Genomic DNA, 56205 nt, shown 5'->3' with positions numbered 1-56205 from the left:
GCCGACCGGTGGCGCCGGGGCCGCCGACTCGCCTCGCGGCTGAGCAGCAGCGGCCGGATCGGCGGAAGCTCAGCGGGCGCGGGCCGCGACCTCGGGCGAGGTGCTCTCCAGCGGCACGGCGTTCGCCGGCACCAGCCCGAGCTGGACCGCCGGACGGGTCAGCGCGGCGTCCAACGCCCAGTCGGCGCCGACGCGCGTGCGGTTTCCCGGCATCGCCATCAGGTGGTACGCCCGGGTGACCGCCTTCGCCGGCAGCCCCGCCAGCGGCACCTGCAACGGGTTCGCCGCCGCGTCCTTGCCTCCCAGGTCGACGACCCACCCCAGGTCGTGGTGCTTGTACGGCTTGCGCCGGCCGAAGCCGTACGACGCGGCGATGTTGTGCGCGGCCAGCTTGCCCTGCCGCTGGGCGTGCTGGGCGGTCATCGTGCAGACCTCGCCGGGTCGGGCCAGGTCGGGCACCGCGGAGGCGTCGCCGCAGGCGTACACCTCGGGATAGCCGGGGACGTTGAGGAACTCGTCGACGACCAGGCGACCCTTCTCGGTGCGCAGACCCAGCTCGCTGACGAACGGGTCGGGGCGCACCCCGACGCACCAGACGAGCGAGCAGGTGGGCACGTACTCGCCGTCGGTGAGCTTCACACCGTCGGCGGTCGCCTCGGCCACCGAGGTGCCCATCCGGACGTCGACGCCGCGCCTTTCGAGCACCCGGTGGGCCGTCCGCGACATCCGCTTGTCCAGCTCGGGCAGGACACGGGGGGCGACGTCCAGCAGCATCCACCGGGGGCGGACGGTGAGCCGCGGCCGCTGCGCGTGCAGCCGGTCGGTGAACAACTGCCCGTGCGCGGCGACCTCGGTCCCGGTGTAGCCCGCGCCGACCACCACGAACGTGGCGCGCGCCTGCTGCTCCGCCGGGTCCTCGGCCTGCTCGGCCAGCTCGATCTGGCGGACGATGTGATCGTGCAGGTAGACAGCCTCGGGCAGGCCGCGGAAGCCGTGCGCGTACTCGGTGACGCCCGGGATGGGCAGCAGCTTGTTGACGCTGCCCACGGCGAGAATCAGCCTGTCGTACGCCAGCCGGTTGCGGTCGCCCTCGGCCTGGGTGAAACCGACCCAGCGGTTCTGGAGGTCGACGTGGTCCGCCTCGCCGATGACCACCCGGACGCCCTTGAGGGTCCCGGTCAACGGCACGGCGATCCGTCTGGGCTCGACCACGCCGGCCGCCACCTCGGGCAGCAGCGGCAGGTACAGGAAGTAGTCGGTGGAGTTGAGCACCACGATCTCAGCCCGGTCCCGGGCGATCCGGCTCAACGTCTTCGCCGCGTGGTAACCGGCGAACCCGGCCCCCACGATCACCACACGAGGTTTCGTCATTGCGGGGCGTTTCCCGTCGAATCCCCGGACAAACGTGCGACCCCGCGCCGAACCTGCACAACATCAACGACGGACGATATGGACAGACACCTCCATCGATGGGCAGGATGCCGGAATGGGATCAGACCAGACCGGCGAGCGGCCCACGAAGCCCACCCGCCGCAGCTTCCTGTCCGCCTCGGCCGCCGCCACCGCCGCGACCGCCGCCACCGTCGCGCTGCCCGCGCTCACCGCGCCCGCCACCGCCAACCCGTCGCACCCCGCCGGCCCCGGACGCCCCGCCCGCCCCCAGCGCCCCGACCGTGAGCTGCGCGACCTGCTGCGCCAGGTCGACCCCCGACGGATCGAGGCGATCGTGCGCCGGCTTGCCGCGTTCGGCACCCGACACACCCTCTCCGACCAGGACGACCCCCACCGGGGCATCGGCGCCGCCCGGGACTGGATTTACGCCCGCATGCAGGAGTACGCGGCCACGTCCGGCGGCCGCATGACAGTCGAGCTCCAGTCGTACGTCCAGCAGCCCGCGTCCCGGATCCCCACCGCCACCCGGATCACCAACGTCGTGGCCACAGTGCGGGGTCAGAGCGCCCCGAACCGGACGTACGTGGTGACCGGCCACTACGACTCCCGGGTCACCGACGTGATGGACGCCGTGAGCGACGCGCCGGGCGCCGACGACGACGCGTCGGGGGTGGCCGTCGTCATGGAGCTGGCCCGCCTGATGGCCACCCGTCCCACAGCGGCCACCATCGTGTTCGCCGCGGTCGCCGCCGAGGAGCAGGGCCTGTACGGGTCTGCGTACCTGGCCCAGCAACTCAAGGCAGCCGGCGCGGACGTGCAGGGCATGTTCAGCGACGACATCGTGGGCAGCAGCACCGCCGACGACGGCACCCGCGACCCGTACTCGGTGCGCCTGTTCGCCGAGGGCGTGCCGACGGCGGAGACACCTGCGGAGGCCACCACCCGGCAGTCCGTCGGCGGCGAGAACGACTCGCCGTCGCGGCAGCTCGCCCGGTTCGTCCGGGACGTGGCCGACAACGACGACACCGGCATGCGCGTACGGGTGATCTACCGGCGGGACCGCTACCTGCGCGGCAGCGACCACATCTCGTTCCTGCGGGAGGGCTGGCCGGCGGCCCGGTTCACCGAGCCCAACGAGGACTTCGCCCACCAGCACCAGGACGTCCGGGTGCAGGACGGCAAACAGTACGGCGACCTGCCCGAGTTCTGCGACTTCACGTACATCGCCCGGGTGGCCCGGGTCAACGGCGCGGCGCTCTGGTCACTGGCCCAGGCGCCCGGCACACCCAAGGGCGCCATCATCGTCACCACCGACCTGACGAACAACACCACACTGCGCTGGCAGCGCGGCGACGAGCCGAACCTGACCGGGTACGAGGTGGTGTGGCGGGAGACCACCGCCGCCGAGTGGCAGCGCGTGATCCCGGTCGGTGACGTCACCGAGGTCAGCATCGACCTGTCCAAGGACAACGTGTTCTTCGGCATCCGCGCGGTCAACAGCAACGGCCTGCGCAGCCCGGTGGCCTTCCCCCGCCCCGGCAGCTGACACCGCCGCGCGGCGCCGCGCGCCGCCGCCCGCCCGCCCGCTCGCTCGCCCGCCCGCCCGCTCAAGATCCGCGCAACATCAGGGATCCTGCTGCCTCAACTGTTGGTGAGGCAGCACTTTCCCTGACGTTGCGCGGATCTTGGCGGTACTTTCCCTGACGTTGCGCGGATCTTGGCGGTACTTTCCCTGACGTTGCGCGGATCTTGGCGGGCGGTCACGTGGGGGTCGGCGCGGTGATCGCCCACCGTTCGTGGTCCCGCCACGCGCCGTCGATGAACAGGTAGTCCGGGGAGAAGCCCTCCAGCCGGAAACCCAACTTGCGGGCCACCCGCCGGGACGGCTCGTTGCCCGGCTGGATGTTCGCCTCCAGCCGGTGCAGGCCGCCAGCGCTGAACGCGTGGTCGATGACAAGGGCGACGCCCGCCGAGGCATGTCCGGTGCCGCTGTACGGCTGGAACGCCGCGTACCCCAGGTAGCCGCCGCGCAGCGCGCCCAGCACGATGCCGCTGATGGTGACGTAGCCGGCGATGTCACCGCTGGCCCGGTCGCAGATGAGGTAACCGGAGCTGTCCCGGCGGCGGATCTTGCGCAGATATCCGGCGTACTCCTCGGGGCTGCTCGGCGCGAGCAGCCACGGGTGGTGCAGGTCCCGACTGCGCCGCGCGGCGGCCACGAACTCGTCGACGTCGGTGGGGCGGGGTCGTCGGATCGCGGCGGGACCGCCGGTACGCAGGTATCTCACGGCCGCCCACTCTGACCGACCAGCGCGGCCGTTGTCCAACCCGCGCGTGCCTGTGCCTGTGCCGCGTGCGCGTGCCCGTGCGCAGTGCTCGAACCACGATTCAGTGGTCTCCCCTGGCCCGCGTGACCACCGGATCCTGGATCGAGTGGCATCTGGCGGGCCGGGCTGTGCGCTACCGGGGCGTCAGCACTCGGAACTCCGTGCCGTCGGGGTCGGCAAGCGCCACCCGCCCGGCCACGTCATGGTCGGTGTCGAAGCGCGTCGCGCCAAGGGAGAGCAGACGGTCAACCTCCGCCTGGTGATCACCGTCGGGGACGAGCTCGTACCGCACCCGGTCCCGGCCACCGTTCGGCGCGGCCGGTGGCCCACCCCAGGTGATCTTCGCGCCGCCGCGCGGCGACTGGATCGCGGTCTCCTCGTCCTGGTCCCAGACCAGCGGCCAGCCGAGCGCCTCACTCCAGAAGTATCCGACGGCCTGCGAGCCGTCACACGCCAGCGCCCCGACGAACCCGCAGCCCGCGAGGAAGTTGTTGCCCGCCTCGATGACACAGAACTCGTTGCCCTCGGGGTCGGCGAGCACCACATGGCCCTCCTCCGGGAGCTGGCCGACGTCGATGTGGCGTGCGCCGAGTTCCAGCGCCCGTGCCACCGTCTGCTGCTGCTCCTCGGCGGATGCGCTCGTCAGGTCGAAGTGCATCCGGTTCTGCACGACCTTCGGGTCGGCGGTCGCCGCGAAGCGGAGCCGGAACCCGACGTCGTCATCCGGGAGCACCACTGCCCCATCGCGTGGATCGTCGACCATCTCCCGACCCAGGAGGTCGGCCCAGAACCGGGCGACACACAGGGGTTGACTCGCGTCGAAGCACACGGCGAACAGTTGGCTGGCCATCGCTCTGTTCATCTCCGATCCGCCGACCGTGCGACTCCACCAGCCGGCCCGGTCTGCCCTTGGGGCCGAAGCCTAGGACTGAGGCGCGTCGCGCGCAGCCGAGTATTCGCAGCGGAGCGGTGATCAGGCAGGCAGGAGCGCGGCGATGTCACCCAGAACCCGGGCCGCCGGTGCCGGGTCGACAAGCCACTTCAGGTGGCTGCTGGTGAGCGTACGGACGTCGTAGGGGTTCTCCGGCGTCAGCGCGTCGCCCTCGCGGATCATCCGGTCCTGCATGGCGAGCGGCACCGAGGTGTCCTCGGTCAGCCGCACGTACGTCCTGGGGATCCGCCCCCAACTGTCGGGCTGCGCCCGGTCGTCGGGTGTGCCGGCGTCGAGGTTCTCGTCGGGCTGGAAGGTGTTGAGGAAGACCATGAACTCCTCGTCCGTCCCGTCGGCGAGGAAAGCCGCCTTCAGGGCCGCGAGGACGGCAGGGTCGGCGGTGCGGAAGTTGGCGCGCAGCAGCCCGAGCTCGGCAGGGTTCCCGACCATTGCCGACGCCAGGCCTTTGGTGTCGACAGTGGCCATCTCGGGCTCGGCGTAGTAGGCGCCGACGTGGAGGTCGACGGGGCACCAGGCGGAGACATAGACGATGCGGTCGATCAGGTCGGGCCGCTGGTTGGCTGCGACCGTGGCCGTCATGCCGCCACGGCTGTGTGAGACGAGGATGACGGGCCCGTTCCGCTTGGCCCGCTCCAGTGTCCCGATGAGGTGCGCGGCGTTGTCGGCGAGCGTGACGGACCTGATGGCCCCGGGCGCGGTGGCGAGCCCTTCGAGATCCTGCGGGGCCTGATAGGCCCGCGGGTACGTAGCGGCGAACCCGTGCCCCGGAAGATCGACGGCAACCGAACGGTGCCCGAGGAGGCCGAGCTCGGCCTGGAGTGGCGCGAAGGAGAACGAGTTCGCGAAAGCTCCGTGCACCAGTACGAACGTCGGTTGCATCTGTCCACACTCACTTTCTGGTGCCCTGCGGCGTCGGCGGCACGCACGTCGCGCTACGCGAACGGCCGCCGACCATCCGATGATCCACACTACTCAGCAGAAGATCATCGGCGCTACTCAGATCGCCGCATCGCCGGTGACCACGGCGAATGCGCCGGCCGGCACCCCTTCGAGAGTCGCGACCCGCGAGGCGGCGGCCAGCAGACCTGCCTCGTCCGCGCCGCTGAGGAAGAAGACGTAGACGTCGTCGACCTCCTCGCCGTCGTCGTACACCTCGATCACACCCTCGTCCTCCAGCTCGGCAAGGAAGGCCTCGACCGTGTCGATCCACTGGTACGCGTAGGTGCCGGCCTCGCCGGACGGCGCCGGTGTCAGCGGTACGTGGATCTCCACGATGACGGTCATGACGGCATCGTGCAGCACGCCAGTGACAGCGATCCGCCGGTGTTGTCGGACCCGCCCGTTACCGTCACCGCAACCGTCAACGGGGAGGGCGCGATGGGCCAGGGCGACTACGCGACGTTCGTCGACAGGGACCTGCGGGGTGCACGGTTCCACAGGTCGACGCTGGCCGGGGCGGTGATGCGCGGCGTCGACGTCAACGGGCTCGACATCGACGCACCGTGGCTGGCCGACGGCACACTGCTGGTAAACGGTGTGGACGTCGTGCCGCTCGTCGAAGCGGAGCTGAACCGGCGGTTCCCGGGGCGCGAGTTGAGGCAGGCGACGCAACCCGATGCCCTGCGCACGGCGTGGGCGGCGACCGAGCGGGCCTGGGCGGCGGCGACCGAGCGGGCCACGGCGATGCCCGAGGGCGCCGTCCACGTGTCGGTCGACGGCGAGTGGTCGTTCGCGCAGACGTTGCGGCATCTCGCCTTCGCCGCCGACGCATGGCTGGGCAAGGCGGTCCTGCGCCGGCCACAGCCGTTCCACCCGTTCGGCCAGCCCTACACCGAGTACGCCTCCGACGGCTTCGACATGTCGGTGTTCGCCACCGAGCAGCCCAGCTTCACGGAGGTGCTCCGGCTGCGCGCCGAGCGGCAGGCAATGGTGCGCGGCTTCCTGGCCACCGTCACACCGGAGCTGCTCGCCGAGCCTCGGCCCACCCCGTGGTCACCCGACCACGAGGAGCCGGTCGTGCACTGCCTTCATGTGATCTTCGACGAGGAGTGGCAGCACCTCCGATTCGCACTGCGTGACCTCGATACGCAGAGCCGCGAGTCGAGCGCCGCCCACCCGTGATCGACAGGTGACGGCAACCATCGGCTGATCGGCAGCCGCATTCGAGAACGCCGCCGACGTCGCCGCCGCCCTACCGCCGCCCTGTGGTGCGCCGACGCCACTGCGGTGACGCCATCTGAGTGACACCTCCTCGCTGACCTCGGCGCTCTGTCACGTGCCGGCCCCGGCCGGTGTCTCATGCCGAGACCACCCGACGAGGAGGAGCAATGACCGGCGACACAAGGATTCCCCCGGCCGAGATCACGGGCCTCTACGGCGCCGTACTGAAGAGGTTCAGCAGGAAGATGCTCGGCCGGGTGCCAGACGGGCTCGGTGTGCTGTGGCACCACCGGCAGGTGCTGAAGTTCAACTTCGGCAGCGGTCGACGGGCCGGTAAGTGGAACGAGTGCGACAAGGACCTGAAGTCGTACGCCCACATGGCGGTGGCATCGTTGATCGGCTGCTCGTTCTGCCTGGACCTGGGCTACTTCCAGGCGCACAACGAGGGCCTGGACGTGACAAAGGCCCGCGAGGTGCCGCGCTGGCGCGAGTCGGACGTCTTCACGCCGTTGGAGCGCGACGTCCTGGAGTACGCCGAGGCGATGTCGCAGACGCCGCCCACCGTCACCGACGAGCTGTCCGCCCGGTTGGTCGCACAGCTCGGGGCACCTGCGGTGGTGGAGCTGACCGCCTGGGTGGCGTTGACCAATCAGTTCGCGCGGGTCAACGTCGCCCTCGGCATCGAGGCCGAGGGTCTGGCGGCGTCGTGCGGCCTGGCACCTTTGGCGCAACCGAGCGGCGCAGCCGCACGCGCGTGACCGAGCGGCGCAGCCGCACGCGCGTGACCGAGCGGCGCAGCCGCACGCACGTGACCGAGCGGCCCGGTCACAGCGGGCCGGGGCGCGGCTGCTCCATCGGCATCGGGACCTGGAGGTAGGTGGTGCCGCGCAGGTCCAGCCAGGCCCGGTCGGGCCCGCGGACCAGTCGCAGCATCACCTCCTCGCAGGACGGGCAACGGGCGACCATGCCGGGCGCGTTGGCGAAGACGTGCAGGCTCGCCATCGAACCGGTCGTCCCGCAGTTCTCACAGCGGCCCGTCGCGGTGCTCAGATCGACGGCGAACAGCTCACGCAGCGGGCCGTCGAGCATGTTGCCGTCCAGGTACGACATCTCGGTCATCGGGTCTCCTCGACGAAGCGGGGCGGTGCAAGCAGGCGGGGCGAGCGGGGCGGTGCAAGCGGAGCAGGGCGATGCGGTGCCGTCAGCCCGTCGGGCCGAAACGTTCGGTCTTGACCCGCCGCGACGGGTGGCCGAGCCCCACCAGCAGGTCGGCGACGGTTTCCACGAACCCGGTCGGGCCGCAGACGTAGGTGAGCGGTTCCAGATCCGGTGGCCAGCCGTGGGTGTTCACGTCGGCCAACCCGATGCGGTGTGGTTCGCCGCGCCACCCCTCGGGCGCCTCACGGGTGTAGACATACGCGACGTCCAGCCCGAAGTCGTCGCGGGCCCGGCGGCGCAACTCGTCGCCGTAGATCAGATCGGCGGGGGTGCGCACCGAGTAGAGCAGCCGAAACGGCACCCTGCTGCCCGCAGCCCGCCGGGCGCGGATCATCGCCATCAGCGGCACGACGCCGGAGCCGCCACCGAGCAGCTGCACCGGCTCGGTCTGCTCCGGCCGCCAGATGAACCACCCGCCGAGCGGTCCGCGCACCTCCACCGGGTCGCCCACACCGAAAACATCGATGAGGTACGGCGACACCTCGCCGTCGTGGACCCGCTGCACCGTCACCTCGATGCGCGGCCCGCCGGGGCCGTCCACCACCGGCCCTGCGATCGAGTACGACCGGGCGGCCTGGTAGCCGTCCGGCGCTGTCAGCCGCAGGTCGACGTGCTGCCCGGGCAGGTGCCCCGGCCAGTCCGGCACCTCCAGCACGAGGGTCTGCGCGGTCCGCGTCTCCACCCGGCGCTCCACGAGCCGGCCCACCTGCCACCGGTTCGGCGTCGGGCGTCGGGTGCCCGCCGCGACAGCGCGCTCAGTCACCCTGGTACCGCTGTTCGCGCCAGGGGTCGCCGTAGTCGTGGTAGCCGGCGGTCTCCCAGAAGCCGGGCTGGTCCATCGTCTTGAGCCGGATGCCGCGCACCCACTTGGCGGACTTCCAGAAGTACAGGTGTGGCACCAGCAGCCGCGCCGGGCCGCCGTGCTCCGGCGCCAGCGGCGCGCCGTCGAAGGTGTGCGCCACCCAGGCCCGGCCGCCGCGCAGGTCGTCCAGTGGCAGGTTCGTGGTGTAGCCGCCGTAGGAGTGCGCAAGCGCGTAGTGCGCGCCGGTGTCCACACCGTCGAGCAGCGTGTCCAGTGAGACGCCCTGCCACGTGGTGCCGAGCTTCGACCAGCGGGTGACGCAGTGGATGTCCACCGTCGGCGTCTCCTGCGGCAGCGCCATCAACTCCTGCCACGACCACCGGCGTTCGGTGCCGTTCTCGACGGAGATGACGAACTCCCAGGTGTCCAGCGACACACGGGGCGTCGGGCCAGCGGAGAGCACCGGAAAGTCCTCGGTCAGGTACTGCCCAGGGGGCAGGGTCGGCTCCTGTGATCGGGGCCGACCCTGAAAGCCCGGTGACACGATTCCCATTGCACAGTCGTACCATTCGCGTCGGCCGGGGCGGGACCTTTCCCGCGTACCCCCTCGTCGTGCCGGCGTGCCGGCGTCAGTGCCGCTCGGAGACGACCTCGCGGCGGTCGGGTTGCTGCCCCCGGGTGGCGCGCAGGCTGGTCAGGGTGACCACCACGAGCACACCGATGATCACGCCGAGCGAGGCGAGGGTGGGGATCTCCGGCACGTTGTCCCAGATGCCGTGCGCCCAGTGCAGGCCGAGCTTGAGACCGATGAACGCAAGGATGATGGCCAGGCCGTAGCTGAGGTGCACGAGCCGGCTCAACGCGGCGTGCAGGACGAAGTAGAGCGCCCGCAGGCCCAACAGGGCGAAGGCGTTCGTGGCGAAGACCAGGTACGGGTCCTCGGTGATGCCGTAGACCGCAGGCACCGAGTCGACGGCGAAGACGATGTCGGTGGCCAGCACCGCCACCACCACCAGGGCGAACGGGGTGAGCGCCCGCTTCGCGCCCTGCCGGACGGTCATCTTGGTGCCGTGGTACTCGTTGACCACTGGCATGATCTTGCGCAGCAGCCGCACCGACCGCATCTTGTTGATGTCGACTTCCTGCTGGTGCCCGGAGAGGGCGTCACGCAGCAGCTTCGCCGCCGTGGCGAGGAGGATGATCGCGAAGAGCAGGAACGCGAAGTCGAGGGTCTGGAGCGCCGCCGCGCCCAGGGCGATGAAGACACCGCGCAGTACCAGCGCACCGGCGATGCCGTAGAGCAGCACCCGCTGGGCGAGCACGGACGGCACCGCGAACGCGGCCAGCAGCAGCATGAAGACGAAGAGGTTGTCGACCGAGAGGGACTTCTCGACCAGGTAACCGGTCAGGTATTCCACGCCCTGCTGGGAGCCGTAGCGGGCCCACACCCAGCCGCCGAAGGCCAGCGGCAGCGCGATGTAGAACGCCGACCAGCCGACCGCTTCCCGCATGGACACCTCATGCGGGCGGCGCGTCACCAGGAAGTCCAGGACGAGCAGCACCAGCACGCCGACGATCGTCACCGCCCAGAGGGTGGGCGTACCCACCGACGACAGTGAGCTCGCGGCGGACAGGGGCGACAATTCGGTCATCAGGTCTCCTCGAACACCATGTCATGTTCGAGGTCTCCTTCACCCATCGGAGATGGGCAACCACCCGAGGCGCGCCGGGCGCGCCGTACTGACCGGTATGGTTCGTGGGAAGTACTCCCCTCGCACGACCAGGTTAGGCCAGCCTGAATCACCGCGCCAAGCGGGACACCGATGGTTGCCCTGGCCAACCGCTGTAGGTACCGATCGTCAGGCACGGCGCAGCGTCGCGCCGGGAGCCATCGCCTGTTCCACCAGGTCGCGGTAGTCGCGCGGGAGCTGAGTGGCCACGTCGTCGAACTCCCCGCCGGTGATCGCCTCGCGCAGCGTGGTGAAGACCGCCCGGACGGCGTCGCGGGCGGCAATCTCGTCCACGCCCGCGCGCAACGCAACCCGCGCCACGAACTCGGCCGCCCCGAACCGGTCAGCCTGCTCGGTACTGGGGCTCGGCTTCAACACCAGTTGCAGGGGCTTCGGCAACTGGGCGGCCAGGTCCAGCACCTCGCCACCGGTCAACCGCTCGGCGAACGTCTCCAGCACCGCACGGGTCAGCTCGACCGCCTGCTCGGACGACGTAGCAGTGCGCTGGGAAACCTGGTCGACAAAGGTGTCGTAGTTCATGCGTACCCCCTCGGGCTTGTCGACGGCGCCTGCGGGTACCCGCGGCGGCGCGACGGAAACGGCGCCGATTTCCTGCGCCGGCCCGGCGTGAGCAGGCGGCGAGCGGGTAACCGCCGCCGGTCGTGACCACATCGATGCCACGAGGAGCCGCTGTTATGGCGAGCTACGCCGACGTCCTGCAGTACCTGTCGAGCCTGGACTACCCGGCCGAGAAGGACGACGTGGTCCGCGAGGCCGAACGGGAAGGTGCCCCGCCGGACGTGTTGAAGGCGCTGCGCGCACTGCCGCCGGCCGTGGACTACGCCAACGGAAACGAGGTCGCCCGGTCCGCCGGCATCGACGCCGCGCCCGAGGTGAGCCCGGCGCAGCGTGCCGAGCAGGCCCGGGACAAGAAACACAACCGGGTGTCGCAACACCTCCGCGGCATCTGACCCGACGGTGACAGATTCGGCCGGGCCGCCCGGATGACCGGCAGGCGTCCGCTGTCCCGCGGCCCGGACGGACACACCCCCGCCTCGGCGCAGGTCGTCGTGGTGGCAGTGGTCGGGATCGTCGCCGGCGGCGCCTTCGCCATCACGGTGTCACCGCCGCTCGCCCCGCTTGCCGGCTGGGACGCCGCCGCGCTCACCTGGCTGGTGTACGTGTGGCGCACGATCTGGCCGCTGGACGCCACCCAGACCGCGCGGCTGGCTGTCTACGAGGATCCCAACCGGGCCATCCGTGACGTGCTCCTGTTGGTGGCGTGCATCGCCAGCCTGCTCGCCGTGGGACTTGTCGTCGCCAGCGCGCGCTCGTCGCCGCCGGGTCTGGTCCGCGACCTGTCCGGCGGCCTGGGCGTGCTGAGCGTGCTGCTCTCCTGGCTTGTCGTGCACACCGTGTTCGCCGCCCGGTACGCCCGGATCTACTACACCGGCCCGGACGGCGGGGTGAACTTCAACCAGGCCGAACCGCCCTGCTATGCCGACTTCGCGTACGTCGCCTTCACCATCGGGACGACGTTCCAGGTCTCCGACACCAACCTCACGAGCAATGAGATGCGGCGGACCGTGCTGCGCCATTCGCTGCTGTCGTACCTGTTCGGGGCGTTCATCATCGCCGTCACGGTTAACCTGCTGGCCGGTCTGGCCCGCTGAGGGGTGCCGTGTTTGTTGCGGCCGCCGCCGGGCGCGGCGCGGGCGCTGGGGCGCTGGGAGGTGGCGATGGGGGGCGCTCTACCGATCGCGTCGACGCGTGTCAGGAGCGCCGGGACAGGCGGGCGCCCCGAGGCCACGAACCGCGACCAGGGGCGCCACGCAAACCTGCCCAGGCGATGAACCGCGCCCGAACCGGATCGCGGCCACCCAGCGGTGGATGCCCGCTCGAACCGAGCGGCCAGCACTGCCGGGTCCAACCCTACGACACAACATCCTCCGTACGGTCAGATTTTGCCAAACTGTGGGCCAGTGCACTTCCGAGGTGGTCGATCTCGGCGTGCTGTCCGCTGTCTGCATGACCTCACCGGTTCGCGTCGCGCTGCGTCGGCCGCCGTCACCGATCGGGCAGGTCAGCCGTGCAGGCCGCCGGTGCGGTCACGGGCCTTGAGTCGGGTGCTGGGCAGGGCCGGCGCTGGCAGCGGGGGCGCCGCGTCGTCGGCGACCACACCGAAGCGTTCGCCCCCGGCCATCCAGTCCTCCCGGGCGGCGACGACCTCCTCGTGCGAGCGACCGACGAAGTTCCACCACATCACCAGCGGTTCCTCGAACGGCGCGCCGCCCAGCAGCAGCAACCGGGCCCCCGTCCCGCCGCGCACTGTCACCTCCGAACGGCCCGTACCCAGGTAGAGCAGCGCCCCCGGCTCGAACCCGACCCCGGCAGCCTCCGCGGACCCGGACATCGCCAGCACTGCGTACTCGAAATCGGGCCGCAACGGCAGCGTCGCCGGCGCCTCACCACTCAGCTCCAGCTGCACGCCCACCAGCGGTGTGTGCACCACCGCCGGGGACCGCTGCCCGGCGAAGTCGCCGACAAGGAGAGTGAAGGTCACGTCGTCGTCGCGCCAGCGCGGCAGGTCGGCGTGGTGCGCGAAGGCCGCCGAACCCGCCCGAGCCGGGTCCGGCAGCGCCACCCACAGCTGCACGCCGTGCATCACCGGCGGATGCGTGGCCGGCGACCGCTCGGAATGGGAGATGCCGTGCCCGGACGTCATCACGTTGAGCTGACCGGGCCGGATCGGCTGGACGTTGCCGAGGCTGTCCCGGTGGATGATCTCGCCGTCGAGTAGCCAGGTCACCGTCTGCAGGCCGGTGTGCGGGTGCGGCGGCACCTCCATGCCGGGACGCTCCGCCACGTCGTCCGGGCCGAAGTGGTCCACGAAACACCAGGCGCCCACCATCCGGCGCGGACGCTGCGGCAACAGCCGACGGACCGTCGTGTAACGCCCCAACGGCACGTCGTGGCCGGGCAGCAGCACGCTGCCCGGATCCGCGTCGGCCACGCCGGGTGGTCGGGTCTCCGCCAGCATCGATTCGGTACGCTCCACCGCCCGACTGTACGCTCGCGCGCCGACATTTCCCCGGCATCCCCGCGCACCAGCGGATCACTGGACGGTGGTCACCGTGACCACGCCCGCGCCCGCCACCAGGTCGAGGAAGAGCCGATCCGTCGACCGGTCCCACCCCGGCGTACTCAACAACGAGCCCGCGGCCACCCCGGACCAGCGCTCGTCCGGCACCGCTACCGAACCGGCACCCGCTACGACCCGGACCCGCACCGGAGGCGAACCCGGCACCCGGACGTCGAGCTGACTGGTACCGCCCGTCAACCGCACAGTCGTCGTGCCTCCACGTACCGGCGGAAGGATCACCTCGCTACGGGCCGAGCCACCCACGAGCTCCACGCCCAGCAGCCGCGCCCGGGCCAGGTCGAGCACCTGCTCGCGTACGCCGCCGACGAGTTGAAGACGCCAGGCGACCCGCTCGTTGAGAAGCACCCGCGCCGCCCGCTCCCCGGTCTCGCCGCTGGCCACCACGCCCAGCCGGACGGTCTCACCTCGCACCGTCGGCCGCACTGTCACGCTCGACCCGGCCGGGCTGCTCATCCGGTACAGGTCGTCGCCCAGGTCGGCCACCCGCAGGTCGAACGAGGCCAGCCCGTCCGCGAGCACGAAGGTAGCCTGCTCACGTCCCGCCAGCGGCGCCGTCACCGTATGCTCGGCAACCGCCGCCGCGCCCTCACCGCCCGGCCCGCTGCCGTCTGGTCTGCTGCCGTCTGGTCTGCTGCCGTCTGCTTTGTTGCCTTGCCTGCTGTCGTCGGGCGCGCTGGAGTAGGTCATGCCGAGGCGGTTCGGCGCGGCGATGATCACGACGACGGCGGCGGCACCCAGGACCAACACGACGAAGGCGGCAGCCAGCAACAGCCGAGCGCCAACGGACCATCTCGTACGCCGCTCAGCGTCGGCCGGTAGCTCAGTCCCACGTGGCGGCTCAGCGCCACGCAGCGTCGCCGGCTCATGTGATGGCTCGGGCCCACGCGGTGGCTCCGGCTCGCGCGGTGGCTCAACTCCTTGCTGTGGCTCAACTCCTTGCTGTGGCTCAACTCCTTGCGGCGGCTCAACTCCTTGCGGCGTCGCCGACCCACGCGATTGCTCAGCGCTACGCGGTCGCTCCGAATCACGCGACGGCTCCGGGCCCGCCTGATGATCTTTTTCGTTCCCCACTGCAATCATGTCTGCGTCCCTCCGCCGGTCCCCGCCGGTGGGTACGTACCCGCAGGCGAAACGGATCACTCCGCGCTGACCACGCCACTCCCCTCCGTCGCCGACCACCGCATCCCGGACAATTCCGGTTGGCCAACAGTCAGCTGCCGCACCGCCATAATGGGGGTCGCCTGCTGTCCGGGTGGGCGTTCCGCTGCCGGCGCCCCACAACTGTCCAACCTGCGCAAACCCCGGCTTCCTGCCCGGGGACACCTCGCCGGACGTGCCGATGGCGGCACCCGCATTGGCCGGACGTGCCGATCGTGGCACCCGTGTTGAGAGGTGCCGGCCACCGTCGTTGCCATGCCGATGGCTGGCACCCCGCGTTCATGGGTGCCAGCCATCAGTGGTGGTTGTCAGCCGCTGGTAGACGCCCAGGGTTGGAGGTGCCGGCCAGCGGCCGTGGTTGAAATGCCGATGGCCCGCACCTTCGGGTTCGAGGTGCCGGCCATCGGTGGTGGGTTGTCATGCCGATGGCCGGCACCCTGTGTTGGGGGGTGCCGGCCATCAGTCAGTGCGTCATGCGGGTGGGTCAGCTGTTCCAGTGCTGGGCGACGAGGTCGGCGGCCTGCTGCTCCCACTGGGCGTAGGCGTCCGGGTAGGCGGAGACCTGGACGGTCTGCGCGGCCACGGTCAGCGGCATGTCCTGCCAGCCGTCGACCTGCTTCAAACCCTTGAGGAAGGCGGTGGTGGAGTAGTCGGGGTCGGTGATCTGCTCCACGGTGCCCCAGCCGGAGCTCGGGCGCTGCTGGAACAGGCCCTGCGAGTCGTGGTCGTTGCGCTCACCCAGGTGACCCAGGTTCTCCAACTTCGACTCCTGCAAGCTCGTACCGATCGAGATCACCGCAGCACGCTCGGGCATACCGGCCTTCTTCGTCGCGGCGATGATCGCCTTCACGTTGGCGGTCTGCTCGTCATTCAGGGCGATGCGCGACTGCGCGCCCTGCGTGCCGTGCGGGATCAGCTTGGCGGTGTCGGGCTTGTCGGCCTGCACGACCGCGACGGGCTTGCCATCCACCGGCGCGGCGGAGTGGGCGGCGATGGGGCCGGCGAAGACACCACCGGCGAAGGCGAGACCGGCAACGGACAGCATGCTCTTACGGAAGATCGTGTTCATGGGGGTAGCTCCTTCGGGGGTAGGAAACACCCGCCAACCCAAAAGGGGGATGGGCGCGCGGGTGTGAGCACCTCGTCCGGCGCTGCACAAAACAAAAGGGGGAAAGTCATCGACGGCGGCTGGGCGCGGGGAGCGCCTCTGGCGGCCGGGTCCATGTGTAACCACCCGGCGGCCGGGGTCATTCCCGGGGCGGCCTATCCATGGCTACCGCGTCGAGCCGGCGCCACGGTCCAGGCAGCGTCCCCCGCGAGGGAGATGGCCTTGCGGCCGGTGGTACTGCGACCGTCAGGGTATGTAACCCGGCCGGGGCCGCCGCGATTCCGGCCTGGGAATGCCCCCGGTCACACCCACAAACCCCCGCCAGCGGACATACCGCCCCCATGTCCGCCGTAAGGCGTCGCCGAACCGGTCAGCCGGGCGGTGATCGACTCGGGCTCCTTGAAACCGGGGCATCCTCCGCGCACGGACACACCGATTTCATGCAACCCGAGTCGATCAATCACTGCCGTCGCCCCCGGCCACTGTGCAAGCCCACGCCCGCCGCCCAAATGCTCCCAAAACGCACCGCAACCCGCCCGACCCTACAACCGCGGTCACCCACAACAGCCGGCAGGGCAGGCCAGGCGGGCAGCGAGCGGCGGACGGCGGGGGCGAACACGGCGGACGGGCCAGCGGCGAGCGGCGAGCGAGCGGCGAGCGAGCGGCGAGCGAGCGGCGAGCGAGCGGCGAGCGAGCGGCGAGCGAGCGGCGGACGGCGGGCGGGCAGGCAGGCAGCGGCAGGCGAGGGGCGAGCGGTTAGGGCATCAGGCGGGATTTGACCTTTGCGGCGCACGCGTCCAACACTGCCTGCGCGTCCAGGCCCAGGCTCTCGATGGCCACCAGGGCTGTGAAGGCGACGTCGGCCAGTTCGGCGGCTACGTCCTCGCGGGTGTGGGTGACGCCTTTGCGAGGATTCTGCCCGAGTAGGCCGATCCACGCCGCTGACGCCTCCCCCGCCTCCTCGGTGAGTTTGAGGATGCGACATGTCAGTTCCGTCTGGCCGGTGCCGTTGGCGGCGTCCAACCAGCTGCGTGAGGCGCGCGCCGCATCCCAGATCGACTCGTTCACGTCGACCAGTCAACCGGACCGGCCCGGCGGACCAGGCGGCCGGGTCGACTCCCTGACTGGCTGGTCAGTACCGCCATTGACAGTGTTCGACGGCGGTCCTAGGTTCAGGGCGCTACCGGCCGGTAGGCAACCGTCCCGCCTGCGTCCGTCCGATGGGGAGCATCGATGCTGTCCGTACCCGTTCGTACCCTGCGCCGCCTGCTCGCCGCCACCGCGACGCTGACCCTGGCGGTCGGTCTCGCCGGTGCCGCGCCGGCCAGCGCCGCCGCCCACGATCCGCGTGGCAGCCAGCCGCTGCCGGGCTACACGTTCGAGAATCCGCCGCTGGCGCCGCTGGTGGTGGCCGGCAAACCGACGACGGTACGCCAGGGCGTGCACCGGCACGCCGCGTACATCATCGAGGTTCCGGCCCGGTGGAACGGTGACCTGGTGTTGTGGGCGCACGGCTACCGCGGCCAGGGCACTGTGCTGTCGCCGGAGCCGCCGGCCTTCGACCTGCGTCAGCGGGTGCTTGCCCAGGGGTACGCGTGGGCGTCGTCGTCGTACGATCGCAACGGCTTCGACATCCGCTCTGGGGTGCTGAGCACGAAGGAACTCGCCGACCACTTCGGACGGACGGTACGCAAGCCGCACCGCACGTACCTGGCCGGGGTGTCGATGGGCGGGTACGTCATCGGTCGCTCACTGGAGCAGTATCCCGGCTTCTACGACGGAGCTCTGCCCATGTGCGGAGTGCTCGGCGACCAGACGCTTCTCGACTTCTTCCTCGACTACAACCTTGTCGCGCAGGCCCTCGCCGGGGTGCCGGCCTATCCCACGCCGACCGACTACCTGAGCAACGCGGTGCCCCGCATCCAGGTCGCGCTCGGCCTGGCAGGGCTCACGCCCACCGGGCCGGACACCACCAATGAGCGCGGCAAGCAGTTGCGGGCCATCACGGTGAACCGCTCGGGCGGACCACGCCCCGGCGCCGATGCCGCCTTCGCGATCTGGAAGGACTTCCTGTTCTCGATCTCGGTGACCGAGGGCGGCACCTCCCCCGCCCAGCGGCCCGGCCAGATCTCCACGAACCTGCTGACCCGCTACAGCCCGAACAGTCCCGTCAACGTCAACGCGACAGTGCAGCGGGTCGCTCCGGAGAATCTCGTACAGCGACTCCTGCCGACGCTCACCGAGGTGCCGAAGATCGCCGGCCGTCCGAGCGCGCCCGTGGTGAGCCTGCACGGCCTCGGTGACCTGTTCGTGCCGTTCAGCATGGAGCAGGCGTACGCCACCGACGTGGCGCGGCACGGTCGCAGCCGGCTTGTGGTGCAGCGGGCGATCCGGGCCGCGCAGCACTGCGAGTTCAGCCCGGCCGAGGCCGGCGCCGGCTGGGATGACCTGGTGTCATGGGTACGCACCGGCAAGCGCCCGGCCGGCGACACGGTGACCGACCCGGCGGTGGTGGCGCGACCCGACTACGGCTGCCGGTTCAGCGACAGGGCCGCGTACGCCGCCGGCGTCGGCACCCGCCGCCTGTATCCGGCCTGCTGACGGTACGCGCACACGACGACGCCGGCCGGCCCCCTTCTCGGGAGCCGGCCGGCGTGTGTGTGCGGGTGTTACGAGAGCTGCTGGACGAGGTCCGCCGCCTGCTCCTCCCACTGCGCGTACGCGTAGGGGAAGGCGGAGACCTGGACGGTCTGCGCCGCGGTGGTAAGCGGCAGGTCCTGCCAGCCGCCCACGTTCTTCAGAGCGGTGAAGAACGCCGTGGCGGAGTACTCGGGGTCGGTGATCTGCTCGGGCGTGCCCCAACCCGACGACGGGCGCTGCTGGAACAGGCCCTGCGAGTCATGGTCGTTGTACGCGCCGAGGTGACCGAGGTTGTACAGCTTCGACTCCTGCAACGAGGTGGCGATGCCGATCACCGCACCCCGGTCGCCGACGCCGGTCTTCTCGGCCACGTCGATGATCGCCCGTGCGTTGTCGAGCTGCGCGTCGTCGAGCGGGATGCGCGACTGTGCGCCCTCGACGCCGTGCGGGATCAACTCGGCACGGCTGGGCTTGCCGGCCGGCGGCTTGCTTGTCGGGGAGCCGGTGGTGAGGCCCGACTCGACGGGCTGGTCGTCCTGGCGGGCTTCGGTGGCGGCCTTGCCGGTGGCGAGGTCGATGGCGGCGACGGCACCCTCGTGCGGTCCTGAGGTGACCGGGGCGGCAACCGCGGTGGGGGCCAGCGCGAGCCCGCCGAGGGCGGCGATGCCCACAACGCTCAGCGCGGTCTTGCGGTGTTTGTCCTTAGCGATGGCCGGGAGCCATCGAGTGAAGTCGACCTTCACGATGGTTGCCCTTTCGATCGTGCGGAACGCTCCGGGGTGAACGTTCCTCGGGAGATGACCGCGGAAAGTGTTTGGCTCCGGCGGTTCAGGGGACACAACCGGGTTGCGGTGTCGGCCATTCCGGATATGCGCAGTGCTCGGCGAGATGAGGTCCCGGTCACTCGCGGCTACGGGACGGACCGCCCAACGCGGCCGAAACCCTCCTGCGCAGCAAGACGGCGGGCGGAGCTCCCGGACGGCGGCAGTTACGGCACGCGACTCTGGGACGGACGGACAACTGCGGGCGCGCGGCTCCGGGCGGGCGGACAACTGCGGGCACGCGGCCCCGGGACGGACAGCTACGGGCGGCGGGGTCTAGCGGAGCGTGACGTGAGAGGCGGCGGCTGAGGGTGGCGGTGCTTCCTTTGCTCTGCTTCAACCCACGCAACAGGCACACAAGGTGACGGCGCACGCCGAGCCCTCCGAGCGATGATCGACTCGACTTCCTGGAAATCGCGGTGTCCGAGCACCTGGGATGCGCCGATTTCCAGGAGCCCGAGTGGATCAACGACAGCAAGCACCGAGGCCGGGGATGCGGCGGGCGTTGGATGTAACAGTCGGTGACGGCGAACCCGTGTAACGGTCGGTCGCGGCGTGCCGGTGAGCCCGATCACCCGTCGTCGCTCAGCCGTCGGCGGCGCTCCCGATGGCCCGCCTCCGCTCAGTCGTCGGCGTCGCGTCCCGTTCCGAAGCCGTCCAACCCGGCGCGCTCTTCCGGCGTAAGCAGTTCCTCGAAGACGGTGATCTGCAGGTCGGCGGGGGCGTCGAGGCGGGAGTTCAACGACTGCCACGGGGTGAGCGTGGGCGGCGCGATCTCGGCCGCCCCGGCGGCGACGAGCCGGGCGGTGGTCGCTCTGGCGTCGTCCACCTCGAAGGCGACCCGGATGCGGGGCGCGACCTGCCGACCCACCTCGACCTCGTCGATCATGCGTTTCTGTGCCGGATTGGCGATCTCGAGCGTGGCGCGGCCGGCGTCCAGGATCACCACCCGGGCATCCCCGTCGCCGCTGAACGCCGCTTCCTCGGGCAACCCGAGCGCGTCGCGGAAGAACGCGACAGCGGCCTCGTGGTCCTCGGCCTCCACCACGAGGCGCAGCTGACGGACGACGGGCGCGGGCTGCTCGGCGGTCATGACCGCAGATCGTAACGTCGGTCGGCGGCGGTAGGTTCAGGCAGTCCGGAGGGGGTCCAGAATGGGCGACACAGACGAGGCGTACGTGCTGCGGCCGGTCGGCCGGGTCGTCTCGCCGCTTACCGACGCGGCGAGCGCACCCCGGCAGGGCGACGAAGGTGCGCCGGCCGCTTGGCTGGTCTTCGACAGGTCGGTCGAGCGGGCTCTGGGCGACCTGTCGGCGGGCGCGGAGCTGCTGGTGCTGACCTGGCTGGACCGCGCCCGCCGCGATCTGCTGGCGGTCCACCCGCGCGGCGACGAGAGCCGACCGGAGACCGGCGTGTTCAGCACCCGCTCCCCGCACCGCCCCAACCCGATCGGCCTGCACCGTGTCCGGGTGTTGGCCGTCGACGGGCTGCGCGTGCAGGTGGCCGAGCTGGAAGCCCTCGACGGCACCCCAGTGCTCGACGTCAAGCCGGTGCTGGGCGCGGCGGACGAGCGCTGACCCGTCGACCGCGCGCCAGCCGCCGACCCTCGACGGCGCCAGCCCGCCGCAGCGCGCGCTGGCGGCGTGCCAGTCACTGCGGCGGCGTGCCCGGAGTTCAGTGGCCCCGCGTGATCCACTCCTGGAGGTGGGGGGCCTCCGCGCCGATTGTCGTGTCGTCGCCGTGCCCGGTGTGCACTACCGTCTCCGGCGGCAGGGTGAGCAGACGGGTGCGGATCGACCCGACGATGGTGTCGAAGTCGCTGTACGAGCGACCGGTGGCACCCGGCCCGCCGGCGAAGAGCGTGTCGCCGGTGAACACCGCGCCCAGATCCGGGGCGTAGAAGCTGCACGCGCCGGGGCTGTGCCCGGGAGTGTGCAGCACCCGAAGCGTGGTGCCGGCCACCTCGATGTCCTGCCCGTCGTGCAGTTCGCCGTGCGGCGGCAGGTGGGGGTGGACCATGTCCCACAGGACCCGGTCGTCGGCGTGCAGCAGCACCGGAGCGCCGGTGGCCCGTGCCAGTTCCGGCGCGACCCGTACGTGGTCGTCGTGCGCGTGGGTGGCCAGGATCGCCCGGACCCGACGGTCACCGACAAGCGCGAGGATCGCCTCCACGTCGTGCGGCGCGTCGAGGATCACGCACTCGGTGTCGTCGCCGATCACCCAGACGTTGTTGTCGACGTCGAACGTCTGCCCGTCGAGGGAGAAGGTGCCGGCGGTGACCGCGTGGTCGACCCGGGCGGTCATCAGAACACCACCACCGAACGGAGCACGTCGCCGTGGTGCATCCGGTCGAACGCGTTCTCGACCTGGTCGAGGGCGATCTCCTCGGTGACGAAGGCGTCCAGGTCGAGGCGGCCCTGTAGGTACAGCTCGGTGAGCATCGGGAAGTCCCGGCTGGGCAGGCAGTCGCCGTACCAGCTGGACTTGAGGGCGCCGCCGCGACCGAAGACGTCCAGCAGCGGCAGCTCGACCTGCATCTGCGGGGTGGGCACGCCGACCAGGACGACGGTGCCGGCCAGGTCCCGGGCGTAGAACGCCTGCTTCCACGTCTCCGGACGACCCACCGCGTCGATGACCACGTCGGCGCCGAAACCGCCGGTGGCGGCCTGGATCGCCTCGACCGGGTCGGTCTCGGAGGCGTTAACGGTGTGCGTGGCGCCGAACTTACGGGCCCACTCCAGCTTGCGGGTGTCGGTGTCCACGGCGACGATCGTCGTCGCGCCCGCGAGGAGCGCACCGGCCACCGCCGCGTCGCCGACGCCACCGCAGCCGATCACCGCGACCGAGTCGCCACGGGTGACGTTGCCGGTGTTCATGGCCGCGCCCAGCCCGGCCATCACGCCGCAGCCGAGCAGGCCCACAGCGGCCGGCCGGGCGGCCGGGTCCACCTTCGTGCACTGGCCCGCGTGCACGAGGGTCTTCTCGGCGAACGCGCCGATGCCCAGCGCCGGGGTCAGCTCGGTGCCGTCGGTGAGGGTCATGCGCTGGCGGGCGTTGTGGGTGTTGAAGCAGTACCACGGCCGCCCCCGCCGGCAGGCCCGGCAGTCGCCGCAGACGGCACGCCAGTTGAGCACCACGAAGTCGCCCGGGGCAACGTCGGTGACGCCGTCGCCCACCTGCTCGACGATGCCTGCCGCCTCGTGGCCGAGAAGGAACGGGTAGTCGTCGTTGATGCCACCCTCGCGATAGTGCAGGTCGGTGTGACAGACCCCGCAGGACTGGATCCGGACGATCGCCTCACCGGGCCCCGGGTCGGGCACCACGATCGTCGTGACCTCGACCGGTGCGCCCTTGCTACGGGAGATGACTCCCCGGACTTCCTGGCTCACTTCGCCTCCTGCTGGTGGTGTGCGGCGGGGACCGGATGCCGGCAGGTGGTGAACCGGGCGCGGCGGTGGGCCCCTGCCGAACCTACCCGACGACAACGGCCGTCCCAGCCGCCCCGGCGACGGGTTATCGCGGGTCACGCGGGGTACGCGGGCCGCAGTTCCGACCACGGCCACCAGGAGTGATCATGAAACTCGCGCATCTGCCGCTGCGGGTCAGCATCGGCGCGTACTTTCTCAACTCGGGTTTGGGCAAGCGGAACCTGGAGGGTGAGGCGGCGGCGGGCATGCACGGGATGGCGGTGGCGGCCCTGCCGCAGCTCAAGCAGTTCGAGCCGGTGCGTTTCGCCAAGCTGCTGTCTCGCTCGGAGATTGCGTTGGGGGCCGCCCTGCTCACGCCGTTCGTGCCGACGCCCCTGGTGGGGCTGGGCCTCACCGCGTTCGGCGCGGGCCTGGTGCAGCTGTACCTGAAGACGCCGGGGATGCGTGAGCCGGGCAGCATCCGCCCGACCCAGCAGGGCACCGGGCTCGCCAAGGACGTGTGGCTGGTCGGCGCCGGGCTGACGATGGTGCTGGAGGGGCTGACCCACGGCCGCCGACGCCACTGAACCCGGCGGTGACCGGACCTCGTACGCTGCGGCCGTTCTACCGGCCGATGCGGCCCCGCAGCCGCGACGAGCCACACCGGGCGGCCACGCCGCTGGAACTCCTCTTCGACCTGTGCTTTGTGGTGGCGGTGGCGCAGGCCGCGACCAACCTGCACCACGATGTCTCCGAAGGCCACCTCCGCCACGCGGTGACCAGCTACGCGATGGTGTTCTTCGCGATCTGGTGGTCGTGGATGAACTTCACCTAGTTCGCCTCGGCCTACGACACCGACGACGACGTGTACCGGATCACCACGCTGGTGCAGATCTCCGGGGCGTTGATCCTCGCGGCCGGGGTTCCGCGGGCGTTCACCGACGGCGATTTCACGATCATCACATACGGGTACGTGGTGATGCGGCTGGCCGCCGTCGTGCAGTGGAGCCGAGCCGCCGCCGGCGATCCCGCCCACCGCGCGGCGGCCCGCCGGTACGCCATCGGCGTGACAGTGGTGCAGCTCGGCTGGCTGCTGCGGCTGGCCCTGCCCGACGGGTGGGGCATCGCTGCGTTCGTGGTGCTGGCGCTTGCCGACCTGCTGGTGCCCGCGGTGGCCGAGCGACCCGGGATGACCCCGTGGCACCCCGGGCACATCGGCGAGCGGTACGGGCTGTTCACGCTGATCGTGCTCGGCGAGGCGGTCCTGGCGATCTCGGTGGCGATCCAGACCGGCGTCGACGCGGGCAACCACGGGCTCTGGTCCCTCGCTGGGGCCGGCGCGGTAATCGTCTTCGCGCTCTGGTGGCTCTACTTCGACAGGCCGAGCGAGGCGCCGGACCGGCTGCCGTACTCGCTGATCTGGGGCTACGGCCACTACCTGATCTTCGCGGCGGTCGGCGCCGGTCTGCCGGTGGTGGTCGACGACGAGCGGCACCTCGCCCACATCTCCGGAACCACCGCCGGTTACGCGGTGGCCATCCCGATCGCGGTGTTCCTGCTGACCGTGTGGATGCTGCACGTCCGCCGCCAGCAGCACGGCGCGGTGGTCGTGGCGTACCCGGTCGTCGCCGGACTGGCGCTGCTCGCGCCGCTGGGACCAGCCCGGGTGCAGGTCCTCGCGCTGCTGCTTGTCGCCCTGGTGGCGCTCACGGTGGTGCTGCGCCGACGCGACGACGGTGCCGCGCCGGCACCGGCCGGCGTTGGCCCCTCCTGACGTCACGACGCCACGACACACGCACGCGAAGCGAATATGCGGCCCGCCGTTCGGGCGCGGCGGCCCGGAAGTCGGCAGAATTGCGGCATGCTTCGCCGCCGATGGCTGTTGGCCGACCAACTCGGGCCACATTTCCTCGACGACCCCGACCAGCCGGTGCTGCTGGCGGAGATCCGGGAGTTGTTCCGCCGTCGGCCGATGCACCGGCAGAAGGCACATCTCATCCTCTCGGCCCTGCGGCACCGCGCCGCCGAACTGGGCGACCGGGCGCTGCTGCTGCGGACGGACACGTTCCGGGAGGCCCTGGCACAGGTCGCCGAACCGGTCGAGGTGTGCCACCCGCACTCCTGGGCGGCCCTGCGCTTCGCCCGCTCGGTGCCCGGGTTGACGGTCCTGCCGGCGCGCGGCTTCATCACCAGCCAGGACGACTTCGCCGCCTGGGCCGACCGCACCAGGCGCGGCCCGCTCCGGATGGCCGACCACTACCGTCACGTCCGCCGCCGGCACATCGTGCTGACCGGGCCGGCCGGCGGGGCCGGGCCGGCGCGCCGCCCGCCAGCGGAGGGCCACGCCGTACCGGCGACACCTCCGCCACCGCCGCCGATCGTCGAGGACGACATCGACGCGCAGGTCCGCCGCGACCTGGACCGGTGGGCGGCCGACGGCGTGCGGTTCGTCGGCCGGGACGGCCCCCGGCAGCACCCCGCAACCCACGCCGAGGCGCAGGCCCGGCTTGAGCACTTCCTGACCCACCGGCTGCCCGAGTACGGCCGCTGGGCCGACGTGATGAGCGCCGAGGACCCGCTGTTCGCGCACTCCGCGCTCTCGTCCTCGTTCAACCTCGGGCTGCTGCACCCGGAGCCGGCCGTACGCGCCGCCGAGCAGGCGTGGCGGGACGGCGCCGCCCCACGCACCGCTGTCGAGCCGTTCATCCGAGGGCTGCTCGGCTGGCGGGAGTTCCTGTGGCAGCTGTACTGGTACTTCGAGCCCAGGTTCCGAGGCTCGAACTGGCTGGCCGCCACCGAGCCGATCCCGGACTGGTTCGCCGAGTTGGACGCCGACGCTGTGGAGGCGCGCTGCCTCGCGGACGTGCTCGCCGCCGTCCGCGACCGGGCGTGGACGCACCAGACACCCCGGCTGCTGGTGCTTGGCAACTACGCGTTGCAGCGCGGCTGGCGTCCGACCGAGGTCGCGGACTGGTTCCGGCGCTGCTTCGTCGACGGCACCGACTGGGTGATGAACACGACGGTGATCGGCATGAGTCAGTACGCCGACCTGGCAAGGGTGGACACCCGCCCGTACGCGGTGGACGGCACCGACATCGACGAGATCAGCGACTACTGCGGCGGCTGCCGGTACGTGCCGGAGCGGGCGCTGGGTGACCTGGCCTGCCCGTACACCGGGGGGTTCGAGAATTTCCTGCACCGCAACCGGGAGCGGCTGGTGGCCGACCCCCGGCTCGCCGCGGAGTTGGCACGCCGCGACGAGCCGGAGCACCGCGAGGCGGTGATGGCGCAGGAGGAGAAGCGGGGCGGCACCGCCCCGTGACGGGCCGCCCGGTCACCGGCCCGATACTCGGGAGAAGGTCATGACCCAGTTGGTCTCCCAGGTCTGCTCGCCGTCGGTGGAGAACGCCTGCTCCCAGCGGGCCGTGGTCGCGCTGATGTCCGACCAGATGAACCGGCACCGCACCGGTCGCCCCTCGTGCTGATCGTCGGCGTAGAAGCGGCCGACGCCGTCGACGAAGCGACCCACCATCGGCGGCTGCTCCAGCACGCCGCTGTCGCTGCTCATCCAGTAGATCGACCACTGCTGCCGGGCCGGGTCGAAGATCCTGATCGTGGCACCGGCGGAGCCCTTGGTCGAGAACGTGATCTCGTCGAAGTGGCCGCCGCCGGCGAAGAAGCCGTGAGCGACCGACACCCCGGGAAACTCCTCCCACTCGTCGGAGCCCACAAGCCGCTCGCGCAGCCGCCGGTTCACGACGTTCCAGGTCCCCACGAAGAAGTCGAAGTCGCCCATCAGCGGCCCACCGGCCCTTCCGCTCGCGTGTCGTTGAGGTAACCGGTGAGGTCGGGGCTCGCTGGCGCCAGCATGTGCCGGATCCAGGCGGCCCGCTCGTGCTCCAGCACCGCCAACTCCCACACGCAGCCCACGGCGGGACGGCGCAGTTCGACGAAGTGCGCGGGGTCCAGGTCGGGGCAGTCCAGCGCCGGCTGTCCCGCCACCGCGACGCGGATCTCCACCGCGTTGTCCCACACCCAGGTGTAGGCCAGCAGGTACGCGCCGGTGTCCGCGCCCCGGTGCAGCACCACCCACCCGGCGCCCGGGGTGCCGTCGCTCGGTACGTCTTTCAGCAACGTGGGCAGCATGTCGTACGCGGCCTTCTCCACCTCCGGTTCGATGGGCCGTTGCGGCTGGTCGATGTGGTAGCGCTTGAACTGCCGGGCGTCCACAGTGATCGCCGGAGGCGTTGTCAGATCCTTGTCGCGAAAAGCCATGCCGGGACGGTACGACCGCTCCCCTGACAACTAGTGTCAGTGAAGTGCGGGCCAGTCGACTTCTCTCCCTCCTGCTGCTGCTCCAGGCGCACGGGCGGCTCACGGCCGCGCAGCTCGCCGAGCGGCTGGACGTGTCCGCGCGCACCATCTACCGGGACGTGGAGTCGCTGCATGCCGCCGGTATCCCGCTGTACGGGGAGGCCGGGCACGCCGGCGGCTACCAACTTGTCGACGGCTGGCGTACCCGGCTGACGGGCCTGACCGCAGAGGAGGCCGACCGGCTCTTCCTGGCCGGGCTACCCGGTCCGGCCGACGAGTTGGGCTACGGCGACGTGGTGGCCGCGCTGCAACTCAAGCTGCACGCCGCGCTGCCGGCGCCGCTGCGTGACCGGGCCACCCAGCTCCAGCAGCGCTTCCACCTGGACACCCCCGGCTGGTACGCCGACGGCGACGCGTCCCCGGAGCTGGCCCGCACCGCCGAGGCGGTCTGGCGTCAGCACCGCATCGAGGTGCGCTACCGCGGCTGGCGCGGCGAGGTGACCCGCGTGCTGGAGCCGTACGGCCTGGTGCTCAAGGGCGGCCGGTGGTACGTGGTGGCCACCCAACCCGGCCGGGACGCACCGGCTACCTACCGGGTCAACCAGATCCTCGCCCTGACCCCGCTGGCGCAGGAGTTCGACCGGCCGGCCGACTTCGACCTGCCGACCTGGTGGCGGGCGCACGTCGTGGGGTTCCGGGCCCGGCTGCACCGCGACGAGGCCACCGTCCGGCTCTCCCCCGCCGGCCGCGAGCGGCTGCGGGAGGTCGGCAGCGATCCGGTGGTGGCCGCCGTGGACGCCAGCGCCGGGCCACCCGACGCGCGGGGTTGGGTGACCGCTGTGCTGCCCATCGAGTCGCTCACCCATGCCCACGGTGACCTGCTGCGCCTCGGCGCCGACGTGGAGGTGCTGACCCCTGTCGCTCTCCGCGAGCGCCTGGCCGCCACGGCGGCCGGGCTGGCGGCCCTCTACGCCCCCACCGGACAGCCGGCGCGATAGCCCGCCGCTTCCACTGTGGAAGCCGGCGGGACATCGGCTGTCGGCATCGTGTGCCACCCTGGGACCGTCACCCGCGGTCACCGGAGGTGAGGGCTACGTTACGGCTACGTGCACTGGTCGCCGTCCCCGGTACCGGGCCGGTGACCCTCGACGTCCCCGCCGGCACGACGACGGCGCTTGTGGGGCCACCTGCGGTCGGCACCGCGGTGGCCCGGGTGCTTGTCGGGCTCGCCGCACCGGTCACCGGGCGGATCATGGTCGGTGCCCGGGACGTGACGGCGCTGCCGCCGCCGCGTCGGCAGATCGGCTACGTGCCGGCCGGCGGTGCCCTGCTGCCGCAGCTCACCGTCCGCCGCAACATCGAGTACGGCCAGCGCAAACGCGAGCGGGTGCACGAGGTGGCCGACGACTGGACGTCCACTGTGGTGGACAGGCTGGAGCTCGCCCCGACGCTCGGCCTGCTGCCGCACCTGCTCTCCGACGCCCAACGGCTCCGGGTGGCGCTGGCCCGCGCGGCGGTGTGCCTGCCCGAGGTCCTCGTGGTCGACCTGCCCACCGAACCGGCCGGCGGCAGCCGCCTCGGCGACCTGCTTCCACGACTGTCCCCGCCGGACGCGCCCGGAGTGGCGGTGCTGGTGTGCACGGCCGACAGGGCCGCCCTTGCCGAGATCCCCCGGCGGCACGAGCTGGTCACCGAGGCCGACGGGGCGCCCCGGTGACGCCGGGCGGCCGGACCACCCGCCGTACCCTGCTGCGCGCTGCCACTGTCGGTGCGGCCGCTACCATCGCCGGCTGCGCCGGGAGCACCCGTTCGGTGCAGGTGGCGGTGGTGTGGAGCGGCGGCGAGCTGGACCGCTTCCGGCAGGTCGTGAAGGGCTATGGCCCTTCGGTACACGTGGTCAGCGCCGGCAACGACATCGACGCGTTCCTGCGCGCCCGGCATCTCGCCGGCACCGCACCGGACGTGGCGATCCTGCCGCGTCCCGGCCTGGTCACCGAGTACGCCGCCCGGGGCTGGCTGCGGCCCGTGCTCCCGTCCGACGAGTACGCGGTGCCCGCCGGGCTGAACGATCTGCTGAGGACCGGCGGGCACCGCTACGGCGTGTGGGTGAAGGCGGCGCACAAGTCCCTCATCTGGCACCTGCCTTCGGTGCTGCCCGTCCCGCCGACCAGTTGGGACGAGCTGGTCGCGCTGACCCGCCGGCTCGGCACGCTCGCCGTGCGGGGGGACGGCCCGGCGCCGCTGGCGATCGGCGCGGCCGACGGCTGGGTGCTCACCGACTGGCTCGAGAACGTGCTGGCCGACCTGGCGCCCGCCGCGTACGACGCCCTGGCCGGGCCGGACGCCGACTGGCGGGGCCAGCCGGTGCGCGACGCCCTGGACCGGCTCGCCGAGCTGTGGAGCATCGACGGCGCGTTCGTCGGGGGCGGCCGTCGCGCCCTGCTCACCCAGTACGAGGAGTCGGTGATCCAGGTGGTGCGCTCCCGCCGTGCGGTAATGGTCTTCGAGGCCGATTTCACGGCCGAGGTGGGCAGCAGGTTCCGCGGCGGCTCCGAGGAGGCGGCCGCCTTCCGGTTCCCCAGCGCCGGCAGCGGCGTCGGCCCGCTGATCGTCGGCGGGGACGCAGCTGTCGTGTTCGCCGACGCGCGGGGCGGGGTCGAGCTGGTCGAGTGGCTGACCAGAGCCGACTCGTTCCGCCCCTGGCTGCATGCCGGCGGCTACCTGTCACCGAACACCACGATCCCGCTTGCCGACTACACGAATCCGGTCCGCCGCCGGTTCGCCGCCGAGATGCGCGATCCGGGCACGCTGCGGTTCGACCTCTCCGACCAGCTGCGCGGGGCGTTCACCGGTTCCGACGGCGTGGGCATCTGGCGCATCATGCAGGACTTCTTCGCCGACGTCACAGGTGGCGTACGCGCCGCCGAGGCGGTCCGGCGTGCCACCGGGCAGCTCGCCGCGGCGGCCCGCAGCGCGGGAGGTGGCCGATGAGCGAAACCCGGGTGCTCGGCGAGTTCGCGGTGCTCGACGACGTCGGCCCACCGCGCCGTGGCCGCGTGTACCCGGCGGCCGGGGCGACGTCCGCGCTGCTGCTGCCGGCCGCGCTGCTGCTCGGCGGGCTGCTGCTGTGGCCGGTGCTGCGCACCCTGCACGCCAGTGTCACCACCGACGGCCGCTGGGTCGGCGCGGAGCACTTCCGCACCGCCCTCGCCGCGCCGGGCACCGGCGCCGTGGTCGGACGGACAGTGCTGTGGGCGGTGCTGGTGCCGGCGGTGGTGACGGCGCTCGGTTACCTGCTCGCCGTCGCGTCACGTCGCTCCCAGGAGGGCGGGCTCGTCCGGCTGATCCTGCTGGTGCCGGTGGCGCTGCCGCTCGTCGTCACCGGCGTGACGTTCCGGCTGATGTACGACCCCGACCCGGGCCGTGGTCTGGCCACACTGGTCCTGGCGCGGCTGACCGGCCGGTCCGCCGAGGACGCTCCCCAACTGCTCGGGCCTCGCCTGGTCACCGTGGCGCTGATGTCGGCGTTCGTCTGGGCGTGGGTGGGTTTGGCGGTGCTGGTCTTCCGGGCCGCACTGGACCAGGTGCCGCCGAGCCTGGCCGACGCGGTACGCGCCTACGGCGGCGGTCGCCGGCACGTCCTGTGGGACGCGCAGTGGAGGCCGCTGCTGCTGCGTACCGTCGCTGTGGTCTTCGCGCTTGTGGCGCTCGGCACCAGCCGGACCTTCGACCTGATCCTGGTCATGACGCCGGGGTCGGTGCGCGACGACGCGGCGGTGCTGGCGCTGCGGGTGTGGCAGACCTCCGGTGGCACCACCACCGGGCCGGGCGCCGCGCTCGGCGTCGTCTGGCTGGTGGCGGTCGTCGCCGGCATGTTGGTGGCCGCTCTCTTCGTCCGTCAGGCGTGGCCGCCGCCGCGCGTCGAGGTCGGCTCGGAGCCCGCCGCGCTGGCACCGCCACGACGGCTGTTCCGGCTGCTCGCCGCGGCCGCCGCGGTGGCGTGGCTGATACCGCTTGTCGTGCTCGTCGCCACGTCGGCGCACGGGCAGGTGGACGCGGCGGCGCGCGGCTGGTGGTCGACGCCACCCGGTGCGGGCTCCTATCACGCCCTGCTGACCAGCGGTGAGTTGTGGCGAACGCTTGGCTTCACGCTGCTGCTTGCCACAGTGGTGACCGCCACGGTGCTGGTCATCGCGCTGCTGGCCGCGTACCCGCTGGCCTGGCTGACCGGGCCTGCCGCGCAGGCGACCGGCCTGCTGCTGATGGCCGCGACGATCGTACCGGTGCAGGTGATCGCCGGCCCGGTCAACGAGGTGCTGGGCGTGGTCCTGTCCTCGGGGACCGCCCGAGGGCTGGCGCTTGTGCACGTGGCGCTGGGCGTGCCGTTCGCAGTGCTGGTGCTGCGCAACGCGTTCGCCGACCTGCCCGCCGAGCAGGTGCGCGGCGCCCGGCTTGGCGGCCGACGGTGGTGGGGCGCGCTGCGCCGGCTGGGCCGGCACAACCTGCCCGCCGTTGTCGCCGTCTCCGTTCTGGAGTTCGTCCAGGTCTGGAACGACCTGGTGGTGGGGCTGCTGTTCAGCGGGCCGGAGGCCACGCCGCTGGGGTTGTTCCTGGCCGGGCAGACCCGAGGCTTCGTGTCCAACAGCGGCGTCCTGGCCGCCGGGTCGGTGCTCGCCTCGGTGCTCCCGGTGGTGCTGATGGTGCTCGCCCGGCGACAACTCGTCGCCGGCCTGGTCTCCGGAGGTGTCCGGTGACCGGCCCCGGCGGCACCGGTCGAGGGCCGCGCTGGCCGGTGCTCATCGCGGTCGGCACGCTTGTCAGCGGGGTGCTCGGCAACCTCGCCAGCAACCTGCTGTCCGAGCTGGCCGCCAGCGTGCTCGGCCCGGCGAGCATCGCGCTTGCCGTCAGCGGCGCGGCCGGCTTCGTGGTGTTCGAGATGCGCCGGCGCCGGGCCGTGCGCGAGACCGCCCCGGAACCCACCGACGTCGTCACCGCACCCGTCACCGACGTGCCGACGCTGCCGTACCCGGCCGGGTTCACGGGCCGCGACGAGCACGTCCGGACGGTGCTCGGCCTGCTCGCCCACGAGCACGCGGTGGCGGTGCTGGGCCGTAGGGCGGTGGGCACCTCCGCCTGCGCCGTCCAGGTGGCGAACCTGTGCCGGGACGACTACCCGGACGGCCAGTACCACCTCGACCTGCGTCGGGGCGGTCGGCCCCGCACCGCCCGCCAGGTGCTCACCGCGCTGGCGGGTGTCCTGGGCACCGCGCCGCCCGCCTCGGGCCGGCCGGACGCCCTCGCGGCCGCCGCCGCAGCGCTACGCCGCAGGCTCGACGGCCGCAAGATCCTGCTGGTGCTGGACAACGTCGACAGTCCCGAGCAGGTACGCCCGCTGCTGCCACCCACCGCCCGCACCTGCCGGCTGTTGTTCGCCGGTGGGCCCGCGCTCAGCGGTCTCAGCGGGGTGGTGGCGCACTGGATCGCCGAGCCGGGCCCGGACGAGGCGGTCGAGCTGTTCGCGGCGGCCGGCAGTGCCGCGCCCGCCGCCCGGGCCCGCCGTGCCGACCCACGCACCGATCCGGCGGTACGCGACATCGTCGACCTGTGCGGCAGGCAGCCCCGCACGATCCGGGCGCTGGGCTACCGCACCGCGCAGCACGGCTGGCGGCACTCGGACGTGCTCGACGCGCTGCGACGCGCGGTGCACACCCCGCCGCACCAGCGGGTCGCCGTGTCGCCGGCAGCCCAACTGGTCACCGAACGCGACGTCGCGTACCGGGCGTTGACCCGCGAGGCCCGCCGCCTGTACAGGCTGATGTCGCTGACCCCCGCCCCGGTGGACCGGCCGACCATCACCGCGCTGGCCGCCCGGCACCCCGACCGGGTGACCGCGCTGCTCGACCAGCTCGCGGCCGCCGCGTTCGTGGTCGGCGCACCCGGTGACCGGTACGAGATCCGGCCGCTGCTCGCCGCCAACGCCCGGCTGCACCTGCGCGCCGCCGAACCGTCCCGGACCCGTGTCGCCGCGCAGGCCCGGCTGACCCGGCACCTGGCCCGCCGGGCCGAACGGCACGCGGCCAACCTGGCAGTGCTCGGCTCCCCACCGGACCGGGAGTGGTCACTGCCGTTGGACGACGACCCGTACGGCTGGTTCGACCTGCACCAGGAGCTGCTGCTGGCGGTGGTACGGGTGCCGGCCGGGGCGGCCGAGACGCTGCCCCGTCGGGTACGCCGCTGGTGGTTCCGGCTGGCCGTGGCGCTGTGCGGATGGCTCGCGCACGTGGAACGGCTCGACGAGTGGGAGCAGGTCTGCCGTACGGTGCTGGCCACCCCGACCGCCGACGACCGGCCGGAGATCGCCGGGTGGGCGCACAACGAGCTGGGCGTGCTGCGTCGACGCCGACACGACCCGCAGGGCGCCGCCGCCGCGCTCACCCTCGCGGTTGCCGAACGGGGTCGGCGCGGCACCGCCCAGGCCCGGATGAACCTCGGTCTGGCACTGCTCGACCTGGGGCAGCTCGACGACGCGGTGGAGCACCTGGAGCTGTCCCGCCGGCACCGCTCCTCGGCGGACCGGGCCGGGCACGCCCTCACCGACCTTGGTCTCGGCGCGGCCCAGCTGGCGCGGGGCGAGCTGGACACCGCCCACCACCACCTCGTGCGCGCGGCCAACACGTTCCGGTCGGTGGGTGACGCGCGCGGCTACGCGGCGGCCCTGACCAACCTGGTGCTCGTGCACGCCACACTCGGCGAGCACCTGGACGCCGCGCAGGCGTGGCGGGCGGCGCTGCGCGAGTACGAGTCGGTGAACGACCCGACAAGCCGGGCGGCGGCACTGCTCAACGCCGGTGCGACGCTGTTGACGAGCGCACCGGGGCAGGCGCGGGCGGCGTACGAGTTGCTTGCCGAGAGCCGGCGGCTGCGTGCGGCCGGCCGGCCGACCCCGGGGCTGGCCCGGACCCTGCTCTACCTGGGCGATGCCGCCGACTCGCTTGGTGACCGCGCGGAGGCGCGGCGGCACTGGGCGGACGCGGCATCGGTGGCCGAGGAGGTCCACGACGAGCCGGCGCTGACCGCCGCCGACGGGCGGCTGGACGACTCCGACGCCGGGCGGGACGACTCCGGCACCGTGCCGGGTGACTCCGACGCCGTGCTCGACGGTGCCTGACCGCCGCCGGCGGGCGGCTGACCGCCGACGGCGGGCGGCTGACCGCCGACGGCGGGCGGCTGACCGCCGACGGCACGGTCTGGGAGAGTGTGTGACCGTGGATGCGCTTACGGTACGGGGACTCAGTCGCAACTTCGGCAACCTGGTGGTGCTCGACGACGTGAGCTTCGCGCTGCCGGCGGGCCGGATCGCCGTGGTGCTCGGCCCCAACGGCAGCGGCAAGACCACACTGCTGCGCTGCGTGGTGGGCGCCGACCGGCCGGACGCCGGTGAGGTGCTGGTGCAGGGCCGCCGGGCCGACGAGACCGATCCGCAGGTACGGGCGCTGGTGGCCGCTGCCCTGGACGACATCGACTTCTTTCCCGACCTGTCAGTGGTCGAGCACCTGGAACTTGTCGCGTACGCGCACGGGGGCAACGCCGAGCCGGTCGAGGAGGTGCTCGTCGAGCTGGGCCTGGAGCCGGCCCGCGATCAACTGCCGGTGACCCTGTCCAGCGGGCAGCGCCGCCGGCTGGCCCTGGCGTCCTGCTTCGTACGCCCCCGTCGGGTGCTGATCCTGGACGAGCCGGAGCAGCGGCTGGACGTGCGTGGCCGGCAGTGGCTGGCACAGCGGCTGCGCCGGGAGCGGGACGCCGGCACCGCAGTGCTGCTGGCCTCGCACGACCCGGAGTTGATCGACGCGGTCGTGGACGAGCGGATCGAGATCGGCCGGTGACCGCACCACCGGCCACGATCGCCGACGCGCCGGTCGGGGTGCCCAGCGCCCGTCAGGTGCGTACGCACCTGCGTCAGGCCCGCCGTCGCCACCACGAGCACTCGCTCGGCGACGTGCTTGGCGACGCGTACGTCATGGTGCTGTTCGTGGGCATGTACGGCTGGTTCGCGATCAGCGCCAGTCGCGACATGCTGGCCTCCCCCACCGTCGGCCGGGCCGATCCCGGGGTGCGGTGGTGGCTGGCGGTGGCGGCGCTGCTGGCCGGCGCCGGGCTGGCCTGGCGGGGTCTACGAGCGCTCGGTCCGCTGCTTGTCACGCCGGCCACGCAGAGCTGGGTGACAAGTGCCCCTGTCGACAGGCGGGCCTGGCTGGCGCCGCGCCTCGGTGTCCTGCTTGTGGGCGCGGCGACCGGCACGGCGCTGCTCGGCGTGGCAGTGGCGGTGCTGGGCGGCGTCAGCGAGCCGGACGCCCTGGGCTGGGCGGCGGGCGCCGGCGCCGGGTGGGGTGCTGCCGCGCTGGCCCTGAGCGTCGTCGCCCAGGGTGACCGGACGGGCCGGCGGTGGCCGACGCTCGTCGGTGCGGTGCCGATGGTGACGGCTGGCGTCGTCACGGCCGTGGTGGTGCTCGCCGGTCGATTCGGCAACGGACTGCCCCAGCCGGCGACGCTGCCGACGGCCGCGCTTGTCGCCGTGGGGGTGCCGCTCGCTGTCGCCGGCACGGTCTTCGCGGCCCGCGCGCTGCCCCGGGTGGACCGGGCCACGCTGACCACCGGCGCGCAGTTCGCAAACGCCGCCGCCACGGCGACGATCCTGCTCGATCCGAGCATGCTCACCAGCCTGGTGGAGAGCCGCCGGTGGCGCCGCATCGGCCGGGTGCGCAGCAGCCGGATCCGGCCCGGACCGAGCTGGTGGGCGCTGTTGCAGGCCGACGTACGCCGGTTGCGCCGTCACCCCAGCGCCCTGCTGATCTGGGCTGCGCTCGTCGGCGTCCAGTACGCTGCCGCGCTCGCCCTGCCCGGGCTGGCCGGTGCCGCGCAGGTCGTGTTCGCCTATCTCGCCACCGACCGGCTCACCGGCGGCCTGCGGTCGATCAGCCGGTCACCGGGGCTGCGCCGGGCGCTCGGCGGCAGCGACAACCTGCTGCGCGGGATCCACGTGGTGGTGCCGGCGATCGGCGCGGGCCTGTGGTGGCTGCTGACCCTGCCGACCGTCGAGGCCGGGCCGCCCTGGCTGGCGCCGACGTTGGCGCTCGGCGTGGTGGCCGCCGCCTGGCGGGCCGGCACGCGCCCGCCGATCAACTACGGGGGCGCGACTGTCAACACGCCGTTCGGGATGGTTCCGGTGGACCTGCTGCGTCAGGGGTCACGAGGGCCTGCGCTGCTGGCCGTGCTGGTGCTCGTGCAACTGTTCCTGGGCTGACCCGGCCCGGCACCTGTGCGGCGGGGGCCGGCGCTCAGCCTGCGGCGGCGCGGGTCAGCTCGCGTAGCGCGGCGGCGACCTGCGTGACGCCGTTCTCGATCTCGGTAGTCGTGCGGGCCGCGTAACCGAGAACCAGACCGGGCCGGTACGGGCGCTGGCAGTGCCAGGTCAGGGGTTGCACCTTCACGCCGCGCGCCAGCGTCGCCGCCGCCAGGTCGGTGTCCGCCACGACGCCCGGCACGGTGATCATCAGGTGCAGTCCGGCCGCGGCGCCGTGCACAGTGGCGCCCGGCAGGTGCCGGGCGACGGCGGCGATCATCGCGTCCCGGCGGCGGATGTGCCTGCGGCGCAGCAGCCGCAGGTGCCGATCCAGCGCGCCGGAGGTCATCAGCTCCGCCAGCACCAGTTGCGGAAGCACCGCGTTGCCCAGGTCGGCGTTGCGTTTCGCGGCCACCACCGCCTCGCGCCAGCGGGACGGCACGAGCAGCCAGCCGACCCGCAGCGCTGGGGCGAGCAGCTTGGACACGCTGCCGGTGTAGCAGACCTGCTCGGGCACCAGGCCACACAACGCCGGCACCGGCGGGCGGTCGTAGCGGTGCTCGGCGTCGTAGTCGTCCTCGATGATCACACCGCCGGCCCGCGCCCACTCGACGAGCCGCCGGCGGCGGTCACCGTCGAGCACCACTCCGGTCGGGAACTGGTGCGCGGGGGTGAGCAGCACCGCAGGGACGCCGCTCGCGGCCAGCTCGTCGACTCGTAGCCCGGCGTCGTCGACGGCGATCGGCGGAGTGGCCATCCGCCAGTTGTTCAGATGCTGGCGTACGCCCAGCGAACCAGGGTCCTCGACCGCGATCCGGTCGATGCCGGCCGGGCCGAACGCCTGGGCGAGCAGCCCCAGCGACTGGGACACACCGGCCACGATGATCACGTCGGCGGGGTCGACGGCGATGCCGCGGCTGCGGGCCAGCCGGACGGCCACTGCCTGCCGCAGCACGGGCGCGCCGCGCGGGTCGCCGTAGCCGAGGTCGGCAGCGGCCAGGCCACGCAGCACGGTCCGTTCGGCGCGCAGCCAGTCCGCGCGGGGAAAGGCCGTCAGGTCGGGTACGCCGGGTGTCAGGTCGATTGTCGCGCGGGCCGCGCGTACCGCGTCGAAGATGTCGCTGCCCGGAGCCGGCGGGAAGAGTGCCGCCGGTGCCGGCGCGGCGGTCGGGGCGGGTGCCGGCGGGGCCGGCGCGGCTGGACCGCCGACCACCACAGTGCCGGCCCGCCCCCGGCCGGTGAGGTGGCCCTCCTCGGTGAGCCGCTGGTACGCCTCGGTGACCACACCTCGGGAGACGCCGAGGTCGGCGGCGAGCACGCGGGTGGCGGGGAGCCTGTCGCCGACCGGAATCCGCCCTTCGGCGATGGCCTGCCGCAGCCGCGCGGCGAGCCAGTCGGCGCGTCCGCCGGACGGCGCGTCGGCGATGGTCAGGTGCAGAAAGTCCGACCCGGCCGTTATGGACCCCTCGGACGCGTTCGGTTTGGCCCTGCTCATCGGTCCATCGTGGCAGCAGAGTGGGCAGGAGACCGCCCCGCCCACCGCGCCCGGAGGACAACAGTGACAATCCCGTTCCTGATCACCACGCTTGTCGTGGTGGTGACCCCGGGCACCGGGGTGTTCTTCACCCTCTCCGCCGGGCTGTCGCGAGGCGCCCGAGCCGGGGTGCTGGCGGCGTTCGCCTGCACGTTGGGCGTCGTGCCGCACCTGCTGGCGGCGATGACCGGGCTTGCCGCGCTGATGCAGGCGAGCGCGACAGCGTTCGAGGTAGTCAGGTACCTCGGCGTCGGCTACCTGCTCTACCTGGCCTGGTCGACGGTACGGGACCGCAGCGCCTTCACTGCCGGCGGCGATCACCAGGCCCGCTCGGCGACCCGGGTGATCGTCTCCGGCGTCCTTGTGAACCTGCTCAACCCCAAGCCGACGCTGTTCTTCGTCGCGTTCCTGCCGCAGTTCGTGGACACCACGGCCCCGGGCTCGACCCGGGCGATGCTCGTCTGCGGCGCGGTGTTCATGCTGCTCACCTTCGCGGTGTTCAGCGGCTACGGCGTCTTCGCGGCCCGCGTACGCGACCGGGTGCTGACCCGCCCCCGCGTCACCGACTGGCTGCGCCGGTCCGTCGCCGGCACGTTCGTCGCGCTCGGCGTGACACTCGCCCTCACCGAACGATAGGAGTCCCGTGCAGTTCGAACACTCGGCGCACCTTCGCGCCGCACACCCCGACCTGGTCGCCGGTGTGGTGCAGGCGACCGGGATCACCGCCACGGCCGACCTGGAGCAGCGCACCGCCGGCTACCTGGCCCGCGCCCGGGAGCGCCTGGCTGGCGGCCCGGAGAGCACATTCGGTGAGATCCAGGCGTGGCGGCGGGCGTACACCGTCATGGGATTGCGTCCCACGCAGTACCGGTGTGCCTCCGAAGCGCTGCTGCGACGGCTACGCCTGGACGGCGAACTGCCCCGGCTGCACCCGCTCGTCGATCTCTGCAACGCCGTCTCGGCCGCGTACGCCATCCCGGTCGCGGTGCTGGACTCCGACCGGGTCGACGGCGACCTGACAGTGCGGCTCGCGCACGGCGACGAGGAGTACCTGACCTTCGCCGGCGACACCGAGCATCCCGACCCGGGCGAGGTGACCTACGCAGACGCCGCCGGGCGGGCCCACGCGCGGCGGTGGGTCAACCGGCAGAGCGGCCTGTCCGCCGTACGGGCCGACACCTCGTCAGTGCTGATCGTCGCCGAGGCGCTGCACGCCAACGCCGAACGGGACGTGACAGGGCTGGTCGCCGCGCTGGTGGCGGACCTGACCGACGGGTGGGGTCCACCGGTGGCGTCCGCCGTGCTCACCGCCGCGACGCCCCGGTTCACCGCACGGGCGGTGGGCGTTCCCGGTGAGGAGGTGTCCCCGGCGACGAGGTGACCGTGGTCGCCCCGACAGCGCGAACCCGGCGCGTCGGTCGTGAACCGGACAGCGAACGGCAAAGCCGACACGTATCCTCCGCATTCCGTGATCGTGGCCACGACGGAGGAGGACCGGATGCCCGGGTGGGCTGACCGGGGCGGCCGGCAACGACGCGCCTTCGTCGTCGGCGGAGCGCTGCTGACTGTCGCTGCCGTGATGCTGCTCGCCGCCTGGCGCAGCACCGGCTTCCTCAGCGACCTGCTGCTCAACCTCGGCTCCAGCGTGGTGCTCGCTGCCATCTCGTACGTCATCTTCGACCCGCTGTTCGAGGAGGCCCGCAGGGCGCGGGTGCAGGAGCATCTGAGCTTCGACCAACGCGCCTTCGTGACGCGGCTGCACCGCTCCGGCCGCCGGGTACGGATCCTCGACACCTGGACGATCCTGCTGGAACGTACGCACCGGGACGAGACCCTGGGCGCGGTACGGGCGGCACTCGCCAACGGCGCGCAGGTGCAGTTGCTTCTGCTCGACCCGGACTGCACCGCCGCGCAGCAACGCTCCGAGGAGTTGGAGCGGCAGCGGGTGGACGTGCCACGCCAGATCCGCACCAACCTGCGCCACCTGGCGGCGTTCCAGAGCACCCTGGACCCCGCGCTGCGGCACCGCCTCCAGGTGCGGCTCTACGACGCGTCCCCGTCGATCCAGCTCTACCAGTGGGACGGGCGGGCGCTGATCTCGTTCTTCCCCATCGGGAAGCTGTCGTTCAACGTGCCGCAGCTGGAAGTCGACATGGACAGCCCGTGGGGCGGGTTCGTGCACGCCCGGTTCGAGGAGCTGTGGGAGCACGAGCAGGCCACCGTGAACCTGGAGCGGTACTGGTCGGTCACCGTCACCCTGCGCCACGACGGCTCCGACGTGGTCGAGGTGCCGGTGCCGTACGTGACCGTGGACGGGCAGCACTACGTCGACTGCGGAAGCTTCCGGGTGACCGGGCCGCTGACCGTACGGGCTGTGCTGCCGCCCCGCGCCCCGGGCGCGGCCCCGGCGGTGTTCGGGCTGGCCGAGCCCGCCGACACCGACCGCACGCCGGCCGCGACGGTGAAACGGCACTTCGACCAGAAGTACGGGCGCGGCGACGAGCAGCGGGCGATCCGCCGGCTGGTGCCACCGCCGGGCGGTCCGCGTACCCCGGTTCCCCGCTCCTCGGCGGCGGGCGACACGCACGGACGGTGACCCCCGACCGGCCCGGTCGGGTGCCCCGCGAAACAATGGTGGCTCCCAGCGCCCGAGCACCCGGAGGCCGACCCGTGCAGCCCGACGCCACGCCGCCGCCCGGGTCGGCGCAGTTGCGCGCCGACTGCGGACGTTGCTTCGGGTTGTGCTGCGTGGTGCCCGCCTTCGCCGCGTCGGCGGACTTCGCCATCGACAAGCCGGCCGGGCGACCCTGCCCCAACCTGCGCCCGGACCACCGCTGCGGCATCCACACGCAGTTGCGGGAGCGAGGGTTTCCGGGGTGCACGGTGTTCGACTGCTTCGGCGCCGGGCAGCAGGTCGCCCAGGTCACCTTCGGCGGACGGGACTGGCGGGACGCGCCGGACACCCTGCCGGCGATGGCCGAGGCGTTCACAGTGCTGCGGCCCCTGCACGAACTGCTCTGGTATCTCACCGAGGCCCTGGCGTTGCGCCCGCCGGCCGGGCTGCGGGCCGAATTGGAACGCGCCCGCGCCGACACGGCAGCGCTCACCGTCGCCGACCTGGCACGGCTCCGCACAGTGGACGTCGCCGCGCACCGCGACCGCGTCAATCCGCTGCTGTCCCAGGCCGGCGACGCTGCGCGTTCCCCTGGGGGCGCCGACCACCGGGGCGCCCCGCTGATCGGGGCGGACCTGCGCCGGTCGGACCTACGCCGGGCCAACCTGCGCGGGGCGCTGCTGATCGGCGCCGACCTGCGCGGCGTCGACCTGGGCCGGGCCGACGTCACCGGCGCGGACCTGCGCGGAGCCGACCTGCGCGGTGCGGACCTGCGCGGGACGCTCTTCCTGCACCAGGCCCAACTGGACGCCGCCCGTGGCGACGCGCGCACCGGACTGCCGGCGACGCTGACCCGCCCGGCGCACTGGACGGCCCTGCCCCTCACGCCGGTACGCCGCCCCGCACCGTCCGCCACCCCGACGCGCCGCCGACGACGCCGCTGACCGTCAGCACGCGTGCCGGGCGGCGGGCGGCGGGCGGGTGAGGTTTCGGCACGATGACGCCGGGTAGCCACCGCCGACGCGCAACGGCACCGACGGGGGGACGGCGTGGGTTTCCGAAAGCGTGACGGTGAGGAGCCGGCGGACCCGGCGCATGCCGAGGACGAGGCCGGTCAGGTCCCGTTGGTGCAGGTCGAGGCGGACACCGAGGTTCCGCCACCAGACGACACCGACGCAGCGCCGGACATCGTGACCGAGGACAACGGCTCGGGTATGACGGGCGGCTCGTCCGGAAGCAGCGGCGGCGGATCGAGCATGCCCGGCCATCCGGACGCGGCGCGCTGACACTCGGCCCGACGCCGGGTCAGCGGCCGACTGGCGTCGGCGCTGTGGCCAGCGGCCGGCGCGGCGCGGCGCGATCGTCAACGGCCCGGCCGGCGCGGCGCTGTGGTCAGCGGCGGACGCGACGCGATCGTCATGCGGGCTGGGGCCGGCGCGACCGTCAGCGGCGCGCTGGGGCGGCGGCCCGGGCCTCGGTCATGCCCTTGTTTGCCAGCCCGTCGGCCCGCTCGTTCTCCGGGTGCCCGTTGTGCCCCTTGACCCACAGCCAGGTCACCTGGTGCCGCTCGCAGGCCGCCTCCAGCCGCTGCCACAGGTCGGCGTTCTTCACCGGCTGCTTGGCGGCGGTCAACCAGCCGTTGCGCTTCCAGGACGCCAACCAACTGGTGATGCCGTTGCGTACGTAGGTGCTGTCGGTGTGCAACTCCACGCTGACCGGGCGGTTCAGGCTCTCCAACGCCTGGATGGCGGCCATCAGCTCCATCCGGTTGTTAGTGGTCGGGGTGGCCTCGCCGCCGCACAGCTCCCGCTCGTGGTCGCCGTAGCGCAGCAGCGCACCCCAACCGCCCGGCCCGGGGTTGCCGCTGCACGCCCCGTCGGTCCAGATCTGCACGCCCCTGCCGGCCGCCGCGTCCACCATGGCAGGCAACCTACCGGGCGGTGACGTCGTACCTGCCGCTCGGGGCAGCTAGCGCCCACGTCGGGGGTGGCGAAAATCGAGCGCGTCGGCCCGGCCCGGTCTGCCAGAGTCGATCCCATGAACGGGACCTGGGACGACCTGCGGGCCGACGTGCGGCAGACGATCGACGAGCTGATCACCAACGGGCGGGAATCCGGCGTACAGGTCGCCGCATATCTCGACGGTGAGCCGATCCTGGAGGTGCACGTCGGTAGCGCGGACCGGGCCACCGGTCGGCAGTTGACCGCCGACACGCCGATCTGGAGCGTGTCGACCGGCAAGGTCCTCACCGCGACAGTGGTGCACGTGCTTGCCGAGCGCGGTGAGCTGGACTACGACCAGCCGATCGCCGAGGTGTGGCCGGAGTTCGCCCGGCACGGCAAGGACCGCGTCACCCTGCGGCACGCGCTCACCCACACCGCGGGCGTACCCGCCCTGCCGAAGGACGTCACGCCGGAGGACTTCACCGACTGGGACCGGATGTGCGCGCTCCTTGTCGACACCGAGCCGATCGCGCCGCCCGGCGAGCTGAAGGCGTACCACGCGTGGACGTTCGGCTGGCTTGTCGGTGAGGTGGTCCGCCGGGTTACCGGCCGACGCGTGTCGCAGGTGCTCGCCGAGGACGTGGCCGGGCCGCTCGGGGTCGCCGACGAGCTGTATCTCGCCGTACCGGCCGGCGACCTGGACCGGCTGGCCCGGGTGGAGGACCGCAACCTGTCGGCGCTGTTCGACTACGCGAGCGCCAACCTGCCGAACTTCGACCGGGTCGCCCCGGCCGGCGTCCGGCCGGGCGCGGAGATCGGCAGCCGCGCCGACGTCCTCACCGCCGAGGTGCCGGCCACCGGCACCATGACCGCCCGCGCGGCGGCACTGATGCTCGCCGCCCTGATCGGCGAGGTCGACGGCGTCCGGCTGATCTCGCCGGCCCGGCTGCGCACCGCCACGACACCGGCAGGGGCCGGGCCGGAGTGGGTGTTCGGCCAGGAGACGACCTGGGGCCTCGGGTACGCCGTGGACGCCGACGGTTCGTTCGGCGCGGCGGGCAGCGGCGGAAGCCTCGCGTACGCGTACCCGGATCTGGGGTTGACTGTGGCGGCGACGAAGACGCTGCTCGGGGCTGGTGACGGCGATCCGATGGAGGACCTGCGGGTGCTGGTCCGCGATGCGGTGGCCGCCCGACGCTGAGCCGCCCGGGTCAGCCGGGCGGCGTGACCGACCCCGGGCCGACCGCGTCCGGCTCGGCGTCGCGCACGTGGGCACGGGCGTCGGGGCGGGCGCCCACCACGGCGGCCGGGATGGGCGGCGCGGGCCGAGCGGGCCGCAGCCGGTCGCGGACGCGGTGCGCCGCGTCGCCGGCAGTCGCGGCGATCATGGGAAGCAGCCTCGTGGAACTCATGATCGCGATCTCCTCCGCCGGGCTGGTCGCGCCGTCGAGGAAGCGCAGCACCCGCTCGGCGGGGTTGCGGTCGAAGAGGCGGTCGAAGAACTCGGGGCCGCCGACGCCACCCTGGTCAAGCGCGCGCAGGGCCACCGCGTCCATCCAGCGGTGCCGGCGGGGGTACGCGGCGTCGGGCACCGGCGCCCGGCCGGCGGCGAAGGCGCGGGCGACCTGGTCGGCCTGGCGGTACATGGCCGAAAACGTGAAACCTGTGGAGGGGCGGGTGGCGCCACCTGCTGTTCCGAGGCGTACGACCCGAGGTGATGGTCGGGCCGGGAACGGGGCGTCGGTCATCGGGATCACCCCGTTCTCCACCTCGCGCACCCGCAGCCCGGTCGGGTCCAGGCCGAGCAGGTCCCGGTAGCCGGCCAGCGCGGTGTCGTAGCCGGCGTCGGTGAGCAGGTCCGGCGAGAACTCGGTGTACTCGACAAGGGCGTAGCGGTCGCTGACCGGCAGCACGTACCCGAAGGAGACGCCTCGGGTCGGCTGCGGGGTGCGGAAGTCCATCAGCACCGCACGACGCCTGTCGAACACCGGCCGGTCGGCCTCCAGCCACCAGCCGCGGAAGTGCTGCAACCAGGTGGTCCGCCCCGGTCGCGCCGGTGGGCGGGGGCGGGAGTCGAGCACCCAGCCGGCCCGGATGCTCCGCCCGTCACCGGTGCGCACCACCACGCGGGTGCCGTCGTCGGTCACCGTCTCGGCGGGCGCGACGATCCTTGTGACGCCCAGGCGACGCTCGGCAGCGGCAGCGGCGTCGTAGACGGGGCCGGAGCGGAGCATCGCGTACCGCAGGGGGGCCAGGTCCAGGACCCGGCGGCGCGCCGTCGTGGCCACCTCGACCTGCTGCCAGCTCGCGCTGAGCAGCGGGTCGAGGTCGCTGTCGGGGTGGCCCCAGAACGCCCAGGTGCGGTCCTGGCCGCGTCGGCGCACCGGGTCGACGACGGCGATCCGCAGGTCGCGCACGCCGTGCCGGGCCAGCGCGGCGAGCAGCAGGGACGCGGCGCCGCCGCCGCCGAGCAGGGCGAGATCGACGTCCAGGGGCGCGGGTTCGGTCACCGCCCCACGCTGCCACACGCCCGGTCCGGACGCCGGTCGGGGCGACACGGTTGACAGGCAACCGAGTGGTTGCCTAAGTTCATGTGCAACCGCGCGGTTGCCTGTTGGAGGTCTGGTGGACGAGGCGTTCCGGGCGCTTGCCGACCCGAGCCGTCGCCGGCTGCTCGACCGACTCAACGAACGCAACGGTCAGACCCTGCGGGAGTTGTGCGACGGGCTGGCCACCACCCGCCAGGCGGTTAGCAAGCACCTCGCGGTGCTGGAATCGGCCGATCTCGTCACGACAGTGCGGCGCGGCCGGGAGAAGCTGCACTACCTCAACGCCGCCCCGATCACCGCCATCGCCGACCGGTGGCTCAGCCACTACGACCGTCAGCGGGCGGCGGCGCTCGCCGACCTGAGCACAGCCTTGGAGCGTCAACACATGGAGAGCCCCACGTTCGTCTACACGACGTACATCACCACCACGCCGGAGCGGCTCTGGGCCGCGCTCGTCGAGCCGGCCTTCACCCGACGCTACTGGGGTGGGGTGGCACTGGTGTCGGACTGGCAGGTCGGCTCGCCGGTGCTCTGGCAGGACGCGCCGGACGCCGAACCACGCGACCTCGGGCAACGTGTCCTCGTCGCCGAGCCGTACCGGTGCCTCTCCTACAGCTGGCACGGCTTCCAACCCGAGCACGCCGAGCACTTCGGCTGGTCCGACGAGGAGTTGGCCGCCCGGCTCGGCGAGCGCCGGTCGAAGGTGACGTTCGAGATCGAGCCGCACGGGCCATCGGCCGTCCGGCTGACCGTCATCCACGACGACTTCTCCCCCTACAGCGAGATGCACAAGGCGATCAGCGGCCAACTCGACGGCAGCGGCGGCTGGCCGGAGCTGCTGGCCAGCCTCAAGACGCTCGTGGAGACCGGCGAACCGATGCCCGAGCCGGTCGCGGCAGGCTGATCCGGTAATCAACGAGGCGGGCATTACCGCCCTCGACGGTCATACCTCGTCATCGTCCCAGCGGTGACGGGCCGACCGGAGCAGACATCGACCGGAGCACCGGCACCGGCCGGCCCGTCGGGGCCTTTCCGCAGCTCTCCCCGCCTTCGGGTGGACACGTGACGGCAACGAAGAATTCTCATTTTCACCGGATCGAGGTCCCAACCCACCTAGGGTTGGGCACACCGGTGCTAGTCACGGAGTTGGCCACCCGAACGACGTCCCACGTAGTCAGCGGACGAAAAGTGAGGGAAGACGCGTATGAAGGTCTCAACAGCACTCTGCTCGGCGGCGCTCGGCGTGGGCCTCGGCACGCTACTGCTGCCGGGCGCCGCACTTGCCGACACGGTCGTGTCACCCGCCACCACCCCGGTCGGGGGGACCGTCGTGCTCACCGCCACGACCTGCAACCCGAAGTCGGGTGACGCCATCTTCCGCGTCACCGGGCCCAACCGCGACCAGAACGTCCGATCCACCACGGCCGCCGCCGGCGGCGGACTGAGCGCCGAACTCTTCACCGCCGGATTCACCCTGGGCACCTACACGGTGGCCGCGACCTGCGGCGACGGCAGCTCGGCCGGCACCGCCACGTTCACCGTCACCCCGATCGGCGGCGCACCGGCCGGCTCCGGCGGCGACAGCCGCGAGACCGGCGCCCTCGCCGCCGGAGGCACGCTGCTCGGTGCCGCCGCCGGAGGCGCGGTGCTCCTGTACCGCCGGCGCCGCCCGGTGTCCACCGTCGCCTGACCGGCGGCCCGCTCCATCCCTGAGAACGGGTGCCCGTGCCGGCGTCTCGGCACGGGCACCCCGACCATCCGGAGGTCAGCACGTGTGGTGGCGGCGAATCCTGCCGGCGGCGGTGACCCTGCTCGGCGTGACCGGCCTGGGCCTGGTCGCCGTCGGCCTCACCGCCGGCCCGGCCCGGCCACCACAGCCGCCGGCCGGCACACCGACACGGACCCACCCCGCACCGGATCTGGCACCGCTGACCCGCGCCGCGCCGGTCCGGGTACAGATCCCTGACATCGACGTACGCGCCGAGATCATCCCCGTCGGCGCGGACGCCAGCGGGGTGCTGGAGGTGCCGCCGCTGGACCGGCCCACAGTCGCCGGCTGGTACCGGCACGGGGCCAGCCCCGGCGAGACCGGCAACGCCGTCCTGGTGGGGCACGTCGACTCCCCAACCGGTCCGGCGGTCTTCTTCGACATCGGTCGACTCCGCGCAGGTCAGGAGATCCAGGTCGTCCGCGCCGACGCACAGGTCGCCACGTTCACAGTGGACGGTGTCCACGCGTACCCCAAGGACCGCTTCCCCACCGACCTGGTCTACGGCCCGGCGGACGCCGCCGGTCTGCGTCTGATCACCTGCGGCGGCCGCTTCGACAACACAACCGGCAACTACGAGGACAACATCGTCGTCCTGGCAACCCGCACGGCCTGACCTCTCCCCCGCCCCGCCCCGCCCCGCCCTCGCGATCTTGCAATTGTCGCCATTATGGGGGTTTTGTCACCTATGCGGGGGCAGGAAATGCAAGATCGCGGGGAGGGGTGGGCGGGAAGGGGTGGGGGCGGGACGGCAGGGCTGGTGGGGCAGGATTGGGGTGTGGGTTCTGCGCGACGGCGGGCTGGGGCGACTGTGGGGCAGGTTTGTCCGTGCGGATCTGGTCGGGCGTACGCGGACTGTTGTGGCCCCGCGCACGGCGGCGACAAACCGGCGCCAACGGCCGAGGCGTTGATGCGCTCCCGGTTCAGCGCCTTCGCCCTCGGCGACACCGGCTACCTGCTGCGGAGCTGGCACTCGTCGACCCGGCCCACGTCCCTGGAGCTTGATCCGGGGCAGCGGTGGATCCGCCTGGAGATCGTCGAGACCGAGCGGGGCGGCCTGCTCGACGCCACCGGCACTGTGACGTTCCGCGCCCACTACCGGGACGCGGGTCGGACCGGCACGATCACCGAAACCAGCCGCTTCGTTCGCGAGGACGGCCGGTGGGTCTACCTCGACGGTGACCAACTCTGACGGTTGTCCCGGGAGGTCAACGTCCCGGCCCCGTCGACCGTGGAGACGAACCGAGGTGGGCAGGCGGCCGGCGCCTGGTGACCAACACGAGCGCCACCACGAGGTACGCCCCCGCGGTCAGCGCGAACGCCACAGCGTTGCCGGCCGCCGTGGCGAGCAGGCCGTAGCCGGCGTACGTCACGATGATCAGCGCGTCGGTGGCCATTCCGGCCAGGGACGTGACGGTGGCCCGGCTGGTGCCGGTGATCCGGGCCTGGAGCCGCGCGTCGGCAAGCACTGTCGCCAGTTGCGCGGCACCGAAGGCCACAGCGATCAGCACGAAGCCGGCCGGGTGCCCGGTGAGTGCGCCGCCGGCCAGCGCGACCGCGACCAGAGCCAGCAGTGCCGCGTATCCGCGGGTGCCCAGCCGCTCCCCCGCCGGGGCGAGCAGCCCGCCAACTGTCACCCCGGCCCAGAGCAGCAGGAGCAGCAGGGGCACGGCCTTCGCCCCGACCCCGGTGTCCAGGGCGAGCAGCGGAGTGAACTCGTCGAGCGCGCCCCAGTCGGCGGCGACCACGGCGACCAGCAGAACGGCAACCCGTACCGGCGGGTGGGTGCGGACCTGCGACACCCCGGCCCGCATCGTCTCCCACCAACCCAGGTCGTCGTCACCGTCCGGACCGGAGGCCGGGCCATCCGACGCCACGGTCGACGTACGGTGCTCCGGGAAGCGGGTGGCGACGGCGGCGGCCAGCAGACAGGCGACCACTGTGGCCACGCCGACCGCCGGATATCCGCCGACGGCGAGCACCGGGCCGGCGAGGACACCGGTCACCACGACGCCCAGCACGCCGGCCGTCCGCGCCCGGCCGAGCACCCGGGCGTACCGGTCGGCGGCGTCGAGGCGCTCCAGCTCGGTGAAGACAAGCGCCTCCAGCGCACCGGAGACGAGCGCGCCGCCGGCACCCCAGAGCAGAAACCCGACAGCAAACGCAGGGTACGACGGGACCAGCACCCAGAGCGCGAAGCCGGCCCCGGTCACCAGCGGGGCGAGGCACAGCAGCAGCCGACGGGAGACCACGTCGGCCCACGCGCCCGACGGCACCTCGAACACGATGCCGGCGGCCGACCAGAGAACGAAGAGCGACGAGATCTGCCCCACCGACAACCCGGTGTCGGCGAAGAGCACCACGTACAGCGGGTAGAGCAGGACGAGGTCACTGAGGAACGCGTACCCGTAGAGGGTGACAGTCAGCCGGCGGACCGCCGGGTCGGACGCGCGTGAGGCGAGGTGGGTCATGGGGCCTTCCCGTGGGACTGGAAACGGACACCGGACGTGCGGTGCCCGTGGTGGCCCACGGGAACGGCCTACGGCATTGGATCAATGTCGCCAGGTCATGTCGGCGATGCTAGACGCGCCGAGTGGCGCCGGCCAGCGGTTTCGGCGTGCCGGACGAGAACGGGGCGGGATCCGCACGGATCCCGCCCCGACGTCCCTCTGCCGGTCAGCCCTTGTCGGCGCTGGTCATGGTCAGCGCCGATCCACCGGCGGGATGACAGTGGTGGCCTCGATGTCGTCTCCGGCGCGCTGCCCGGGAACCGCGCCACCGCCGACCACCTGGGTGGTGTCCGGATCGGACGGCGCCTGGGTCGTGTCGTCGGCCTGCCGGGTAGCCGCGGCGTCGGGCGTGCCGCCGGTGACCACCTGCGTGGTGTCGTCGGCCTGCCGAACTGCCGGAGCGGCAGCCTCGGACGTGCCGCCGGTGACCACCTGCGTGGTGTCGGAGGAGGTCGACGGGCGTACCACCTGGGTCGCGTCCGGGTCGCTCGGGCGGGTCACGATCTGGGTGGCCTCCGGGTCGCTCGGACGGGCTCCGAACTGGATGCCCTCCGGGTCGCTCGGGCGGGTCACCACCTGGGTGGCCTCCGGGTCGGTGGCTGGGGCCGCCGTCCGGGCCCGTTCGGCCTCGGCGTCGCGGCGGCCGGCCTGGTACGCGCGGGCGTGCGCGGCGATCTGCTGCGACTCCTGCTCGGCGCGGGTCAGCCAGGACTCCCAGCGGTTCTGCATGGGCCGGACCAGTCCCCCGCCGACGCCGACGACGAGGATGCCGCCCACTGTCGCCAGCACGGCGATCAGCACCGGCGTGGTGACCGCGGTCGCCACACCGATCTGGTTCAGCGCGGCGATGACGCCCAGGCCGAGGATGAACACCGACGCGATGGTGGCCAGCATCCGGCCGTACGACAGGCCGCCGAGCGCAGCACCGATGAGGTCCTTCACGGCGTTGGCGATGGCGGCGGCGACCACGACGATGACGATCGCGACGAACGCCCGGGGCAGCCAGGAGATGACGCCGGCGATCAGGTCGGAGACCGGGTTCGGCCCCCAGATGCCGAAGGCGATCTGGAGGGTGACAAGCAGCAGACCGTAGTAGACGAGCTTGGCGACGAGGTCGCTGGCGTCGTACCGGGAACGGCTCAGCGCCCGACGAATGCCGCCGCGCTCCACGGCTCGGTCGAAGCCCACCCGCTCCAGAACCTTGTCCACGATCTTGAGCGCGGCCTTGGCGATCAGCCATCCGGCCACCAGGATCGCCACGAAGGCGACGGCCTTGGGCAGGAAAAGCATCACCGAGCGAAGGGCGTCGCCCACCGCGTCGCTGACGTTGTCTCTCATCGGGTTTCCTCCACGCGTGGCTGCCGGGACGGTCGGCCCCGACCTACCCCCGCCGCCCTGTCCGGAAACGCCACAACGGAAGGCGTGATCAACTCGGACTCTAGCGCGTGGGCGAGTCCTGGCAATATCCTCCGGAGCGGAATGCGGTCACTGGAGTTAGTTTTCATCCCCGCACGGCCGCAGGAGGAGACGTCATGCACCTCGACCATTCCGAAGTGGACCGCCGGACGCTGCTGCGGGCCGGTCTCGGTGCCGCCACCGTCGCCGTGGTCGGGAGCGAGCTCGCGTTCCCCGGCGCCGCGCACGCCGGTCCCGGCACCGACCTGGACTGGATCATCAGCTGCGACGAGTGGGACGCCCGGCCGCCGAAGGACCCGCTGGCGGTCAGCGCCATCGCCACCAACAAAATCATCGTGCACCACATGGCATTTCCGAACGTCACCGACTACTCCCGTGAGCAGGCCGTCAAGCTGGCCCACGACTGCCAGGACCTGCACATGGACGGCAACGGATGGTCCGACACCGGCCAGCACTTCACTGTCAGCCGCGGCGGGTACGTCCTGGAGGGGCGCCGGGGCAGCCTGGAACGCCTCGAAGCCGGCGACCGGCAGATGATCTCGGCGCACTGCCCGGGCGAGAACGGTCGAGCCATCGGGATCGAGAACGAGGGCACCTACGTCACCGAGACGCCGCCGAAGGCCCTGACCGACTCCCTCGTCAAACTCTGCGTCGCCGTCTGCCGACAGTACGGCCTGCACGCGCACGACGTTTTTGGACATTGGGACTTCCGCACTACCCAGTGCCCGGGCGCCGCCTTCTACCGGGAGTTCCCGGCGCTGCGCCGACACGTGTTCGCCGCCCTGGGCACCAAGCTGGGCGACGTGCCGGCCCGCCGCTGGCCGGACCTCTGGCGCTTCGTCAACTCGCCGTCGGTCCGCGTGGTGCAGCACCTGCTGGCGTTCCGCGGTTACGCGGTGACGGTCAGCGGCACGTTCGACGCCGCGACCGTGGCGGCCGTGCAGGACTGGCAGGCCCGCAACGGCATCGCGGTCGACGTCGACGCCACGCTCACCGCGCCAACCTGGGAAACCCTGGTGCCCGAACTGGACCAGCACGCCAGCGGCCCGCCGGTCACCGCCGTGCAGGAGATCCTCGCCACCAAGGGGTACGCGGTCACTGTCACCGGCGCGTACGACCACGCCACCCGACGCGCCGTGCAGGACCTGCAGGCGCTGCACGGGCTGCCGCGCAACGGCAAGCTGAGCGCGAGCACGTGGTGCGCTGTCGTCGGCGGGACGGTCCGCCAGTCCTTCCAGCGCCGCTGACAGCACGCCCGCGACGCGCGCAGGCACACCGGGGGTGACGCGAGTTCGCGTCGCCCCCGGCCTGAGCAGGGCAGGTGTCACCGCTACCCCGGTTTGGCAGGGGTCGCGGGCGGAAAGAGTGCCGGACATGAAATGGGCCCGTCGAGCCGTACCCGCCGCCGCAGCCGCCGTCGCCGCGCTCGCCGCGCGGGACCTCATCCAGCGTGACCACGCGCTGCTGCGCAACTTCCCGGTGCTCGGCCGAGCCCGCTACCTGCTGGAGGCTCTCGGGCCGGAACTGCGGCAGTACATCGTGGCCGGCAACGACGAGGAGCGACCGTTCACCCGCGACCAGCGCCGCTGGGTGTACGCGTCGGCGAAACAGCAGAACAACTACTTCGGCTTCGGCACTGACAACGACATCGAGCACACCTCCGGCTACCCGATCATCAAGCACCGGACGTTCGGCAGGGCGGTGCCGCCGTCCACCCCGACGGCGGGGCACGACGTGCGGCTGCCCAGCGCGAAGGTGCTGGGTGCCGCCCGGGGGCGAGCGCGCGCCTTCCGGCCGGAGTCGGTGGTCAACATCTCCGGGATGAGTTTCGGCTCGCTGTCCGGCAACGCCATCACGGCGCTCAACAAGGGCGCAGCCCTCGCCGGCTGCCTGCAGAACACCGGCGAGGGCGGCCTGTCGCCGTACCACCGCAACGGCGGTGAGCTGGTCTTCCAACTCGGCACCGCGTACTTCGGCTGCCGCGACGAGCAGGGCCGGTTCAGTCTGCCCCGGCTGAAGGACCTGGTGGCCGGCGCGCCGGTCAGGGCGTTGGAGATCAAGCTGAGCCAGGGCGCGAAGCCCAGCCTGGGCGGCCTGCTGCCCGGTGCGAAGGTGTCCGCCGAGATCGCCGCCACCCGTGGCATCCCGGCCGGCCGGGACTGCGTGAGCCCGTCGCGGCACGCCGAGTTCTCCGACTGCGACAGTCTGCTCGACTGGGTGGAGCTGCTGGCCGCCGAGACGGGCCTGCCGGTCGGCATCAAGTCGGCCGTCGGCGACATGGGCTTCTGGGAGGAACTGGCCACCCTGATGCGGGACACCGGCCGAGGCGTCGACTTCGTGACTGTCGACGGCGGCGAGGGCGGCACCGGCGCCGCACCGCTGATCTTCACCGACTCGGTGTCGTTGCCCTTCCAGCAGGGCTTCTCCCGGGTCTACAAGGTGTTCGCCGAGCATGACCTGCACGAGCAGGTGGTGTTCGTCGGCGGAGGAAAGCTCGGCCTGCCGGACAACGCGATCGTGGCGTTCGCGCTCGGCTGCGACCTGGTCAACGTCGGCCGGGAGGCGATGCTGTCGATCGGCTGCATCCAGGCGCAGAAGTGCCATACCGACACCTGCCCCACCGGTGTGGCGACGCAGAACGCGTGGCTGGCGCGCGGGCTCGACCCGGCTCTCAAGTCGGTCCGGGCGGCCAACTACCTGCGGACACTGCGCCGGGACCTCATGAAGGTCGCCGAGGCGTGCGGTGTGGAGCACCCCGGCCTGATCGGCACGGACGCCGTGGAGATCCTGAACGGCCGCACCGGCGCCACGCCGCTGCACGAGGTGTACGGCTACCAGCCCGACTGGGGAATGCCCTCCCCCGCCGACCAGAAGGAGATCGTCCGGCTGATGATGCCGGAGGCGCCGCAGGGCGGCAGTGCCCCACCGTCGGCCACCGCCGTCGGCTGAAGCCCCGGCTGCCCTCGCCCCGCGCGTGACGAGGGCCCTGGCCGTGGACGAGGCGGAGGGCGAAGGCGAGCCCGAGGCGGGCCGGCCGGGGCAGAGTGCGAAGGCGGGGCGGGGGCGGAGGGCGGGTCGCCCGTGGGCTTGATACCTCAGAGTCATATTGATACCTCAGAGTCATCAGCCGTTTAGCGGTACCTGCCCCCAGCGGGCTTGCTTCAGGCTGACGCCCGGGTATCACGGCTGCGGACCACGATGAGGCGCGATAAACACATGGAAGCTGCCGACACAGGGCGCCTATGGTGGCGCGGTGCTGATCAGACGCGAGACACCCGCCGACGTCGATGCCATTCGGGCGGTGCACTCCGCTGCCTTTGCCGTGTCGGACGGCGGCGGCGGCGTACCCGTCGAGGCGACACTTGTCGACGCCCTGCGCGCCGACGAAGGCTGGCTGGCGGCGTACTCCCTGGTGGCGACCGATTCGGGCGGCCAGGTGGTGGGGCACGTGGTGGCCACCCGGGGTCAGGTGGCCGGCGCGCCGGTGGCGCTGGGCCTGGGGCCTGTCGGTGTGCTCCCCGACTGGCAGCGGCGCGGCGTCGGCAGCGCCTTGATGCACGCGGTGCTCGGCGCGGCCGACGCCCGCGACGAGCCGCTGGTGGTGCTGCTCGGGCACCCCGACTACTACCCGCGCTTCGGATTCCGTCCCGCCGTCGAGTTGGGCGTCACCCCGCCGCAGCCGTGGGGTCCGCAGTACTTCCAGGCACGGCCGATGACCGCCTGGCGCGAGTCGATCCGCGGTGAGTTCCGCTACGCCCGGCCGTTCGACGACCTGTGACCCGGGCCGTCCGTCGCTAGGGCACGTCGCCCGACGAGGTGACGCCGGGTGACGCCGGCAGCGCGCCGGCCATCGCCGCCAGCCGGTGGGCGAGCTGGGCGGCGGCCTCGCGCAGCTCCGCGGGCTCCAACACCTGCACGTCGAGGCCCAGTCGGGCGATGTGCGCGGCCAGCCAGTCCAGGGTGTCGCCTCCGACGACAAGCAGGCACCACCCGTCGCCGTCGTCCTCGACCCTCCCGACCTGGGGCGGCACCAGCTCCCGCACCCGCTCGGGCGGAGCGTGCACCCGCACCCGGGCGAGATACCGGTACGGCGCCCCCGTCACGGACCGCTGCACGAACGCGACAGGGTCGGGGTGCTCGCCCGGTCGGAAGCGCCAGGTAGTGGTGACCGCGTCGCGCATCCGGTCCAGGCGGAACGTCCGCCAGTCGTCGCGGTCCACGTCCCTGGCCATCAGGTACCAGCGGCGGCCGGTGGTGACCATGCGGATCGGCTCGACCGTCCGTTCCCGGTCCACACCGTCACGGCCGGCGTACCGGAACCGCACCCGCACCGCGTCGCGGCAGGCGCGGGCGAGCGTCACCAGCAACTCCGCGTCGATCTCGACGACCGGGCCGATGAGGGTGTCGGTGGCGCCGTGCACGGCCCGCACCTCCGCGCGCAGCCGCGCCGGCATCACCTGGTCGAGTTTCGTAAGCGCCCGCAGCGCCGCCTCGCCCGCACCGGCGACCGTGCCTCCGGACGCCAGCCGCAGGGACACGGCCGTCGCGATCGCCTCCTCGTCGTCGAGCAGCAGCGGCGGCAGCCGGGTGCCCGCGCCGAGGCGGTAGCCGCCGCCGACACCCGAGGTGCCGTGCACCGGGTAGCCGAGGGTGCGCAGTCGTTGCACGTCGCGGCGGACACAACGTGCGGTGACGCCGAACTCGGCGGCGAGTTCGTCGGCGGTCCAGGACGACCGCCGCTGCAGCAGGGCCAGCATCCGCAGCACCCGCTCGGTCGTCGCCTCCACGGTCACCGGCCGATCGTTGCACAGATCGCGGAACGTTCCTGTCCGCTGACTGCGCAAGGCTGGGGCCATGACCGACCACACGAGAACCACCGGCGACATCCGGCAGAACCGACGGGAGGCGAGCTGACATGGCCCGCGAGGTGCAGATAACGTTCGACGCCGCCGACCCGGGCGCACTTGCCGCGTTCTGGGCCGACACCCTCGGTTATGAGGTGCAGGGCCCGCCGGGTGACTTCGAGTCCTGGGAGCAGGCGCTGGAGGCGATGGGCGTACCGCCGGAGAACCGCAACGACGCCTCGGCGGTCGTCGACCCCGCCGGGTCGGGGCCGCGGCTGTTCTTCCAGCGGGTGCCCGAGGGCAAGCGGGCCAAGAACCGCGTCCACCTCGACGTGCGGGCCGCCCCCGGGCTGACCGGCGACGAACGGATGGCGGCGCTGGAGGTGGAGGCCGACCGGCTCGTCGGCCGCGGTGCCACCAGGCTCGCGCGGCACGAGCCCGCTCCCCCGCTCAACGCCGGTCACCTCGTGCTGGCCGACCCCGAGGGCAACGAGT

General features: G+C 72.4%; 56 protein-coding genes and 2 pseudogenes (2 of these 58 running past the window's edge). 32 read left to right on the top strand and 26 right to left on the bottom strand.

Annotated elements, in window-relative coordinates; translation table 11 throughout:
- On the top strand, window positions 1-43 hold the 3' portion of the coding sequence (locus ACLQ23_RS04410) for an AI-2E family transporter (protein ID WP_425880371.1). The gene continues 1115 nt to the left of window position 1, outside the view; only the last 43 of its 1158 coding nucleotides appear in the window; its start codon lies beyond the left edge, outside the window; its stop codon occupies window positions 41-43.
- 26 nt (window positions 44-69) lie between these two features.
- On the opposite strand, the gene ACLQ23_RS04405 is transcribed toward ACLQ23_RS04410, so the two are convergent.
- Window positions 70-1371, bottom strand: coding sequence for an NAD(P)/FAD-dependent oxidoreductase (locus ACLQ23_RS04405; RefSeq protein ID WP_355594986.1), 1302 nt, complete (start codon window positions 1369-1371; stop codon window positions 70-72).
- A gap of 115 nt (window positions 1372-1486) precedes the next feature.
- On the opposite strand from ACLQ23_RS04405, the gene ACLQ23_RS04400 reads away from it, so the two are divergent.
- Entirely contained in the window at window positions 1487-2938 is a 1452-nt protein-coding gene (locus ACLQ23_RS04400; RefSeq protein ID WP_355632411.1) for a M20/M25/M40 family metallo-hydrolase, read from the top strand.
- A gap of 214 nt (window positions 2939-3152) precedes the next feature.
- Here the strand turns inward: ACLQ23_RS04400 and ACLQ23_RS04395 are convergent, their stop codons facing one another.
- The 4 genes from ACLQ23_RS04395 to ACLQ23_RS04380 form a co-directional block, all read right to left on the bottom strand.
- A complete protein-coding gene (locus ACLQ23_RS04395; protein ID WP_355594990.1) occupies window positions 3153-3680 on the bottom strand; it encodes a GNAT family N-acetyltransferase in 528 nt (175 codons plus the stop codon).
- Between the two features lie 172 nt (window positions 3681-3852).
- Window positions 3853-4569: a VOC family protein gene (locus tag ACLQ23_RS04390; RefSeq protein ID WP_355595082.1), complete on the bottom strand. Its 717-nt coding sequence runs from the start codon at window positions 4567-4569 to the stop codon at window positions 3853-3855.
- Window positions 4570-4692: 123 nt separating this feature from the next.
- Complete coding sequence (locus ACLQ23_RS04385; protein WP_355632414.1) at window positions 4693-5550, bottom strand: alpha/beta fold hydrolase; 858 nt, start codon at window positions 5548-5550, stop codon at window positions 4693-4695.
- A gap of 117 nt (window positions 5551-5667) precedes the next feature.
- The gene (locus ACLQ23_RS04380) at window positions 5668-5955 is read right to left on the bottom strand and encodes a hypothetical protein (protein WP_355594994.1); all 288 of its coding nucleotides are present in this window, start codon (window positions 5953-5955) and stop codon (window positions 5668-5670) included.
- A 9-nt stretch (window positions 5956-5964) separates the two neighbouring features.
- On the opposite strand from ACLQ23_RS04380, the gene ACLQ23_RS04375 reads away from it, so the two are divergent.
- Together ACLQ23_RS04375 and ACLQ23_RS04370 are read left to right on the top strand one after the other, a co-directional pair.
- Entirely contained in the window at window positions 5965-6792 is an 828-nt protein-coding gene (locus ACLQ23_RS04375; RefSeq protein ID WP_355594996.1) for a DinB family protein, read from the top strand.
- Between the two features lie 206 nt (window positions 6793-6998).
- Entirely contained in the window at window positions 6999-7589 is a 591-nt protein-coding gene (locus tag ACLQ23_RS04370; protein WP_355632417.1) for a carboxymuconolactone decarboxylase family protein, read from the top strand.
- A 67-nt stretch (window positions 7590-7656) separates the two neighbouring features.
- Here ACLQ23_RS04370 and ACLQ23_RS04365 read toward each other — a convergent pair whose 3' ends face one another.
- From ACLQ23_RS04365 to ACLQ23_RS04345, 5 genes are all read right to left on the bottom strand, one after another.
- A complete protein-coding gene (locus ACLQ23_RS04365; protein ID WP_355595000.1) occupies window positions 7657-7950 on the bottom strand; it encodes a DUF6510 family protein in 294 nt (97 codons plus the stop codon).
- Between the two features lie 82 nt (window positions 7951-8032).
- Window positions 8033-8812 carry a ferredoxin reductase gene (locus tag ACLQ23_RS04360; RefSeq protein WP_355632420.1) on the bottom strand — a complete coding sequence of 260 codons (780 nt, stop codon included), beginning with the start codon at window positions 8810-8812 and terminating at the stop codon, window positions 8033-8035.
- Window positions 8805-9404 (bottom strand): sulfite oxidase-like oxidoreductase, encoded by a 600-nt coding sequence (locus tag ACLQ23_RS04355; RefSeq protein ID WP_355595004.1) that lies wholly within the window; start codon window positions 9402-9404, stop codon window positions 8805-8807. Before ACLQ23_RS04355 ends, ACLQ23_RS04360 begins: the two co-directional genes overlap by 8 nt.
- A gap of 76 nt (window positions 9405-9480) precedes the next feature.
- A complete protein-coding gene (locus ACLQ23_RS04350) occupies window positions 9481-10503 on the bottom strand; it encodes a TerC/Alx family metal homeostasis membrane protein (protein ID WP_355595006.1) in 1023 nt (340 codons plus the stop codon).
- A 207-nt stretch (window positions 10504-10710) separates the two neighbouring features.
- On the bottom strand, window positions 10711-11121 hold the full coding sequence (locus tag ACLQ23_RS04345; protein WP_355595008.1) for a DUF2267 domain-containing protein: 411 nt from the start codon (window positions 11119-11121) through the stop codon (window positions 10711-10713).
- Window positions 11122-11276: 155 nt separating this feature from the next.
- Here ACLQ23_RS04345 and ACLQ23_RS04340 point away from each other — a divergent pair, with 155 nt between their 5' ends.
- Both ACLQ23_RS04340 and ACLQ23_RS04335 read left to right on the top strand, forming a co-directional pair.
- Window positions 11277-11552 carry a DUF2795 domain-containing protein gene (locus ACLQ23_RS04340; protein WP_355595010.1) on the top strand — a complete coding sequence of 92 codons (276 nt, stop codon included), beginning with the start codon at window positions 11277-11279 and terminating at the stop codon, window positions 11550-11552.
- A gap of 33 nt (window positions 11553-11585) precedes the next feature.
- Window positions 11586-12254 carry a DUF1345 domain-containing protein gene (locus ACLQ23_RS04335; RefSeq protein ID WP_355595012.1) on the top strand — a complete coding sequence of 223 codons (669 nt, stop codon included), beginning with the start codon at window positions 11586-11588 and terminating at the stop codon, window positions 12252-12254.
- Window positions 12255-12664: 410 nt separating this feature from the next.
- Here ACLQ23_RS04335 and ACLQ23_RS04330 read toward each other — a convergent pair whose 3' ends face one another.
- From ACLQ23_RS04330 to ACLQ23_RS04315, 4 genes are all read right to left on the bottom strand, one after another.
- Window positions 12665-13639: a pirin family protein gene (locus tag ACLQ23_RS04330; RefSeq protein WP_355595014.1), complete on the bottom strand. Its 975-nt coding sequence runs from the start codon at window positions 13637-13639 to the stop codon at window positions 12665-12667.
- A 57-nt stretch (window positions 13640-13696) separates the two neighbouring features.
- Entirely contained in the window at window positions 13697-14512 is an 816-nt protein-coding gene (locus ACLQ23_RS04325; protein ID WP_355595016.1) for a hypothetical protein, read from the bottom strand.
- 874 nt (window positions 14513-15386) lie between these two features.
- Window positions 15387-15971 carry a hypothetical protein gene (locus ACLQ23_RS04320; protein ID WP_425880370.1) on the bottom strand — a complete coding sequence of 195 codons (585 nt, stop codon included), beginning with the start codon at window positions 15969-15971 and terminating at the stop codon, window positions 15387-15389.
- Window positions 15972-16766: 795 nt separating this feature from the next.
- Window positions 16767-17078, bottom strand: a complete 312-nt coding sequence (locus ACLQ23_RS04315) for a MazG-like family protein (RefSeq protein WP_425735394.1) — start codon at window positions 17076-17078, stop codon at window positions 16767-16769.
- Window positions 17079-17243: 165 nt separating this feature from the next.
- Between ACLQ23_RS04315 and ACLQ23_RS04310 the strand changes: the two genes are divergently transcribed.
- Window positions 17244-18611 carry a hypothetical protein gene (locus ACLQ23_RS04310; RefSeq protein ID WP_355595022.1) on the top strand — a complete coding sequence of 456 codons (1368 nt, stop codon included), beginning with the start codon at window positions 17244-17246 and terminating at the stop codon, window positions 18609-18611.
- 68 nt (window positions 18612-18679) lie between these two features.
- Here ACLQ23_RS04310 and ACLQ23_RS04305 read toward each other — a convergent pair whose 3' ends face one another.
- On the bottom strand, window positions 18680-19393 hold the full coding sequence (locus tag ACLQ23_RS04305) for a hypothetical protein (RefSeq protein ID WP_355595024.1): 714 nt from the start codon (window positions 19391-19393) through the stop codon (window positions 18680-18682).
- A gap of 700 nt (window positions 19394-20093) precedes the next feature.
- Entirely contained in the window at window positions 20094-20564 is a 471-nt protein-coding gene (locus ACLQ23_RS04300) for a VOC family protein (protein ID WP_355595026.1), read from the bottom strand.
- A 61-nt stretch (window positions 20565-20625) separates the two neighbouring features.
- Here ACLQ23_RS04300 and tsaA point away from each other — a divergent pair, with 61 nt between their 5' ends.
- On the top strand, window positions 20626-21048 hold the full coding sequence (tsaA, locus tag ACLQ23_RS04295) for a tRNA (N6-threonylcarbamoyladenosine(37)-N6)-methyltransferase TrmO (RefSeq protein WP_355595028.1): 423 nt from the start codon (window positions 20626-20628) through the stop codon (window positions 21046-21048).
- Between the two features lie 97 nt (window positions 21049-21145).
- Here the strand turns inward: tsaA and ACLQ23_RS04290 are convergent, their stop codons facing one another.
- Entirely contained in the window at window positions 21146-21775 is a 630-nt protein-coding gene (locus tag ACLQ23_RS04290; protein ID WP_355595030.1) for an MBL fold metallo-hydrolase, read from the bottom strand.
- Window positions 21775-22860, bottom strand: coding sequence for an S-(hydroxymethyl)mycothiol dehydrogenase (locus ACLQ23_RS04285; protein ID WP_425735391.1), 1086 nt, complete (start codon window positions 22858-22860; stop codon window positions 21775-21777). Before ACLQ23_RS04285 ends, ACLQ23_RS04290 begins: the two co-directional genes overlap by 1 nt.
- A 185-nt stretch (window positions 22861-23045) precedes the next feature.
- On the opposite strand from ACLQ23_RS04285, the gene ACLQ23_RS04280 reads away from it, so the two are divergent.
- The 3 genes and pseudogenes from ACLQ23_RS04280 (at window position 23046) to ACLQ23_RS04270 (ending at window position 26200) form a co-directional block, all read left to right on the top strand.
- Window positions 23046-23465 carry a hypothetical protein gene (locus ACLQ23_RS04280; RefSeq protein ID WP_355595034.1) on the top strand — a complete coding sequence of 140 codons (420 nt, stop codon included), beginning with the start codon at window positions 23046-23048 and terminating at the stop codon, window positions 23463-23465.
- Between the two features lie 47 nt (window positions 23466-23512).
- Window positions 23513-24652: pseudogene (locus tag ACLQ23_RS04275) on the top strand (low temperature requirement protein A).
- A gap of 87 nt (window positions 24653-24739) precedes the next feature.
- Window positions 24740-26200, top strand: a complete 1461-nt coding sequence (locus ACLQ23_RS04270) for a cryptochrome/photolyase family protein (RefSeq protein WP_355595036.1) — start codon at window positions 24740-24742, stop codon at window positions 26198-26200.
- 12 nt (window positions 26201-26212) lie between these two features.
- Here the strand turns inward: ACLQ23_RS04270 and ACLQ23_RS04265 are convergent, their stop codons facing one another.
- Together ACLQ23_RS04265 and ACLQ23_RS04260 are read right to left on the bottom strand one after the other, a co-directional pair.
- Window positions 26213-26674, bottom strand: a complete 462-nt coding sequence (locus tag ACLQ23_RS04265) for a hypothetical protein (RefSeq protein WP_425880369.1) — start codon at window positions 26672-26674, stop codon at window positions 26213-26215.
- Complete coding sequence (locus ACLQ23_RS04260; protein WP_355595040.1) at window positions 26674-27153, bottom strand: hypothetical protein; 480 nt, start codon at window positions 27151-27153, stop codon at window positions 26674-26676. The genes ACLQ23_RS04265 and ACLQ23_RS04260 overlap by 1 nt, the downstream gene beginning before the upstream one ends.
- 44 nt (window positions 27154-27197) lie before the next feature.
- Here ACLQ23_RS04260 and ACLQ23_RS04255 point away from each other — a divergent pair, with 44 nt between their 5' ends.
- The 7 genes from ACLQ23_RS04255 (at window position 27198) to ACLQ23_RS04225 (ending at window position 36493) form a co-directional block, all read left to right on the top strand.
- Complete coding sequence (locus ACLQ23_RS04255; RefSeq protein ID WP_355595042.1) at window positions 27198-28190, top strand: helix-turn-helix transcriptional regulator; 993 nt, start codon at window positions 27198-27200, stop codon at window positions 28188-28190.
- Window positions 28191-28330: 140 nt separating this feature from the next.
- A complete protein-coding gene (locus tag ACLQ23_RS04250; protein ID WP_355595044.1) occupies window positions 28331-28909 on the top strand; it encodes an ATP-binding cassette domain-containing protein in 579 nt (192 codons plus the stop codon).
- Window positions 28906-30183, top strand: a complete 1278-nt coding sequence (locus ACLQ23_RS04245) for an ABC transporter substrate-binding protein (protein ID WP_425880368.1) — start codon at window positions 28906-28908, stop codon at window positions 30181-30183. Before ACLQ23_RS04250 ends, ACLQ23_RS04245 begins: the two co-directional genes overlap by 4 nt.
- Complete coding sequence (locus tag ACLQ23_RS04240; protein WP_355595048.1) at window positions 30180-31946, top strand: hypothetical protein; 1767 nt, start codon at window positions 30180-30182, stop codon at window positions 31944-31946. The genes ACLQ23_RS04245 and ACLQ23_RS04240 overlap by 4 nt, the downstream gene beginning before the upstream one ends.
- A complete protein-coding gene (locus tag ACLQ23_RS04235) occupies window positions 31943-34360 on the top strand; it encodes a tetratricopeptide repeat protein (protein ID WP_355595050.1) in 2418 nt (805 codons plus the stop codon). The genes ACLQ23_RS04240 and ACLQ23_RS04235 overlap by 4 nt, the downstream gene beginning before the upstream one ends.
- Before the next feature lie 91 nt (window positions 34361-34451).
- Window positions 34452-35075 (top strand): ABC transporter ATP-binding protein, encoded by a 624-nt coding sequence (locus tag ACLQ23_RS04230; RefSeq protein WP_053656192.1) that lies wholly within the window; start codon window positions 34452-34454, stop codon window positions 35073-35075.
- A complete protein-coding gene (locus tag ACLQ23_RS04225) occupies window positions 35072-36493 on the top strand; it encodes a DUF6297 family protein (RefSeq protein ID WP_355595052.1) in 1422 nt (473 codons plus the stop codon). The genes ACLQ23_RS04230 and ACLQ23_RS04225 overlap by 4 nt, the downstream gene beginning before the upstream one ends.
- A gap of 34 nt (window positions 36494-36527) precedes the next feature.
- On the opposite strand, the gene ACLQ23_RS04220 is transcribed toward ACLQ23_RS04225, so the two are convergent.
- Window positions 36528-38027 carry a PLP-dependent aminotransferase family protein gene (locus ACLQ23_RS04220; protein WP_355632737.1) on the bottom strand — a complete coding sequence of 500 codons (1500 nt, stop codon included), beginning with the start codon at window positions 38025-38027 and terminating at the stop codon, window positions 36528-36530.
- Between the two features lie 63 nt (window positions 38028-38090).
- Between ACLQ23_RS04220 and ACLQ23_RS04215 the strand changes: the two genes are divergently transcribed.
- From ACLQ23_RS04215 to ACLQ23_RS04195, 5 genes are all read left to right on the top strand, one after another.
- Window positions 38091-38702, top strand: a complete 612-nt coding sequence (locus ACLQ23_RS04215) for a LysE family translocator (protein ID WP_355595055.1) — start codon at window positions 38091-38093, stop codon at window positions 38700-38702.
- A gap of 7 nt (window positions 38703-38709) precedes the next feature.
- Window positions 38710-39447, top strand: coding sequence for a B3/B4 domain-containing protein (locus ACLQ23_RS04210; RefSeq protein ID WP_425735389.1), 738 nt, complete (start codon window positions 38710-38712; stop codon window positions 39445-39447).
- A 117-nt stretch (window positions 39448-39564) separates the two neighbouring features.
- Window positions 39565-40662 (top strand): DUF5919 domain-containing protein, encoded by a 1098-nt coding sequence (locus ACLQ23_RS04205; protein WP_425735388.1) that lies wholly within the window; start codon window positions 39565-39567, stop codon window positions 40660-40662.
- Between the two features lie 35 nt (window positions 40663-40697).
- Window positions 40698-41624, top strand: coding sequence for a pentapeptide repeat-containing protein (locus ACLQ23_RS04200; RefSeq protein ID WP_425735399.1), 927 nt, complete (start codon window positions 40698-40700; stop codon window positions 41622-41624).
- Between the two features lie 105 nt (window positions 41625-41729).
- Window positions 41730-41966, top strand: coding sequence for a preprotein translocase YidC (locus ACLQ23_RS04195; RefSeq protein ID WP_425735387.1), 237 nt, complete (start codon window positions 41730-41732; stop codon window positions 41964-41966).
- A gap of 157 nt (window positions 41967-42123) precedes the next feature.
- On the opposite strand, the gene rnhA is transcribed toward ACLQ23_RS04195, so the two are convergent.
- A complete protein-coding gene (gene rnhA / locus ACLQ23_RS04190) occupies window positions 42124-42600 on the bottom strand; it encodes a ribonuclease HI (RefSeq protein WP_355595065.1) in 477 nt (158 codons plus the stop codon).
- A 117-nt stretch (window positions 42601-42717) separates the two neighbouring features.
- Here rnhA and ACLQ23_RS04185 point away from each other — a divergent pair, with 117 nt between their 5' ends.
- Entirely contained in the window at window positions 42718-43824 is a 1107-nt protein-coding gene (locus tag ACLQ23_RS04185) for a serine hydrolase domain-containing protein (RefSeq protein ID WP_355597162.1), read from the top strand.
- Window positions 43825-43834: 10 nt separating this feature from the next.
- Here the strand turns inward: ACLQ23_RS04185 and ACLQ23_RS04180 are convergent, their stop codons facing one another.
- Complete coding sequence (locus ACLQ23_RS04180) at window positions 43835-45151, bottom strand: lycopene cyclase family protein (RefSeq protein ID WP_355597268.1); 1317 nt, start codon at window positions 45149-45151, stop codon at window positions 43835-43837.
- A gap of 97 nt (window positions 45152-45248) precedes the next feature.
- Between ACLQ23_RS04180 and ACLQ23_RS04175 the strand changes: the two genes are divergently transcribed.
- From ACLQ23_RS04175 to ACLQ23_RS04160, 4 genes are all read left to right on the top strand, one after another.
- Window positions 45249-46076: an ArsR/SmtB family transcription factor gene (locus tag ACLQ23_RS04175; RefSeq protein WP_425880367.1), complete on the top strand. Its 828-nt coding sequence runs from the start codon at window positions 45249-45251 to the stop codon at window positions 46074-46076.
- Between the two features lie 300 nt (window positions 46077-46376).
- Window positions 46377-46862 carry a hypothetical protein gene (locus ACLQ23_RS04170; protein WP_355597166.1) on the top strand — a complete coding sequence of 162 codons (486 nt, stop codon included), beginning with the start codon at window positions 46377-46379 and terminating at the stop codon, window positions 46860-46862.
- Between the two features lie 82 nt (window positions 46863-46944).
- Window positions 46945-47556, top strand: coding sequence for a class F sortase (locus ACLQ23_RS04165; RefSeq protein ID WP_355632363.1), 612 nt, complete (start codon window positions 46945-46947; stop codon window positions 47554-47556).
- A gap of 162 nt (window positions 47557-47718) precedes the next feature.
- Window positions 47719-48132, top strand: coding sequence for a YchJ family metal-binding protein (locus ACLQ23_RS04160; RefSeq protein ID WP_425880366.1), 414 nt, complete (start codon window positions 47719-47721; stop codon window positions 48130-48132).
- Between the two features lie 16 nt (window positions 48133-48148).
- Here ACLQ23_RS04160 and ACLQ23_RS04155 read toward each other — a convergent pair whose 3' ends face one another.
- Entirely contained in the window at window positions 48149-49411 is a 1263-nt protein-coding gene (locus ACLQ23_RS04155) for an MFS transporter (RefSeq protein ID WP_355597172.1), read from the bottom strand.
- 618 nt (window positions 49412-50029) lie between these two features.
- Window positions 50030-50788 (bottom strand): annotated as a pseudogene (locus ACLQ23_RS04150) (mechanosensitive ion channel family protein); the annotation flags it as partial.
- Window positions 50789-50982: 194 nt separating this feature from the next.
- Here ACLQ23_RS04150 and ACLQ23_RS04145 point away from each other — a divergent pair.
- From ACLQ23_RS04145 to ACLQ23_RS04135, 3 genes are all read left to right on the top strand, one after another.
- Window positions 50983-52113: a peptidoglycan recognition protein family protein gene (locus tag ACLQ23_RS04145; protein WP_355597174.1), complete on the top strand. Its 1131-nt coding sequence runs from the start codon at window positions 50983-50985 to the stop codon at window positions 52111-52113.
- A gap of 127 nt (window positions 52114-52240) precedes the next feature.
- A complete protein-coding gene (locus tag ACLQ23_RS04140; RefSeq protein WP_425880365.1) occupies window positions 52241-53815 on the top strand; it encodes a glutamate synthase-related protein in 1575 nt (524 codons plus the stop codon).
- A 304-nt stretch (window positions 53816-54119) separates the two neighbouring features.
- Entirely contained in the window at window positions 54120-54644 is a 525-nt protein-coding gene (locus ACLQ23_RS04135) for a GNAT family N-acetyltransferase (protein ID WP_425880364.1), read from the top strand.
- Window positions 54645-54660: 16 nt separating this feature from the next.
- Here the strand turns inward: ACLQ23_RS04135 and ACLQ23_RS04130 are convergent, their stop codons facing one another.
- Window positions 54661-55659 (bottom strand): helix-turn-helix transcriptional regulator, encoded by a 999-nt coding sequence (locus ACLQ23_RS04130; RefSeq protein ID WP_355597180.1) that lies wholly within the window; start codon window positions 55657-55659, stop codon window positions 54661-54663.
- Between the two features lie 122 nt (window positions 55660-55781).
- Here ACLQ23_RS04130 and ACLQ23_RS04125 point away from each other — a divergent pair, with 122 nt between their 5' ends.
- Window positions 55782-56205 carry the 5' portion of a VOC family protein gene (locus tag ACLQ23_RS04125; protein ID WP_355597182.1) on the top strand. Its footprint extends 14 nt past the window's final position, so 424 of the gene's 438 nt are visible here — the first part of the coding sequence; it begins with the start codon at window positions 55782-55784; its stop codon lies beyond the right edge, outside the window.

The organism is Micromonospora sp. DT41 (assembly GCF_049841715.1).
GTDB lineage: Bacteria > Actinomycetota > Actinomycetes > Mycobacteriales > Micromonosporaceae > Micromonospora > Micromonospora profundi.
This window is presented reverse-complemented; position numbering and strand designations above follow the sequence as displayed.

Excerpts from the sequence above, each read along its gene's own strand:
- ACLQ23_RS04145 (WP_355597174.1), top strand. The coding sequence starts at position 50,983 with ATGCACCTCGACCATTCCGAAGTGGACCGCCGGACGCTGCTGCGGGCC.
- ACLQ23_RS04140 (WP_425880365.1), top strand. The coding sequence starts at position 52,241 with ATGAAATGGGCCCGTCGAGCCGTACCCGCCGCCGCAGCCGCCGTCGCC.
- ACLQ23_RS04170 (WP_355597166.1), top strand. The coding sequence starts at position 46,377 with ATGAAGGTCTCAACAGCACTCTGCTCGGCGGCGCTCGGCGTGGGCCTC.
- ACLQ23_RS04385 (WP_355632414.1), bottom strand. The coding sequence starts at position 5,550 with ATGCAACCGACGTTCGTACTGGTGCACGGAGCTTTCGCGAACTCGTTC.
- ACLQ23_RS04205 (WP_425735388.1), top strand. The coding sequence starts at position 39,565 with ATGCCCGGGTGGGCTGACCGGGGCGGCCGGCAACGACGCGCCTTCGTC.
- ACLQ23_RS04405 (WP_355594986.1), bottom strand. The coding sequence starts at position 1,371 with ATGACGAAACCTCGTGTGGTGATCGTGGGGGCCGGGTTCGCCGGTTAC.
- ACLQ23_RS04355 (WP_355595004.1), bottom strand. The coding sequence starts at position 9,404 with ATGGGAATCGTGTCACCGGGCTTTCAGGGTCGGCCCCGATCACAGGAG.
- ACLQ23_RS04370 (WP_355632417.1), top strand. The coding sequence starts at position 6,999 with ATGACCGGCGACACAAGGATTCCCCCGGCCGAGATCACGGGCCTCTAC.
- ACLQ23_RS04220 (WP_355632737.1), bottom strand. The coding sequence starts at position 38,027 with ATGAGCAGGGCCAAACCGAACGCGTCCGAGGGGTCCATAACGGCCGGG.
- ACLQ23_RS04340 (WP_355595010.1), top strand. The coding sequence starts at position 11,277 with ATGGCGAGCTACGCCGACGTCCTGCAGTACCTGTCGAGCCTGGACTAC.
- ACLQ23_RS04335 (WP_355595012.1), top strand. The coding sequence starts at position 11,586 with ATGACCGGCAGGCGTCCGCTGTCCCGCGGCCCGGACGGACACACCCCC.
- ACLQ23_RS04260 (WP_355595040.1), bottom strand. The coding sequence starts at position 27,153 with ATGGCTTTTCGCGACAAGGATCTGACAACGCCTCCGGCGATCACTGTG.
- ACLQ23_RS04270 (WP_355595036.1), top strand. The coding sequence starts at position 24,740 with ATGCTTCGCCGCCGATGGCTGTTGGCCGACCAACTCGGGCCACATTTC.
- ACLQ23_RS04310 (WP_355595022.1), top strand. The coding sequence starts at position 17,244 with ATGCTGTCCGTACCCGTTCGTACCCTGCGCCGCCTGCTCGCCGCCACC.
- ACLQ23_RS04290 (WP_355595030.1), bottom strand. The coding sequence starts at position 21,775 with ATGACCGCCCGGGTCGACCACGCGGTCACCGCCGGCACCTTCTCCCTC.
- rnhA (WP_355595065.1), bottom strand. The coding sequence starts at position 42,600 with ATGGTGGACGCGGCGGCCGGCAGGGGCGTGCAGATCTGGACCGACGGG.
- ACLQ23_RS04265 (WP_425880369.1), bottom strand. The coding sequence starts at position 26,674 with ATGGGCGACTTCGACTTCTTCGTGGGGACCTGGAACGTCGTGAACCGG.
- ACLQ23_RS04155 (WP_355597172.1), bottom strand. The coding sequence starts at position 49,411 with ATGACCCACCTCGCCTCACGCGCGTCCGACCCGGCGGTCCGCCGGCTG.
- ACLQ23_RS04320 (WP_425880370.1), bottom strand. The coding sequence starts at position 15,971 with ATGAACACGATCTTCCGTAAGAGCATGCTGTCCGTTGCCGGTCTCGCC.
- ACLQ23_RS04280 (WP_355595034.1), top strand. The coding sequence starts at position 23,046 with ATGAAACTCGCGCATCTGCCGCTGCGGGTCAGCATCGGCGCGTACTTT.
- tsaA (WP_355595028.1), top strand. The coding sequence starts at position 20,626 with ATGGGCGACACAGACGAGGCGTACGTGCTGCGGCCGGTCGGCCGGGTC.
- ACLQ23_RS04185 (WP_355597162.1), top strand. The coding sequence starts at position 42,718 with ATGAACGGGACCTGGGACGACCTGCGGGCCGACGTGCGGCAGACGATC.
- ACLQ23_RS04200 (WP_425735399.1), top strand. The coding sequence starts at position 40,698 with ATGGTGGCTCCCAGCGCCCGAGCACCCGGAGGCCGACCCGTGCAGCCC.
- ACLQ23_RS04380 (WP_355594994.1), bottom strand. The coding sequence starts at position 5,955 with ATGACCGTCATCGTGGAGATCCACGTACCGCTGACACCGGCGCCGTCC.
- ACLQ23_RS04240 (WP_355595048.1), top strand. The coding sequence starts at position 30,180 with ATGAGCGAAACCCGGGTGCTCGGCGAGTTCGCGGTGCTCGACGACGTC.
- ACLQ23_RS04390 (WP_355595082.1), bottom strand. The coding sequence starts at position 4,569 with ATGGCCAGCCAACTGTTCGCCGTGTGCTTCGACGCGAGTCAACCCCTG.
- ACLQ23_RS04400 (WP_355632411.1), top strand. The coding sequence starts at position 1,487 with ATGGGATCAGACCAGACCGGCGAGCGGCCCACGAAGCCCACCCGCCGC.
- ACLQ23_RS04300 (WP_355595026.1), bottom strand. The coding sequence starts at position 20,564 with ATGACCGCCGAGCAGCCCGCGCCCGTCGTCCGTCAGCTGCGCCTCGTG.
- ACLQ23_RS04345 (WP_355595008.1), bottom strand. The coding sequence starts at position 11,121 with ATGAACTACGACACCTTTGTCGACCAGGTTTCCCAGCGCACTGCTACG.
- ACLQ23_RS04365 (WP_355595000.1), bottom strand. The coding sequence starts at position 7,950 with ATGACCGAGATGTCGTACCTGGACGGCAACATGCTCGACGGCCCGCTG.
- ACLQ23_RS04350 (WP_355595006.1), bottom strand. The coding sequence starts at position 10,503 with ATGACCGAATTGTCGCCCCTGTCCGCCGCGAGCTCACTGTCGTCGGTG.